53 protein-coding genes (2 of these 53 only partly in view) are annotated in these 56,425 nt (G+C 55.7%); 26 read left to right on the top strand and 27 right to left on the bottom strand.

Translation table 11 applies throughout. The features are described 5' to 3' along the window. Both PAG01S_RS03255 and PAG01S_RS03250 read right to left on the bottom strand, forming a co-directional pair. A protein-coding gene (locus PAG01S_RS03255) for a glycine betaine ABC transporter substrate-binding protein (protein WP_010244805.1) crosses the window boundary here: on the bottom strand, positions 1-838 show its 5' portion. Its footprint begins 74 nt before the window's first position; 838 of the gene's 912 nt are visible here — the first part of the coding sequence; it begins with the start codon at positions 836-838; its stop codon lies beyond the left edge, outside the window. A 17-nt stretch (positions 839-855) separates the two neighbouring features. Then, positions 856-1,572, bottom strand: coding sequence for an ABC transporter permease (locus tag PAG01S_RS03250; protein WP_010244807.1), 717 nt, complete (start codon positions 1,570-1,572; stop codon positions 856-858). 392 nt (positions 1,573-1,964) lie between these two features. Here PAG01S_RS03250 and PAG01S_RS03245 point away from each other — a divergent pair, with 392 nt between their 5' ends. Further along, a complete protein-coding gene (locus PAG01S_RS03245) occupies positions 1,965-3,431 on the top strand; it encodes an MDR family MFS transporter (protein ID WP_062757673.1) in 1,467 nt (488 codons plus the stop codon). 39 nt (positions 3,432-3,470) lie between these two features. On the opposite strand, the gene PAG01S_RS03240 is transcribed toward PAG01S_RS03245, so the two are convergent. Then, complete coding sequence (locus PAG01S_RS03240) at positions 3,471-3,767, bottom strand: DUF1161 domain-containing protein (RefSeq protein ID WP_033771805.1); 297 nt, start codon at positions 3,765-3,767, stop codon at positions 3,471-3,473. Positions 3,768-3,811: 44 nt separating this feature from the next. Next, positions 3,812-4,135, bottom strand: a complete 324-nt coding sequence (locus PAG01S_RS03235) for a DUF1283 family protein (RefSeq protein WP_010244816.1) — start codon at positions 4,133-4,135, stop codon at positions 3,812-3,814. A 278-nt stretch (positions 4,136-4,413) separates the two neighbouring features. Here PAG01S_RS03235 and PAG01S_RS03230 point away from each other — a divergent pair, with 278 nt between their 5' ends. Continuing rightward, positions 4,414-4,740 carry a YnfA family protein gene (locus PAG01S_RS03230; RefSeq protein WP_029519527.1) on the top strand — a complete coding sequence of 109 codons (327 nt, stop codon included), beginning with the start codon at positions 4,414-4,416 and terminating at the stop codon, positions 4,738-4,740. 31 nt (positions 4,741-4,771) lie between these two features. Here the strand turns inward: PAG01S_RS03230 and ydfG are convergent, their stop codons facing one another. Next, positions 4,772-5,518, bottom strand: a complete 747-nt coding sequence (gene ydfG / locus PAG01S_RS03225) for a bifunctional NADP-dependent 3-hydroxy acid dehydrogenase/3-hydroxypropionate dehydrogenase YdfG (RefSeq protein WP_033757999.1) — start codon at positions 5,516-5,518, stop codon at positions 4,772-4,774. Between the two features lie 401 nt (positions 5,519-5,919). Between ydfG and guaD the strand changes: the two genes are divergently transcribed. The 5 genes from guaD to dcp all read left to right on the top strand — a co-directional run bounded on the left by guaD (position 5,920) and on the right by dcp (position 13,913). Continuing rightward, positions 5,920-7,248, top strand: a complete 1,329-nt coding sequence (gene guaD / locus PAG01S_RS03220; protein ID WP_010244825.1) for a guanine deaminase — start codon at positions 5,920-5,922, stop codon at positions 7,246-7,248. Continuing rightward, positions 7,245-8,687 carry a xanthine dehydrogenase small subunit gene (gene xdhA / locus PAG01S_RS03215; protein ID WP_062757671.1) on the top strand — a complete coding sequence of 481 codons (1,443 nt, stop codon included), beginning with the start codon at positions 7,245-7,247 and terminating at the stop codon, positions 8,685-8,687. Before guaD ends, xdhA begins: the two co-directional genes overlap by 4 nt. After that, the gene (xdhB, locus tag PAG01S_RS03210; protein ID WP_062757669.1) at positions 8,677-11,043 is read left to right on the top strand and encodes a xanthine dehydrogenase molybdopterin binding subunit; all 2,367 of its coding nucleotides are present in this window, start codon (positions 8,677-8,679) and stop codon (positions 11,041-11,043) included. Before xdhA ends, xdhB begins: the two co-directional genes overlap by 11 nt. Then, entirely contained in the window at positions 11,030-11,806 is a 777-nt protein-coding gene (gene xdhC / locus PAG01S_RS03205) for a xanthine dehydrogenase accessory protein XdhC (protein ID WP_010670170.1), read from the top strand. The genes xdhB and xdhC overlap by 14 nt, the downstream gene beginning before the upstream one ends. A gap of 61 nt (positions 11,807-11,867) precedes the next feature. Then, positions 11,868-13,913, top strand: a complete 2,046-nt coding sequence (gene dcp, locus PAG01S_RS03200) for a peptidyl-dipeptidase Dcp (protein ID WP_062757667.1) — start codon at positions 11,868-11,870, stop codon at positions 13,911-13,913. Between the two features lie 51 nt (positions 13,914-13,964). Here the strand turns inward: dcp and hpxO are convergent, their stop codons facing one another. After that, on the bottom strand, positions 13,965-15,122 hold the full coding sequence (gene hpxO, locus PAG01S_RS03195) for an FAD-dependent urate hydroxylase HpxO (protein ID WP_061901435.1): 1,158 nt from the start codon (positions 15,120-15,122) through the stop codon (positions 13,965-13,967). A 619-nt stretch (positions 15,123-15,741) separates the two neighbouring features. On the opposite strand from hpxO, the gene PAG01S_RS03190 reads away from it, so the two are divergent. The 5 genes from PAG01S_RS03190 (at position 15,742) to PAG01S_RS03170 (ending at position 19,434) form a co-directional block, all read left to right on the top strand. Continuing rightward, complete coding sequence (locus tag PAG01S_RS03190) at positions 15,742-16,923, top strand: glycosyltransferase family 4 protein (RefSeq protein WP_062757665.1); 1,182 nt, start codon at positions 15,742-15,744, stop codon at positions 16,921-16,923. A gap of 67 nt (positions 16,924-16,990) precedes the next feature. Continuing rightward, on the top strand, positions 16,991-17,236 hold the full coding sequence (locus PAG01S_RS03185; protein ID WP_022625634.1) for a hypothetical protein: 246 nt from the start codon (positions 16,991-16,993) through the stop codon (positions 17,234-17,236). Positions 17,237-17,267: 31 nt separating this feature from the next. Then, positions 17,268-18,422 (top strand): class C beta-lactamase, encoded by a 1,155-nt coding sequence (gene ampC / locus PAG01S_RS03180; protein WP_052271938.1) that lies wholly within the window; start codon positions 17,268-17,270, stop codon positions 18,420-18,422. An 89-nt stretch (positions 18,423-18,511) separates the two neighbouring features. Further along, positions 18,512-18,964 (top strand): Xre family toxin-antitoxin system antitoxin, encoded by a 453-nt coding sequence (locus PAG01S_RS03175; RefSeq protein WP_010244850.1) that lies wholly within the window; start codon positions 18,512-18,514, stop codon positions 18,962-18,964. After that, on the top strand, positions 18,964-19,434 hold the full coding sequence (locus PAG01S_RS03170; protein WP_033757682.1) for an RES family NAD+ phosphorylase: 471 nt from the start codon (positions 18,964-18,966) through the stop codon (positions 19,432-19,434). The genes PAG01S_RS03175 and PAG01S_RS03170 overlap by 1 nt, the downstream gene beginning before the upstream one ends. Positions 19,435-19,474: 40 nt before the next feature. Here the strand turns inward: PAG01S_RS03170 and PAG01S_RS03165 are convergent, their stop codons facing one another. The 3 genes from PAG01S_RS03165 to PAG01S_RS03155 form a co-directional block, all read right to left on the bottom strand. Beyond that, positions 19,475-21,298 carry a glycoside hydrolase family 15 protein gene (locus tag PAG01S_RS03165; RefSeq protein WP_033767271.1) on the bottom strand — a complete coding sequence of 608 codons (1,824 nt, stop codon included), beginning with the start codon at positions 21,296-21,298 and terminating at the stop codon, positions 19,475-19,477. A gap of 93 nt (positions 21,299-21,391) precedes the next feature. Then, positions 21,392-22,285 carry an SDR family oxidoreductase gene (locus tag PAG01S_RS03160; protein WP_010244858.1) on the bottom strand — a complete coding sequence of 298 codons (894 nt, stop codon included), beginning with the start codon at positions 22,283-22,285 and terminating at the stop codon, positions 21,392-21,394. 264 nt (positions 22,286-22,549) lie between these two features. Beyond that, positions 22,550-23,584, bottom strand: coding sequence for a LacI family DNA-binding transcriptional regulator (locus tag PAG01S_RS03155; RefSeq protein WP_062757664.1), 1,035 nt, complete (start codon positions 23,582-23,584; stop codon positions 22,550-22,552). 221 nt (positions 23,585-23,805) lie between these two features. Between PAG01S_RS03155 and PAG01S_RS03150 the strand changes: the two genes are divergently transcribed. The 4 genes from PAG01S_RS03150 to PAG01S_RS03135 all read left to right on the top strand — a co-directional run bounded on the left by PAG01S_RS03150 (position 23,806) and on the right by PAG01S_RS03135 (position 29,021). Next, positions 23,806-24,831, top strand: a complete 1,026-nt coding sequence (locus PAG01S_RS03150; RefSeq protein WP_033757674.1) for an ABC transporter substrate-binding protein — start codon at positions 23,806-23,808, stop codon at positions 24,829-24,831. A gap of 88 nt (positions 24,832-24,919) precedes the next feature. Beyond that, on the top strand, positions 24,920-27,145 hold the full coding sequence (locus PAG01S_RS03145; RefSeq protein WP_062757662.1) for an ABC transporter permease: 2,226 nt from the start codon (positions 24,920-24,922) through the stop codon (positions 27,143-27,145). Continuing rightward, positions 27,142-28,203 carry an ABC transporter ATP-binding protein gene (locus tag PAG01S_RS03140; RefSeq protein ID WP_033757668.1) on the top strand — a complete coding sequence of 354 codons (1,062 nt, stop codon included), beginning with the start codon at positions 27,142-27,144 and terminating at the stop codon, positions 28,201-28,203. The genes PAG01S_RS03145 and PAG01S_RS03140 overlap by 4 nt, the downstream gene beginning before the upstream one ends. Before the next feature lie 23 nt (positions 28,204-28,226). Further along, positions 28,227-29,021 carry an inositol monophosphatase family protein gene (locus PAG01S_RS03135; protein ID WP_010244873.1) on the top strand — a complete coding sequence of 265 codons (795 nt, stop codon included), beginning with the start codon at positions 28,227-28,229 and terminating at the stop codon, positions 29,019-29,021. 33 nt (positions 29,022-29,054) lie between these two features. Here PAG01S_RS03135 and PAG01S_RS03130 read toward each other — a convergent pair whose 3' ends face one another. Beyond that, entirely contained in the window at positions 29,055-29,492 is a 438-nt protein-coding gene (locus tag PAG01S_RS03130) for a GNAT family N-acetyltransferase (protein ID WP_060680221.1), read from the bottom strand. A gap of 180 nt (positions 29,493-29,672) precedes the next feature. Between PAG01S_RS03130 and hipB the strand changes: the two genes are divergently transcribed. The 5 genes from hipB to PAG01S_RS03105 all read left to right on the top strand — a co-directional run bounded on the left by hipB (position 29,673) and on the right by PAG01S_RS03105 (position 35,259). Further along, a complete protein-coding gene (gene hipB / locus PAG01S_RS03125; protein WP_010244879.1) occupies positions 29,673-29,921 on the top strand; it encodes a type II toxin-antitoxin system antitoxin HipB in 249 nt (82 codons plus the stop codon). Next, entirely contained in the window at positions 29,921-31,234 is a 1,314-nt protein-coding gene (locus PAG01S_RS03120; RefSeq protein ID WP_022625645.1) for a type II toxin-antitoxin system HipA family toxin, read from the top strand. Before hipB ends, PAG01S_RS03120 begins: the two co-directional genes overlap by 1 nt. Before the next feature lie 104 nt (positions 31,235-31,338). Next, positions 31,339-31,545 carry a type II toxin-antitoxin system MqsA family antitoxin gene (locus PAG01S_RS03115; protein WP_010244885.1) on the top strand — a complete coding sequence of 69 codons (207 nt, stop codon included), beginning with the start codon at positions 31,339-31,341 and terminating at the stop codon, positions 31,543-31,545. 171 nt (positions 31,546-31,716) lie between these two features. Then, complete coding sequence (locus PAG01S_RS03110; protein WP_062757660.1) at positions 31,717-33,138, top strand: M24 family metallopeptidase; 1,422 nt, start codon at positions 31,717-31,719, stop codon at positions 33,136-33,138. A gap of 75 nt (positions 33,139-33,213) precedes the next feature. Further along, positions 33,214-35,259 (top strand): FUSC family protein, encoded by a 2,046-nt coding sequence (locus PAG01S_RS03105; RefSeq protein WP_010244891.1) that lies wholly within the window; start codon positions 33,214-33,216, stop codon positions 35,257-35,259. Positions 35,260-35,491: 232 nt separating this feature from the next. Here the strand turns inward: PAG01S_RS03105 and PAG01S_RS03100 are convergent, their stop codons facing one another. From PAG01S_RS03100 to PAG01S_RS03065, 8 genes are all read right to left on the bottom strand, one after another. Next, positions 35,492-35,827: a gamma-glutamylcyclotransferase family protein gene (locus PAG01S_RS03100; protein WP_022625647.1), complete on the bottom strand. Its 336-nt coding sequence runs from the start codon at positions 35,825-35,827 to the stop codon at positions 35,492-35,494. A 224-nt stretch (positions 35,828-36,051) separates the two neighbouring features. Then, the gene (locus PAG01S_RS03095; RefSeq protein ID WP_010670153.1) at positions 36,052-36,768 is read right to left on the bottom strand and encodes a fimbrial assembly chaperone; all 717 of its coding nucleotides are present in this window, start codon (positions 36,766-36,768) and stop codon (positions 36,052-36,054) included. Continuing rightward, entirely contained in the window at positions 36,734-38,086 is a 1,353-nt protein-coding gene (stbD, locus tag PAG01S_RS03090) for a fimbrial usher protein StbD (RefSeq protein WP_050482648.1), read from the bottom strand. Before stbD ends, PAG01S_RS03095 begins: the two co-directional genes overlap by 35 nt. After that, on the bottom strand, positions 38,064-40,625 hold the full coding sequence (locus PAG01S_RS03085; protein WP_062757658.1) for a fimbrial outer membrane usher protein: 2,562 nt from the start codon (positions 40,623-40,625) through the stop codon (positions 38,064-38,066). Before PAG01S_RS03085 ends, stbD begins: the two co-directional genes overlap by 23 nt. Beyond that, the gene (locus tag PAG01S_RS03080; RefSeq protein WP_062757656.1) at positions 40,597-41,343 is read right to left on the bottom strand and encodes a fimbria/pilus periplasmic chaperone; all 747 of its coding nucleotides are present in this window, start codon (positions 41,341-41,343) and stop codon (positions 40,597-40,599) included. Before PAG01S_RS03080 ends, PAG01S_RS03085 begins: the two co-directional genes overlap by 29 nt. A gap of 57 nt (positions 41,344-41,400) precedes the next feature. Beyond that, positions 41,401-41,946, bottom strand: coding sequence for a fimbrial protein (locus PAG01S_RS03075; RefSeq protein WP_033767254.1), 546 nt, complete (start codon positions 41,944-41,946; stop codon positions 41,401-41,403). A gap of 20 nt (positions 41,947-41,966) precedes the next feature. After that, positions 41,967-42,581 carry a helix-turn-helix domain-containing protein gene (locus tag PAG01S_RS22545; protein WP_487362636.1) on the bottom strand — a complete coding sequence of 205 codons (615 nt, stop codon included), beginning with the start codon at positions 42,579-42,581 and terminating at the stop codon, positions 41,967-41,969. Between the two features lie 1,643 nt (positions 42,582-44,224). Then, positions 44,225-45,244 carry an alpha/beta hydrolase gene (locus tag PAG01S_RS03065; RefSeq protein ID WP_062757652.1) on the bottom strand — a complete coding sequence of 340 codons (1,020 nt, stop codon included), beginning with the start codon at positions 45,242-45,244 and terminating at the stop codon, positions 44,225-44,227. Between the two features lie 741 nt (positions 45,245-45,985). On the opposite strand from PAG01S_RS03065, the gene uraH reads away from it, so the two are divergent. Further along, the gene (uraH, locus tag PAG01S_RS03060) at positions 45,986-46,408 is read left to right on the top strand and encodes a hydroxyisourate hydrolase (RefSeq protein ID WP_010244915.1); all 423 of its coding nucleotides are present in this window, start codon (positions 45,986-45,988) and stop codon (positions 46,406-46,408) included. A gap of 14 nt (positions 46,409-46,422) precedes the next feature. Here the strand turns inward: uraH and PAG01S_RS03055 are convergent, their stop codons facing one another. After that, entirely contained in the window at positions 46,423-47,346 is a 924-nt protein-coding gene (locus PAG01S_RS03055) for a LysR family transcriptional regulator (RefSeq protein WP_062757650.1), read from the bottom strand. A gap of 152 nt (positions 47,347-47,498) precedes the next feature. On the opposite strand from PAG01S_RS03055, the gene PAG01S_RS03050 reads away from it, so the two are divergent. After that, positions 47,499-48,248, top strand: a complete 750-nt coding sequence (locus PAG01S_RS03050) for an SDR family NAD(P)-dependent oxidoreductase (RefSeq protein ID WP_062757648.1) — start codon at positions 47,499-47,501, stop codon at positions 48,246-48,248. Between the two features lie 264 nt (positions 48,249-48,512). Continuing rightward, the gene (locus tag PAG01S_RS03045; protein WP_010670145.1) at positions 48,513-49,613 is read left to right on the top strand and encodes an NADH:flavin oxidoreductase/NADH oxidase; all 1,101 of its coding nucleotides are present in this window, start codon (positions 48,513-48,515) and stop codon (positions 49,611-49,613) included. A gap of 43 nt (positions 49,614-49,656) precedes the next feature. Here PAG01S_RS03045 and PAG01S_RS03040 read toward each other — a convergent pair whose 3' ends face one another. Beyond that, entirely contained in the window at positions 49,657-50,241 is a 585-nt protein-coding gene (locus tag PAG01S_RS03040) for an NUDIX domain-containing protein (RefSeq protein WP_010670144.1), read from the bottom strand. Positions 50,242-50,324: 83 nt separating this feature from the next. On the opposite strand from PAG01S_RS03040, the gene PAG01S_RS03035 reads away from it, so the two are divergent. After that, entirely contained in the window at positions 50,325-51,074 is a 750-nt protein-coding gene (locus tag PAG01S_RS03035; RefSeq protein ID WP_062757646.1) for a DeoR/GlpR family DNA-binding transcription regulator, read from the top strand. On the opposite strand, the gene PAG01S_RS03030 is transcribed toward PAG01S_RS03035, so the two are convergent. From PAG01S_RS03030 to PAG01S_RS22380, 3 genes are all read right to left on the bottom strand, one after another. Then, entirely contained in the window at positions 51,067-51,585 is a 519-nt protein-coding gene (locus tag PAG01S_RS03030; protein ID WP_031292951.1) for a hypothetical protein, read from the bottom strand. The genes PAG01S_RS03035 and PAG01S_RS03030 overlap by 8 nt on opposite strands. Before the next feature lie 120 nt (positions 51,586-51,705). Continuing rightward, complete coding sequence (locus PAG01S_RS22770) at positions 51,706-51,801, bottom strand: hypothetical protein (RefSeq protein ID WP_376712858.1); 96 nt, start codon at positions 51,799-51,801, stop codon at positions 51,706-51,708. A 121-nt stretch (positions 51,802-51,922) separates the two neighbouring features. Beyond that, a complete protein-coding gene (locus PAG01S_RS22380) occupies positions 51,923-52,066 on the bottom strand; it encodes a hypothetical protein (protein ID WP_022625658.1) in 144 nt (47 codons plus the stop codon). Between the two features lie 433 nt (positions 52,067-52,499). On the opposite strand from PAG01S_RS22380, the gene curA reads away from it, so the two are divergent. Then, positions 52,500-53,531, top strand: coding sequence for an NADPH-dependent curcumin/dihydrocurcumin reductase (curA, locus tag PAG01S_RS03020; protein ID WP_010244937.1), 1,032 nt, complete (start codon positions 52,500-52,502; stop codon positions 53,529-53,531). A gap of 41 nt (positions 53,532-53,572) precedes the next feature. On the opposite strand, the gene PAG01S_RS03015 is transcribed toward curA, so the two are convergent. The 4 genes in view from PAG01S_RS03015 to PAG01S_RS03000 are tightly spaced (at most 32 nt apart) and all read right to left on the bottom strand, a layout consistent with a single transcriptional unit that may run on beyond the window. Further along, entirely contained in the window at positions 53,573-54,433 is an 861-nt protein-coding gene (locus tag PAG01S_RS03015; protein ID WP_050679535.1) for a PfkB family carbohydrate kinase, read from the bottom strand. Positions 54,434-54,435: 2 nt separating this feature from the next. Continuing rightward, entirely contained in the window at positions 54,436-55,293 is an 858-nt protein-coding gene (locus PAG01S_RS03010) for a MurR/RpiR family transcriptional regulator (protein ID WP_010244943.1), read from the bottom strand. After that, positions 55,293-56,264 carry an ABC transporter permease gene (locus tag PAG01S_RS03005; RefSeq protein ID WP_010244946.1) on the bottom strand — a complete coding sequence of 324 codons (972 nt, stop codon included), beginning with the start codon at positions 56,262-56,264 and terminating at the stop codon, positions 55,293-55,295. Before PAG01S_RS03005 ends, PAG01S_RS03010 begins: the two co-directional genes overlap by 1 nt. A gap of 32 nt (positions 56,265-56,296) precedes the next feature. Further along, positions 56,297-56,425, bottom strand: partial view of a sugar ABC transporter ATP-binding protein gene (locus tag PAG01S_RS03000; RefSeq protein WP_062757640.1) — the 3' portion only. The gene runs 1,374 nt beyond the window's last position; the window shows 129 of its 1,503 coding nt (coding positions 1,375-1,503); its start codon lies beyond the right edge, outside the window — the gene reads right to left on this strand; the stop codon is at positions 56,297-56,299.

The raw sequence follows: 56,425 nt of genomic DNA, 5'->3' as shown, positions 1-56,425 counted from the left end.
TGTTCAGCTCCGTTATCGCCTCATCGGTGATCTGCGCAGAAAGCTGATTAAGCGCGGTATCCAGCCCCGGATGACTCGCCAGCACATCCTGACGCACAACCGGCGTCACGTTGTAGCTTGGGAAGAAGTGCTTATCATCCTCCAGTACTTTCATGTCGAAGCCCTTAACCCGGCCATCGGTGGTGTAGATCAGACCGGCATCCACGAATCCGTCGCGTATCGCGTTATAGACGAGGCCCGGATCCATCTGGCGGATCTGCGGGCGATCCAGCGTCAGGTTGTAGGTTTTCTGCAGCGGCTTCATGCCGTCTGAACGACCCGAGAACTCCAGGTCCAGACCCAGTCGCCAGTTATGATCCGGATCGGTTTTACGCACCTGCTCAATCTTCGCAACCAGCTGCGACATGGTGCTGATGCCCTCTTTTTCGGCCCGTTCACGGGTCATGGCAAAGGCATAGGTGTTGTTCATTGGTGCCGGGTTAAGCCAGACCAGCCCCAGTCTGGCATCCAGCTTTTTCACCGTCTCATACGCCTGCTGTGAAGACATCGGCTGGTTGATATGGTTAAAGATGATCAGCGAGGTGCCGGTATATTCCCAGACCATATCAATCTGCTTATTCAGCAGCGCATTACGGCCAATGGTGGTGGCGATATTGCGTTTAGGCACCACCTCGAAGCCTTTCTTCTGCAGCCAGAGCACCGTCATTGCTGACAGGATATGCTGCTCGGTAAAACTTTTGGTCGCCATCACCAGCGGTGCAGCAGCCTGTGCCGTCTGGCTTAACAGCAGTGTCGCGGTCAGCGCGACAACGCTTTTCTTAATCCAACGCGTTAGCATTGCAAAGCTCCTTGTGGTCAGGCCGCAGCGTGCGGACTCAGAAAGCGGCCCAGCGCGGCCAGCATCATATCCAGTACCAGTGCCACCAGTGCAGTGGCGACGGCGCCGAGTATCAGCGTCGGAAAGTCATTCAGATAGATGCCCGGGAAGATCAGCTCGCCAAAGCTGCTGGCGCCAATCAGGAACGCCAGTGGGGCGGTGCCGACATTGATGGCGGTGGCGATGCGCACGCCAGAGAGGATGACCGGCAAGGCATTCGGCAGCTCTACCTGACGCAGACGCTGCCATTTGGTCATGCCGATGCCGTTGGCCGCCTCAATCAGCGACGGGGGAACTGCGCTCAGACCAGAGAAGGTGTTGCGGACGATAGGCAGCAGCGAAGCCAGAAACAGCGCAATCAGCGCCGGACGGTCGCCAATCCCGATAATAACCATCGCCAGAGCCAGTACCGCCAGTGGTGGCAGGGTGTTACCGACATTGAAAATCTGCATCACGTACTCTGCCCAGCGACGTGCAAACGGGCGACTTAGCAGGATGCCGCTGGGGATACCGACCAGCAAAGCGAACAGCATTGACCAGAAGACTAAGAAGAGGTGTTGTTGCCCGAGATAAAGCAGATCGACTTTACGTGCGACCAGCTGATCCCAGCCAAGGCCCCAGATCAGCACCGCGATCACCGCGACCACTGCAAGCAGTGCCAGACCGGCGCGTCGGGCCAGTGAAGCATTTTGCATAGGAGAATCTCCCTGATTACGATCTCAATTGTTATAACAACCATAAACAGCCCGACAGGTACGGCAAAAAATGCCGCCGCGCCCAATACCGAAACTGCGATAAAATGTAGATAAAATGACTGTTTACCCACTCTTTTTCAGTGAATACTGAATAAGATGGTGTAATGCTATAGCAGCCCTTTATTGCACAAGCCAGCTTTTAAGCCACAAATCAGAGAGATAGAAACAGGTTAAAATGGTGTTAAAGCCGCGTAGCCGCTGGGCTAATGCGACAATAAAAAATTTTCATCGACTTCTGGTGACACTGTCACAGAGGGCGCAGAAAATGCGCACGCGCGGGAAACTGCATTGTCTGTTTTTCAGCTAGCCTTGCAGATTAAAAAAGGAACCCTATGACTGAAAGCGCACAAATCCGGACCGGACATCGCCACTGGATCTTGATCGCCTGCATGCTGGCGATGTTTATGGCGGCCATTGAAGTCACTATTGTGGCCACCGCGATGCCCACCATCATTGCTGATCTCGGCGGTTTTTCGCAGTTTGGCTGGGTCTTCTCGATCTATCTGCTGACCCAGGCTGTCAGCGTGCCGCTCTATGGGCGGCTGGCGGATATGGTGGGTCGCAAAACGATGTTTTTTGTCGGCACGTCGATTTTCCTGGTGGGGTCGGTGCTGTGTGGCTTTGCCCATACCATGACCTGGCTGATCCTGTTCCGGGCGTTTCAGGGCCTGGGGGCGGGGGCGATCATGCCGCTCAGCTCCACCATCGTGGCGGATATCTATTCGCCGCGCGAACGCGCCAGCGTGCAGGGCTGGCTCTCCAGCGTCTGGGGTGTAGCGGCGATAGTGGGGCCGCTGACCGGCGCGTGGCTGGTACAGCACTTTAGCTGGTCGGTGATTTTCTGGGTCAATCTGCCTATCGGCCTGATCAGCATGCTGATGCTGTGGCGCTGGCTACCGTCGCACCAGAAGGAGGAGAAATCGCAGCCGCTGAACCTGGCGGGCAGCGGCTGGCTGATGCTCTGCGTGACGGCCTTGCTGATTGCGCTGTTGCAGGCGGAACAGCTGGGCGTCTGGCTGGTGCCGTTTCTGCTCTTCTCACTGTTCGCTGGCTGGCAGCTCAGACGCCACGAGCTGCATTCAGCGGCACCGCTGTTTCCGCTGATAATCTGGCGCAGCCGGCTTATCGTGGCGGGCAATGCGGGCAACCTCATCATCGGGGCGGCCATGATGGGCATCAGCGCTTTTCTGCCCACCTGGATTCAGGGGATCAGCGGCGGTTCACCGTTACAGGCGGGCAGTGTGCTGGCGATGATGTCGATTGGCTGGCCGCTGGCCAGCACCCTCAGCGGCAGACTGATGCTGCACACCTCCTACCGCTTCACCGCCCAGCTTGGGGCGCTGTTGCTGGTGACCGGCAGTGCCTTGCTGCTGTTTTTACAGCCCACAAGCTCACTCTATCAGGCGGGCTTTACGGCGTTTCTGATCGGTACCGGCATGGGGATGACCAGCACCACGTTCCTGGTTTCAGTACAAAACCAGGCGGATTACCAGATTCGCGGCATCTGTACCGCTTCAATTATGTTCAGCCGGATGATCGGGTCGGCGGTAGGGACGGCGATCATGGGCGCGGTGCTGAATCTCAATCTGCAGTGGCGTTTGCCGCAGGTCGAGGATCCGGTGCAGAAGATTATGTCCGAACCCAGCCGTCAGCAGTTACATCCGGAAACCCTGCAGCAGATGACAGCAGCCATTGCCGCCTCACTGCACTGGGTGTTCGTTGTGGCACTGGTGATTGCGCTGTTTGCGGTGGGTGTGGCATGGATGATGCCGCGTCAGCGACCGGAACAGGCGGACTAACAGGCAGGGCGACAGGATGTCGCCCTGATTTGAACAGAACTACTGGGCAGATGAGTCCTGCGAACTGCCGGCACTGGCAGGTACGCTGGCTTCGTTGTCACTGCCTGAGCGCTTATAAACAATTTTTTGTGTGTCGTTCTCACAATGTCCGACGACCTGGCCACCCGCCTGATCAACCTGATCGTTGGCGACGATGTCGAGACTAAAACCCGACTCAGGCACACCGTTCTGAATAATTTTCTGGCTGATTTCGGTTTTTACCGATTCACAGGATGCCTGCGCCATTAGCGGCAGAGCAAATAACGCCGCGCTTAACAAAACCCTCTGTAGCTTCATCACGTCTTCCTTATGTTAGTCGTCGTCATTACTATAGCTCAAATTTACGGCGCTACCGGGCGACCGGAACGGCGATCCAGACAACGCAGGGTGTTGGGCTCCCAGTAGGCGTTGAGATTGAGGCTCTGCTCGCACTTGTCGCGGGTATCAAACGCACGATCGGTTTTATCAAACTCTTTTTCGACGCGGGTGTTCACTTTGTTGCGCAGCATGCGCGTGTCATTCCATTGCTCTTTATCCTGGCGCGCCGCTTCATTGCTCAGCGCGGAACTGCCATCTTCGATAATCAGACGATTAGTATTCGCAGTGGCAGTGAATGCCGCAGTGGAGAGGAGAACCATCAGCACGGCAGGGATCATTTTTTTCATCACACTATCCTTTAGTTAACGCAAACATCGCCATCCACGACAGCGGTTGCAGCGGGCATGCTTAGAGCCTGGCTCATCAGGGGTCATTGAGGCAGAAGTCTGAACACCGACAGCGCATAACAACCGGTGCGTACAGAGTGTACGTGAGGATGATGAGCACTGCCCGGGTCAGACGGATAAATAAAACAGCCTGATGGGCCTGGCTCTTAGTATATCATCGCCGTTTCTTTGCTCACCAGCAGTGAGTCGTTTGTTTACGTTAAGGAGAGGTAAGGATGCTGATTAAAACCGCCTTGCTGTTTTTTATTACCGCGCTGGCGGAGATTACCGGCTGCTTTCTGCCGTGGTTATGGCTGAAAAAAGGCGGCTCAGTCTGGTTGCTACTCCCTGCGGCAGCAAGTCTGGCGCTATTTGTCTGGCTGCTGACGCTGCATCCCGCGGCCAGCGGCCGGGTTTATGCCGCCTACGGTGGCGTCTATGTGCTTACCGCGCTGCTCTGGTTGCGGGTGGTGGATGGCGTGAAGTTAAGTGTGTGGGACTGGAGCGGGGCACTGATCGCATTCAGCGGCATGCTGATTATCGTGATGGGCTGGGGACGCGGGTAACGCCAGCCGTGAGGGCTGGCGCTGCAGGGAGTTAAGGTTTATGCACTTTCAGCCCCGCCAGCGTCTGGCTGACCGGCATCATCTCAAGGCTATTGATGTTGACATGTTTAGGCAGTGTGGCCACCCAGTATACGGCTTCTGTCACATCTTCCGGCGTTAAGGCGGTAGCCCCTTCGTAGACCTGACCCGCTTTGTCATCATCGCCCTTAAAGCGCACGTTGGAAAACTCTGTGCCACCGACCAGACCCGGTTCAATGTCGGTCACGCGCAGCGCGGTGCCGTGTAAATCAGTACGCAGATTCAGGCTGAACTGGCGCACAAAGGCTTTGGTGGCGCCGTAGACGTTGCCACCGGCATAGGGCCAGCTACCGGCAATCGAACCGATATTGATAATATGACCGACATCACGCTCCACCATCTGTGGCAGCAGGGCGCGGGTCATATAGACCAGGCCTTTGGTGTTGGTGTCGATCATGTTTTCCCAGTCTTCGACGTTGGCTTTGTGCGCCGGTTCGACGCCCAGCGCCAGACCGGCGTTATTGACCAGCACGTCGATATTGCGCCATTCCGCCGGTAACTGCGCGACCGCCTCTTCAATGGCGGCACGGTTACGCACATCGAGCTGTACCGTATAAATATTCTCGCCCAGTTCTTCCTTCAGCGCTTTTAAACGTTCAGCCCGTCGTCCAGTGGCAATCACTTTATGACCATTCTCAATAAAGCGACGGGTGATGCTTTGACCAAAACCGGCGGTCGCACCGGTGACAAAAATAATCATCTCACTGTTCCTTATGCCATTTTCAGAGTCGATGGCTTCACCATAGCATTTCATTTCCGCTTCTGCGCGTGGAAAAACTGCCTGACCTGTAAACGGATTTTAACGGGTAGCCAGCTGCGCCTTTTCAGGGCAGATTGCACCGTTAAAGGGCAGGTTTGCGGGTAACCGGCCATACTCAAAATGATCAGGGCGCGCAATATTGCGTAGCAACCGTTTGCATCCGTTCCGCAAACGGTTGCTACGTAATATCAGTCCTTATTTGTTGCGCAACTTCCATTTTTTAGCTTAGTTAACTGATATTTAAAGAATTTATTCTATTTCAATTCTGGCACGCAGGTTGCACAGGATTATTCAGATAATCATCTGCAGATATAACATCGCGCTTTCAGAAAGGACTACCCATGCTTTCAGCAACCGACACGGCGATACGCGCCAGCTTCTTTGACTTTACCGGCGTGGTGGATCGTCCCGACGACCTGGCCGGCCAGGCCCGCTATCTTGAGGATGCGGTGCTGCTGCTGCGTGATGGATGCGTAGTGGGGCTGGATAGCTGGGAGAATAGCGAGGCGATGCTGGCGGGGCATCCGGTCATCGACCTGCGCGGCAGACTGATCGTGCCGGGCTTTGTCGATACCCACATTCACTATCCGCAGACAGAGATGATTGGCGCATTTGGCGAACAGCTGCTGGAGTGGCTGAATCACTACACCTTCCCGGTTGAAGCGCAGTATCACTGTCCCGATCACGCTGCGCGGATGTCCGCCTTCTTCCTGCATCAGCTGCTTTCCAACGGCACCACCAGCGCGCTGGTGTTTGGCACCGTCCATCCGCAATCGGTGGAGGCGCTGTTCAGCGCCGCCGAAGCGCTGAACATGCGGCTGATTGCCGGGAAAGTGATGATGGATCGCAATGCGCCCGACAACCTGATCGAAACCCCTGAACAGAGCTACCAGCAGACCCGGGCGCTGATTGAGCGCTGGCACCAGCGCGGACGCCTGAGCTACGCCCTGACGCCGCGCTTTGCGCCGACCTCATCCCCACAGCTGCTGGAAAAAGTGCAGCAGCTGCGTCAGGAGTTCCCGGATACCTGGCTGCATACCCATCTCAGCGAAAACCCGCAGGAGGTCGCCTGGGTCAAAGAACTGTTCCCGGAGCGTGAAGGCTATCTGGATGTTTATCATCATCACCAGCTGACCGGCCGCCGCAGCGTCTTTGCTCACTGTCTGCATCTGGAAGAGAACGAATGGCAGTGTCTGCACGATACCGATTCATCCATTGCTTTCTGTCCCACCTCAAACCTGTTTCTCGGCAGCGGCCTGTTTAACCTGAAACGCAGCTGGCAGCAGGGGGTAAAAGTGGGGATCGGCACCGATGTTGGGGCGGGCACCACCTTTAATATGCTGCAGACCCTGGGCGAAGCCTACAAGGTGGGCCAGCTGCAGCACTACCGGCTCAGCGCGGCCGAAGCCTTTTATCACGCCACGCTGGGCGGGGCGCGCGCGCTGGATCTCGACCACGTCATCGGAAATTTCAACATCGGTAAAGAAGCGGACTTTGTGGTGCTGGACCCGGCGGTTTCTGCCCTGCAGCAACTGCGCATCGGCAACAGCAAAGATATCTGGGAAAAACTGTTTGTATTAATGACGCTCGGCGACGACCGCAATATTGCCCAGACCTGGGTAGCCGGTCGTCCGGTCTGGCAGCGCGACGCACAGGAGCAAGCCGCATGATCCAGTTTCTGTTAAATAACCAGCTGGTCAGCGAGGACGCGCTCGACCCCAACCTCACGGTACTCAACTACCTGCGCACCCGTCAGCAACGCCCTGGCACCAAAGAGGGCTGTGCATCTGGCGACTGTGGCGCCTGCAGCGTAACCCTGGGCAAAGCCGTCGGGGGAACAATGCAGTATGAAACGGTCAACAGCTGCCTGACGCTGGTCTCCGCGTTACAGGGCAAGCAGCTGATTACGGTTGAGGATCTGCGTCACGGCCGCGCACTGCATCCGGCGCAGCAGGCGATGGTCGACTGTCACGGCTCGCAATGCGGATTCTGCACGCCGGGCTTTGTGATGTCGCTGTTCAGCCTGCAAAAAACCGCTTCGGGCTGGGATCGCCATCAGGCGGAAACTGCGCTGGCGGGCAACCTCTGCCGCTGCACCGGTTACCGGCCGATTATGGCCGCCGCCGAACAGCTCTGCTCGCAGCCGGTGACAGACCAGTTCGATCAAGGTGCCGCCGCAACCGTGCAGCGGCTTGAGGCGCTGGCAACCCCGGAGATGCAGGAATTAGGGGGGGAGGGCCGCCGTTGCTTCCTGCCCAAAACTCCGGCTCAGCTGGCGGCGATCTATCTGGCCCATCCCGAGGCGAGGCTGATTGCCGGTGGCACCGATCTCAGCCTGCAGATTACCCAGCAGCATAAAAGAATACCGTTGCTGATTGCGCTGGAGCAGGTTGCCGCGCTCAAAGTCTGCAGCGAATTTGATGACCACTACCTGCTGGGCGCAGGGGCTTCGCTGCAGCAGGTCAGCGAATTTCTTGCCAGCCGCATTCCCGGCGTCAGCGCGATGCTGCAACGCTTTGCCTCGCTGCAAATCCGTCTGCAGGGCACATTAGGTGGCAACATCGGTAACGCTTCCCCCATTGGCGACGCCTCGCCGGCGCTACTGGCCCTGAACGCCAGCCTGTTGTTACAGCGCGGTGAGCAGCAGCGCAGTCTGCCGCTGGATCAGTTCTTTACCGGCTATCGCCAAACCCGGCTCGAAAAAGGGGAGTTTATTCGCGCCATTCGCATCGATAAGGTGACGGTGTCACCTGATTTTGTGGCCTGGAAAGTGTCCAAACGGCTGGACGATGATATCTCAGCCGTGTTCGCCGCCTTTAATCTGCAGATTGAACAGGGCGTAGTCAGTAGTGCCCGCATCGCCTTTGGCGGCATGGCGGCCACACCGCAGCGTGCCCGTCACTGTGAACAGGCATTCATCGGTCAGCCACTGAATGCCGTGACGGTGTCACGCGCAGCCGCGGCGCTGGCAGAGGATTTCCAGCCGCTCTCCGATTTCCGCGCCAGCAGTGACTACCGTCTGCAGGTCGCACGCAACCTGCTGCGCCGCTACTGGCATCGCCACAACGGCGAAATAACCTGTATTGAGGTGGCCCGCTATGTCTCATAACCGTCCTGAACTCAACGAAGAGGTCATTAAGGCGCAGTATGCCGCTGATTTACAGAGCGGCGTCGGTCGCAGTAACCGCCATGAAAGCGCGGAAAAACATGTCTCCGGCGAGGCGCGTTTTATCGACGATAAGCCGGAGCTGCCGGGTCTGCTGCATCTCTGTCCGCGCCTGAGTGAGTATGCTCATGCGCGCATCCTGCATATTGATGTGCAGCCCTGTTATGCCGTTCCCGGGGTCGTCAGCGTCCTGACCTGGCAGGATGTGCCGGGCATCAATGATGTCGGGCCGCTGGAGCCGGGCGACCCGCTGCTGGCCCATGACAAAGTAGAGTATCTGGGACAGATCGTGATCGCGGTGGCGGCGGATTCCCCCGAGGCTGCCCGCCTTGGCGCGGCCGCTGCGGTAATTGAATATGAGGTGCTGGAACCGCTGCTGGATGTGGAACAGGCGCTGGCACAGGGCAGCTTTGTGCAGGAACCTCACATTCACCAGCGCGGTGATGTGGAAGCGGCCCTGGCGCGTGCGCCGCATCGGGTCAGTGGGGCGTTTCACATTGGCGGCCAGGAGCATTTCTATCTGGAAACCCAGACGGCAATGGTTATTCCCGGTGAAGATCAGCAGTTGCAGGTCTTCTCCTCAACCCAGAACCCCACCGAAGTGCAGAAACTGGTGGCGGAAGTGATGGGCATCAGCCTGAATCAGGTGACGATAGATATGCGCCGGATGGGCGGTGGCTTTGGTGGTAAAGAGACGCAGGCGGCCGGTGTCGCCTGTCTCTGTGCCATCGTGGCGCGCCAGACCGGCCGGGCGGCGAAGATGCGGCTTTCACGTCGCGACGATATGCGCGTCACCGGCAAACGCCATCCGTTCTTTGTGCGCTACGAAGCGGGTGTTGAAGAGGATGGGCGTCTGTGCGGCATCAAAATCGATCTGGCCGGAAACTGCGGTTATTCACTGGATCTTAGCGGATCGATTGTCGATCGTGCCATGTTCCACGCCGATAACGCCTATTACCTCGGGGATGCACGGGTAACCGGCTATCGCTGCCGCACGAACACCGCCTCGAACACCGCCTATCGGGGTTTTGGCGGGCCGCAGGGTATGGTGGCGATTGAACAGATCATGGATCACATCGCCCGTGAGCGCGGGCTGGATCCGCTGGCGCTGCGCAAGCGTAACTACTATGGCAAGCAGGATCGCAACATCACTCATTATCACCAGCAGGTAGAGGATAACCTGCTGGATGAGATTACCGAACAGCTGGAGCAGAGCAGCGACTATCAGGCTCGCCGCGCGGAGATTAAGGCGTTTAATGCCCGCAGTCCGCTGCTGAAACGCGGTCTGGCGCTGACGCCGGTAAAATTCGGCATCTCCTTTACCTCCAGCTTTCTCAATCAGGCGGGGGCGCTGATCCTGATCTACACCGACGGCACGGTGCAGCTTAACCACGGCGGCACCGAGATGGGCCAGGGCCTGAACACCAAGGTGATTCAGATTGTCGCCGAAGTGCTGCAGATTGAGATCGATAAAATTCAGATCACCGCCACCGACACCGGCAAAGTGCCCAACACCTCGCCAACCGCGGCCTCCAGCGGGGCTGACCTCAATGGCAAAGCGGCGCAGAATGGTGCTGAAATCCTGCGCGACCGCATGACCGCCATGCTCTGCGAGCTACACCAGTGCGACGCGTCGGCGGTGAGCTTCCGTAACGGGGTGGTGCGCGCCGTGGATAAACATTACACCTTCGCCGAGGTGGCGAAGCTGGCGTGGCTGAATCAGGTGCCGCTCTCCGCCACCGGCTACTACCGCGTGCCGGGGATTCATTACGACCGGGTCGCGGGTCGCGGGACGCCGTTCTATTACTACGCTTACGGTGCAGCCTGCTGTGAAGTGGTGATTGATACCTTAACCGGCGAATCCCGCCTGCTGCGTGCCGACATTTTGCATGACGTCGGCGCCTCGCTGAATCCGGCCATCGACATCGGCCAGGTTGAAGGTGGCTTTGTACAGGGCGTCGGCTGGCTTACCTGCGAAGAGCTGGTGTGGAGTAATAAAGGCCAGCTGCTGACCGATGGACCGGCGAGCTACAAAATTCCCGCCATCAGCGACGTTCCGGCGGACCTGCGGGTCACGCTGGTGGAGAACCGTAAAAACCCTAAAGACACGGTGTTCCACTCCAAGGCCGTAGGTGAACCGCCGTTTATGCTGGGCATCGCCGCCTGGTGTGCCCTGCAGGATGCGGTCGCCAGCGTCTCCGATTACCGGCAGCACCCACTGCTGGATGCGCCCGCCACGCCGGAGCGCATCTTCTGGGGCGTGCAACGCCTGACGGGAGGGGTTGATGATTTATCATGACTGGATTGGCGTGCTGCATCAGCTGCGTGAAAAACGTCAGAGCTGCGTATTAATCACCGTGCTCAGTGAGCACGGTTCGGTGCCGCGCGACAGCGGCAGCAAAATGGTGGTGACGCAGCAGGAGAGTTATCTCACCATCGGTGGCGGTCATCTGGAGTTTGAGTGCATCGCCCAGGCCAGGGCGATGTTGCAGAGTGGGGCGACTGCGCCACACACTGAAGATTTCAGCCTGGGCGCTCGGCTTGGCCAGTGCTGTGGCGGCAAAACCACGCTGCTGTTTGAGCCGCTGCTGCAGGCGCAGCCAGAGATCTACCTTTTTGGCGCAGGCCATGTGGGACAGGCCCTGGTCAATCTGCTGTCAACGTTACCCTGTCACATAAACTGGATCGATAGCCGTCCGGCGCAGTTCAGCCACGTTCCCGCTGGCGTGGTGACGCTGCAGCCGGACGATCCGCTCGACTGCGTAGCACAGGCACCCGCAGGCAGCTACTTCATCATCATGACCCATCATCATCCCCTCGACTTCGAACTGTGCGAGGCGGTGCTGAAGCGCGGCGATTTCCGCTATGCCGGGGTGATCGGTTCTGAAACGAAAAACCAGCGTTTCCGCTACAGGCTGGCGGGCAAGGGCGTCGCGAACGAACCGCTGGCGCGCCTGCGCTGTCCGATTGGCCTGCCGGACGTCAAAGGCAAGCTGCCCGCCGAGATTGCGGTGGCGATTGCCGGTGAAATCATCAGCGTTTATCAGCAGCACGTCGCCTGAGTTGTCGCCTGCGCGGCAACCTGTCAGGATAAGACTTTGCGATGCCCACCAGGAGCGAACCATGAACGCCCGTCAGAATCCCTTCTTTAGCGTCAGCACACTGCCTTACCAGACTCCTCCTTTTGACCAGATTGAGGAGCAGGATTTTCTGCCCGCGCTGCAGGCGGGCATTGAGGAGAAGCGTCAGGAGATCGAGGCGATCGCACTGAACAGCGACGCGCCCAGCTTTTTCAACACTTATGAGGCGCTGGAGAGGAGCGGACAACTGCTCAACCGGGTGAATCTGGTGTTCAGTGCCATGACCTCGGCGCATACCAGCCCGTATCTGCAGCAGGTGGATGAGGAGATTGCGCCTCAGCTCACCGCGCTCAACGATGACATCATGCTTAATCGCCCGCTGTTTTCGCGGCTCGATGCGGTTTATCTGCAGCGCGCTAAACTGGATGCCGAATCAAAACGGCTGATCGAGGTGATCTGGCAGCGCTTTCAACTGGCGGGGGCTAATCTGCCGGAAGCGCAGAAACAGCAGCTCAAGACACTGAATCAGGAAGCGGCCCGCCTCGGTACCCGCTTCACCAACAAATTGCTGGCCGCCACTAAAGCGGGCGGGCTGGTCGTCGATGATCTGCAGAAGCTGGCGGGACTCTCACCGGCCGATCTGGCGGTGGCGCAGGCGGAAGCGCAGGCACGCGGACTGGAAAAACGCTGGCTGCTGGTGCTGCAAAACACCACCCAGCAACCCGCACTACAGAGCCTGGCCGATCGCGCAACCCGTGAAGCGCTGTTTGAGGCGGGCGTGACGCGCACTGAAAAAGGCGATGAGAACGACACCCGCGAGCTGGTATTACGTCTGGCGCAGGTCAGGGCCGAGCAGGCGCGGCTGCTGGGATTTGCCAGCTATGCCGAGTGGAAGTTACAGGATCAGATGGCCAAAACGCCTAAGGCGGCGCTGGCGTTTATGCATAACATCGTGCCTGCCGCGCGCGGTCGTGCGGAGCGTGAAGCGGCGGCTATCCAGCAGACCATCGATCAGCAGCAGGGCGATTTTACCCTGCAGGCCTGGGACTGGCGTTTTTATGCCGAACAGGTGCGGCGTGCCCGTTACGATCTGGATGAGAGCCAGATTAAGCCCTACTTCGAACTGAATTCGGTGCTGCAGAATGGCGTGTTCTGGGCGGCGACGCAGCTCTATGGCATCCGTTTCACGCCGCGACAGGATCTGCCGGTTTATCATCCCGACGTCCAGGTCTATGAGATTTTTGACGCCGATGAGACCCCGCTGGCGCTGTTTTACACCGACTTTTTTAAGCGCGACAGCAAAGGCGGCGGTGCCTGGATGAGCAACTTCGTCAACCAGTCTACGCTGCTCGACAGCAAACCGGTGATCTACAACGTCTGTAACTACACCAAACCGCCAGCCGGTGAACCGGCGCTGCTGAGCTGGGACGACGTTATCACGATGTTTCACGAGTTCGGTCACACGCTGCACGGTCTGTTTGCCAGCCAGCGCTATCCGAGCCTGTCGGGAACGGAAACCCCGCGCGATTTCGTTGAGTTTCCTTCGCAGATCAACGAGCACTGGGCCAGCGAGCCAGCGGTGTTCCGCAACTACGCTCGCCACTATCAGACTCAGGCGCTGATGCCCGCTGAGCTGCATGAAAAAATCGTCCGGGCCGCCACGTTCAACAAAGGCTACGAGATGAGCGAGCTGCTGGCTGCCGCGCTGCTGGATCTGCACTGGCACAGCCTTAACCGTGATTCCGCGCCGCAAAGCGTGGAGGGATTCGAGCAGCAGGCGTTACAGAGCGATAATCTGGCGCTGACGGCGGTGCCGCCGCGCTATCGCTCAAGCTATTTCCAGCACATCTGGGGCGGTGGCTATGCAGCAGGTTATTACGCCTATATCTGGACGCAGATGCTCGCCGACGATGGCTATCAGTGGTTTGCGGAACAGGGCGGACTGACGCGTGAGAACGGCGACCTCTTCCGACAGAAAATTCTGTCGCGGGGGAACAGCAGCGATCTCAAAACACTGTATGAAAGCTGGCGGGGCGGGCCTCCGCAGCTTGAGCCCATGCTGAAAAATCGCGGTCTGTCGGAGTCATAACAGAACGGGCTGTCACGCGCTGGTCGCGCTGACAGCCCGGTTTTATTCGTGTTAACCCAGCGGGCCACCTTCAATGGTTTCGCACATTCCGGCCAGCACCCGTTCACCGGTTTCGCTTTTCAGAGAGTCATACCATTCTGCCGTGATCGCCGGATCGCGCGCATGGGTGACGTCACAGCGTTTGCGCGCTTTCAGCACCAGATCTTTTACCCGTTCAACCCGTCGCGCCTGATAGCGCAGCAGTGCATCTTCAATACCCAGTGAATGAGAAGCCAGCGTCGAGGCCAGTACCACGGCATCTTCCATCGCCGCGCAGCCGCCCTGGCCGATATCGGGCGTGGTGCTGTGGGCGGCATCGCCCAGCAGGGCCACACGTCCTTTAACAAAGCGGCTGAAAGGTTCGATGTCGTGAATCTCAACCCGATTGGTGGTGTCAGGATTGATTGCCGCGATCAGCTGCTGTACCGGCTCCGCCCAGCCCTGAAAATAGCCGGTTAAGTCCGCTTTCACCGTACTGCGATCCTGCGGCAGTCCCTTCGGCAGCGGCACATCAAAGAAGAAGTAGAATCGATTGCCGCTGACCGGCATCAGCGACACCCGCTTGCCGTCACCGACAAAGGTGGTCCACTGATCGGCGGGCGCAATCCTCTCATCTATAGTGACCAGGCCATTCCAGTTAACGTAACCGGCGTAACGTCGTTCAAGCTTCTGCTCCAGCACATACTCGCGGATCACCGAATGGGTGCCATCGGCGGCAATCAGGAAATCGCCGGTGGCCTGAGTGTTGTCGGAAAAGGTGGCAATCACGCCACTGCCGGTCTGCTCGACCTGGATCACCCGCTTACCAAACTGCACCCGTTCACGCCCGAAGGTATCAATCAGCATCGCCTGCAGTTCTGCCCGCGCCACCGGACAGGGATATTCGCCAACCTGCTGCACCAGCGGCGCCATACTGAAGCGGGTCAGGGGCGCGCCGGTGGTGCCATCGTGATAGGCCATATAGGCCATGTTCCCGCCCAGCTCACGCAGCGCGGTTTTCATGCCCAGCGCATTCAGGCATTTAACACCGTTTGGCCAGATGGAAATCGCCGCGCCGACGGGCTTCATCTCCTTTATGGCTTCAAAGACCTCAACGTCAATTCCGGATTTCTCCAGCGCAATGGCACTACTCATGCCGCCTATACCTCCACCAATCACGATTGCTTTCATAATGCTCTCCTGTCTGCATACGTCACTTCCTGCAACTTTTGTACCAGAGAGATGGTGGTAGAGAGTTTTATATAAATAACAATGTAAATCATAGGCTTAATGTATAATGGGGGGCACCTGACTCCCGCCTTCCTCTTAATCAGTTGCACTGAATTGTGGCAAACGGGCGTGCAAAAAGGGTGCGGCTATAACCGTACTGCATCATTTGTTTCATTATCGCCCGTCTGTGTCTGTGTTAATCATCAGCCAGTGGAACGCGCCGGGCACTTTTCAGCATGGTCATTCTTATTACTTTAAAAGTTATTAACTAAAATCCTCATCCGCTTCGCTAATATTCCTGACAATTAATTAAACATTTACATAACAACTGGCGCGAATATTTCCCGGAAAATAATCGTTATATTCAATAAGGGGTTAGCCTGACACAGTTAAACACACCTGTTAATAAAAAATGCAAATTCATAACCAGACACAATTGTGTCTGTTTTAGCACCGTGCGAAATCATTAGCAAAAGCGTTCAGGCCGCGTCATTACCGGCTTTTAGGATATTGCTCAGACCCGCCAGTCACGATCACGTGATATAGATCACTCCGGACACAAGGACTCTGGAAGGCGAACATGAAAATTGGAATCACGAATAACCAGTATCCGGAGCAGCGTAATATCTTAGTTAATCCGGATAACGAATATATCAATCTGAAAAAGAGCAATCTGTTCTACTTTATTAACCCGCTACGAACCCGATTGCTCAAAAAAAATAAAACCTTTGTCTTTCAGCCTGTGCCTTTTTCAGGGGCATCGCGGGCTGACATCCTGCATCTGTTCAATGAAGTAGCGATAACCCCTCAGAAGTGGGTCGCGTCGTTTGAAACGGAGCTGCCGCGTGTGCTGCCGGTGGCGGGCGTCGCCAAGCAGGACAACCCCGAGCTGAAACGCCTCATTCCTTATCTGTTAAAAGATAACTGCCTGGGGTTGATTGCCATCTCAGATGCCACCCTGAACATTCAGATGAAACTGTTCAGGCCGGATATTGCCCAGCAAATCCGCCGTAAAACCCTGGTGCTGCATCCGCCGCAGAAGCTGTTTATCCAGCAGAAAACGCCGCGTCAGCCCGGTATTCTGAAACTGACCTTTGCCGGTAACGAGTTCTACCGCAAAGGCGGGGCTGAAGTCGTGCTGGCGATCAGTGAGCTGATTGAAGAGCGCAAACTGGAAGAGTCGCAGCTGGATGTGCAGCTGATTGGCGATCTCGCCAAGCGTCGTAACGTGGCGCACCGCCAGTTCCAGGATGATGAGACCTTCTATAGTGGTATTGAGAACCGCATCAAATGCTATCGCTGCTTCACGCATCATTCACAGATGGATAACGGCGCCCTGATGCAGCTGTTCCGCCAGAGCGATGCCGGACTGCTACCAACCTGGCAGGAGACGTACGGTTTCTCGGTACTGGAGATGCAGGCTAATGGCTGCCCGGTGATCACCAGCAACGTGCGCGCATTGCCAGAGATTAATCCTGCCAGCGCAGGCTGGGTGATTGCGAGTCCGCTGAACGCTGACCGTGAATACAGTATTACCTCGCCAGAGCAGAAAACGCAGCTACGCCAGTCGCTGGTGGAGGGGCTGAAATCGATACTGCTCGCTATTATCGACCGTCCTGAGATGCTGCAGGAGAAAGGTGAGGCGGCGATTCTGCGCATCAAAGATCAGCATGACACCCAGCGTTACATTGCCCGGCTCAACGATATCTACAGCCGTGGCGTGATTAATGTCACTCAACATCCCCCTGTGGTCTCAATTTGATTAGATTTCTCTGACGGGGCGCGCCAGACTGGCCATACTTAGTGCAGCGTCCCTCTGGAGAACTCTTATGAAAATGATCATCAGCCTGCTGCTGTCCGGATTACTGGGCAGCAGCGCCTTCGCTCAGCCCGCACCGCTTTTTCCGGCCCGCGCGCCCCTGGCACAGCTGACGCCCGTCGCTGCCCGCTGCGATGTCTCCGCCTGTCAGACCAACTGCTACACAGAACAATCGCACTGCAACACCCGGGACAACGGTGGCTGCAGTTCTCAGGCTCAGATGTGCGTGCAGGCCTGTGCCGACCAGTGTAAATAATTTAATTCAGTGAAGAATCCCTTAGTTGCCAATGAAAAAGTCTTTGTTTTATCTCGCATTATTCTCTCTTTCTGCCAGCTGTGTCGCCGCCGATCTCTCTTCACAGCAGGTTACTTCTCTGGTTAAAGCCGCGATCGAACCGCTGATGGAGCAGCAGGAGATCCCCGGCATGTCGGTGGCGGTGCTTTACAAAGGCCGGGCGCAGTTTGTGAACTTCGGCGTGGCCGATCTCGAATCACGTCGCCGGGTCACGGAAAACACGCTGTTTGAGCTGGGCTCCGTGAGCAAAACCTTTACCGGTACCCTGGCCGGCGTCATGATCCGCAACGGCGAAATACGCCTTAACGATCCGGTGCAGAAGTACTGGCCGCAGCTGACCGGTGAGCAGTGGCGTCCGGTGCGGATGCTGCATCTGGCGACTTATACCGCGGGCGGCCTGCCTCTACAGTTGCCGGATGATGTCACCGATCAGGCTTCGCTGCTGCGTTTCTATCAGGAATGGCAGCCAGAGGCAGCGCCCGGCACGCTCCGGCAGTACTCTAATGCCAGCATCGGTCTGTTTGGTTCGCTGATGGTAAAGGGCGATTATGAGCAGGCGATGGCGCGAAATGTGTTTCAGCCACTGCGTCTGACGCGCACCTATATCACCGTGCCGCCCTCGATGATGCTGGACTACGCCTGGGGCTATAAAAATGGCCAGCCGGTGCGGGTCTCACCTGGCATGCTGGATGCAGAAGCCTACGGCGTTAAATCCACCGCGCGTGACATGCTCACCTTTATGCAGGCGAATGTGGATCCTAACCGCCTCTCCTCAGGAAATGCCGTGCTGCGTAATGCCATTCGCACCGCGCAGGCGCGCTACTTCAAAGTCGGCACTCTGTTTCAGGGACTGGGCTGGGAGATCTACGACTGGCCGGTGACTGCCGATACGCTGATGGGCGACAGCGATAATGGAGTTGCGCTGCAACCCCGCCCGGCAACACTGCTCAATCCGGTCGGGCCGTCGCAGAGCGCCAGCTGGGTGCATAAAACCGGTGCAACCAATGGTTTTGGTGCCTATATCGCCTTTATTCCTGAGAGGAACAGCGGCGTCGTGATACTCGCCAACAAGAATTACCCTAATCCGCTGCGTATAAAGGCGGCGTGGCAGATTCTGCAGGCGTTACAGCAGGAGAAGCCTGAGTAACAGGCATCACGCTTGCTCAGCGACGGGGTAAAGCTGGCACCGCCTGTTCATTTGCGCTAAAATAAAAATCAAATGAACAGGAGGCTGCTATGTCTATCGCCATCTACACACCCGCTCAGCATCGTCGCGACAATTCGCTGCTGCATGCCCTGAATCTGCCGGAAACACTGCCTGATGCGCACCAGCGTATTGCGGTAGGGTTCAGCAGCGGCGTGCTGAAACGCACGGCGTCGTTGTCCACCTTTGACGAGGGCTGGCTGTGCCGTCTGGCGGGCATTGATCGCACCACCTACAACCGCAAAGTCAAAGATCCGCAGCAGACCTTTTCGCCCGATCAGAGCGGACGGATCTACATGCTGATCCGCGTCCTCTCTGCCGCCAGTAAACTGTTCCGCGACGACAGGCAGCGTCTGGTGCAGTGGCTGGAAACGCCCGCCAAAGCACTGGGCGGTAAGAAACCGGCGGAGATGACCACCACGGTGGCGGGTGCAGAAGCGGTGATTAACCTGATTGGCCAGCTTGAACATGGCGTGATTACCTGATGGCAGTACGTTTCTTTCGCCTGGTGAAGAGTGAGTATGCGATAACCGCCTTTGATGGTTTTGGTGCCCGCACTTACGGGGGGCGCTGGAATTCCGTGGGAACGGTCTGTGTCTATATGGGATCAAGCCGGGCGCTCTGTGTACTTGAGGCGCTGGTTCATCTCACCATTCAGGATCTGTCACACGACTACTCAATGCTGTCGATTAGCGTCCCTGAATCGCTGATTACCGAGCTCTCGCTGGCGGCACTCCCCGATGACTGGCAGGCCGATCCTGCGCCATCGTCCACGCGGCAAATTGGTGACGACTGGCTTGCCAGCCCGGATAACGGCCTGGTGCTGAAGGTGCCGAGCACGCTGACCGGTGAGTGGAATGCACTGTTCAATCCCCGTCATCCGGCAGCGGCTGGCATCATCAGTAAGGTGGTGGTAGAGCCATTTTTCTTCGATCCGCGTTTCAGGCTGCAATAGGGCGCCGGATTCGCCACTTTTCTCACCGCAACATCTCACATCACGCAGGCGCCTGCGATTCCGATAGCGCCTGCGCCGCGCAGATCAGCGCCAGATGACTCAGCCCCTGTGGCATATTGCCGCGCCAGCTCTGGCTGCGGACGTCATACATCTCATTGAAGATATCGACATTACCGTGGCCGTTCAGCGTAGCCAGGATCTCCTGCATCGCCTGTTCTGCCTCATCCGCCTCACCCATCTCTGCCCAGGCTTCCACCAGCCAGAAGGCGCAGGCGAGAAAGGTACTTTCTTCTTCTCTGACCCCGCTGTAGCGGTAGAGCATGGCGCTGCCGTCACCCAGTTTTTGCCGGATAGCCCGGTAGGTTGAGAGCATCCGCTGCGGATTGACCGCGTTGCCGTAGCTGTGAACCAGCGCCAGCGACGCGTCGAGGCGATCGTCACTGCCGGCGTAAAAGAGATAAGCCTGCTGTTGCTCTGACCAGCAGTGCGACTCAATCCAGTCGCGGATACGGTCACGTTCCCGCTGCCAGCGTCCCAGCCAGGTCGGTTCGATATGCTGGCTTTCTGCCAGCGCCACCGCCCGATCCAGCGCCATCCAGCAGGCCATTTTGGAGTGGGTGTAGTGTTGCAACTCCGGCAGCTCCCAGATGCCGCAATCCTTCTGCCGCCAGTGATCGGCGCAGCAGTTCGCCAGCTCGCCCAGCATGCGCGAGGTGGTGATATCCAGCACGTGTCCCGCCTCGATAAAATGCTGGGCTGTCACCAGCATGTCGCCATACATACTGAGCTGCAGCTGGTCACGGGCATTATTGCCGACCCGCACGGGCTGAGAGTTCTGATAGCCGCTCAGCGGCGGATAACGCTCAGCGGGGACCTCATCACCATTCAGGGCATAGCAGGCGCGCAGCCTGACGCCGTGGCGCATGATGGTCTGCGACAGCCAGGAAAAGGCCGCCTTACAATCTTCCAGCGCTCCGAGATAGACGAAGGCTTTAATAATCAGGCAGGCGTCGCGCACCCAGGCGTAGCGGTAATCATAATTTTTCTCGCCGCCGATCCCCTCCGGCAGGGAGGTGGTGGCAGCAGCAGCCAGTGCGCCGGTCGGGGAGTACCAGAGAAACTTCAGCGACAGGGCTGAGCGCTTCACCAGCGTCGGGTAGCGGCCCTCATAACTCAGGCTCTCCACCCAGCTGGTCCAGCCGGTGTGGCTGGTTTCAATCCGCTGATCGATAGCCTCCAGCGGCGGCACCGCCAGCGGCTCTTTCTCGGTAACCAGCAGCGCGCAGAGCGAGCGGGAACCGGCATAGGTACGCAGCGTAGCGCAGACCTGCTCGTCATCCAGCTCTGTGATCTGAATATCTTCGCTGGTGCGCAACATCGCCATGATCTCCGCGATGTGAAACACCTTGCCTTTCTCATTATCGGCCACCCACGGTGAACGGGTTTCAGCGGCGGTGCCGAAGCGCAGGGTGATCGCTAATTCCACTTCACCGCTGACACCCTCTATGCGGCGAGCCAGTTCGCACCAGGGCAGACGGCCCGCCAGCGTGCTGTTAATCGATTCGGTCAGCAGCACGGTGCCGTCACGGGTTTCGAAGCGGGTCTCCAGCACATTGCTGTTATCGCGGTAGCGGCGTGAGACCTGATAAGGCGCACGCGGGACAATCTGGAAGTAGCCACCGAGTCCGGCATCAAGCAGGCGATCAAACAGGGGCTTTGCGTCGAGATTGGGCGCGCACCACCAGTCAATGGAACCGTCCGGCGCAATCAGCGCGACTGAACGGCCTTCACCAATGGCGGCATAGTCACCCAGGCCCGCAAAGCCCTCTTTTCTGACCGGCGAATGAAAGATCGGGTTTTCCATAATCTGCTTCCTTATATCACGGTGGCGAGGGTTCTTAAGCGGGGCAAAAGCGGGACAAAAAAATGGCCGCGTTATGCGGCCACCTGAGTGAGATTACAGCGTACCGGTGCCGCCATCAGAACACCAGACCTGCCCGGAGGAGTAACTGCTCTCGGTTGAGGCCAGGGTAACGTAGAGTGGGGCGATCTCAACCGGCTGGCCCGGACGGCCCATCGGTGTATCGGCACCAAACTGCTTCACTTTCTCCATCGGCTGTCCGCCGCTGGACTGCAGCACGGTCCAGTATGGCCCTGGCGCGACGGCGTTAACCCGGATGCCGTCGCCACCCAGCTGCTTCGCCAGGGATTTGGTAAAGGCGACGATGGCCGCTTTGGTCTGCGCATAGTCGAGCAGAATATCGCTGGGTTTAAACGCCTGTACGGACGAAGTATTAATAATGGACGCACCGCGTGGCAGATATTCCAGCGCCGCTTTGGTGATCCAGAACATCGCATAAACGTTGGTTTTAAACGTCGCGTCAAAATCTTCCGTACTCAGGGTCCGGATGGACTCATTAAATTGCTGACGACCGGCGTTATTAACCAGAATATCCAGGCCACCTAATTTATCGGCTGCCTCTTTGACCAGCTGTTGACAGAATTCTTCAGAACGAATGTCGCCCGGAATAGCAAAAACTTTACGGCCTTCCGCTTCGATTAATTTAATCACTTCATCGGCGTCGGGCTGTTCTTCCGGCAGGTAGTTAATCACCACATCTGCGCCTTCACGGGCATAAGCGATAGCCACCGCGCGGCCAATACCGGAGTCACCGCCGGTGATCAGCGCCTTGCGGCCGGTCAGTCGGCCCGTGCCGCGATAGCTGGTTTCACCGTGGTCGGGAACCGGGATCATTTTGCTGGCCAGGCCTGGCGCCTGTTGTGGCTGATCCTCAAAAGGAGGTTTAGGAAATTGATCCAGATCGAGCGTCTTGTTAGTTGGTGTAGCCATTGTATGCTCCTTGAACAGAGTTATCTGAGACATTAAGCCTGGCACAAATGTGATATTTGTCACATCTGACTGCTGATTCATTGAGCAGTTAAAACCAGAAGAACTTAATAATGCAGATAAAGCGTAGACAGAAAATCGGAACACTGTGCAGTAGCGTCCGATTATTTTTCAGTGCAGGGGCGGGATATTTAAAGCGAAGCGTAAGATCGGTTGTGGATTATTTCAGGGCGTAATTACATAGCGGAAGAAAATAAAAAAGGGCGGTTAACCGCCGCGTACCGAACCGCGCCAGACCACATCTACCGGATATATTCTCCGCTCCTGCTGCTGTTCATTTTTTGGCATCAGCGTCTCCGGTTGCGCTTCCGTTTCCACCAGCCAGGCAATGGCATCGCGGGCGAACTGCTCCACCGGCTGTGCAAAGGTCGTGAGGTTGTAAGAGGCCCAGCCCGACTGCGCGATATTATCGTGTCCGATGATGCAGAGATCGTCCGGAATACGCAGCGCAAAGCGGTGACGCGCCTCATCCATAAAGCCGCAGGCGAGCAGGTCGGTGGCACAGTACACCGCATCAGGGCGAACTTTACGCGTCAGCAGACGCTGGGCCAGAATCTGGCCGCTTTCGTAAGAGGTGGTGCCGAACCGCTCCACCTGGACCGTGACGCCCACTTTCTGCGCGGCGGCCAGAAAATCCGCTTCGCGCTTCAGCAGACTCGGCGTTCCCGCCAGCGAATTGACAAAGGCGATGCGGCTGCATCCCGCCCGCACAAACGCGTTAACCGCCATTTCTGCGGCGGGGCGGGAGTCGAGGTTGATACTGAGCGTGCCGGGCAGGGATTCGTCGCGGTTAATCAGCACCAGATGCTGACCATGTTTGTAGCAGAGCCGGGTGATGCCGCTGTCCGGCATGCCAGAGAGAATAATCGAAGCGTCGGCGCGAAAATTAATCGCCTGCTGCAGCGCGGCGGAAACGCGCGCATCGGATCGGTCAGTGTTAATCAGCATCGCCACTTTTCCCGCTTCCTGCAGATACTGGGTCATCCAGCGCACCAGGCTGGCACGGTAGGGCGTGTCCACCTCGGAGGCAATTAAGCAGACGATGCCGCTGCGGTTGCGCACCAGGCCGCGCGCCAGATGATTGACGTGATAGCCCAGTTCCTCCGCCGCTCTCATCACCCGCTGACGGGTAGCATCTGACACGCTGGCTCCCGGTGTAAAAGTGCGGGAGACCGCTGAGCGGGAGACGCCCGCCCGGTCAGCCACATCCTGCGCACTCACCACCGCCTTTAGCTGCTGCATGTTCTCTCCTCGCCTGACATTGTCTGCACTGAGTTTGCCTGAAGTTGCAAGCCTGTGCAAAAAATACAGACGGGCGAAAGGTTTCAAATTTGTGACAGCGACTGACAATTGCTTAACAACTGAATTGACACTACCTCAGGCCCGCCGTACTAATCTGCACACACGTTTGCACACATGTGCAAAAGCTGGCGCGCCTGCGTCATCCAGCCCAGGAGAACACCATGCGTTATTCCTCTCTGCTCGCTGCTGTAATCGTCTGCCCTATAGTGCCGTTTGCTGCCTCGGCGGCGGGCAATCTTAATATGATCTGCTCAGCCGATGTGGTGGTGTGCGAACAGATGACCACGCTGTTCAGCCAGTCCCATCCCGATATTAAACTCAGCATGGTGCGGCTCTCTGCCGGTGAAGCGTATGCCCGTATCCGCAGCGAGGCACGCAATCCCCGTACCGATATCTGGTGGGCCGGTACCGGCGATCCGCACATGCAGGCTGCTGAAGAGGGGCTGACCCAGGCCTATAAATCGCCACTGCTCGATCAGCAGCAGCCCTGGTCACAAAAAGTGGCGGAGATCTCCGGTTATCGCACCGTGGGCGTTTATGCCGGTGCGCTGGGCTGGGGCTATAACACCAGACTGCTGGCGGAGAAAAAGCAGAAAGTGCCTGCCTGCTGGGCGGATTTACTCGACCCTGGCTTTAAAGGCGAGATTCAGATCGCCAATCCCAACTCTTCCGGCACGGCCTATAACACCCTGGCGACGCTGGTGCAGATCATGGGCGAAGACAAAGCCTTTGACTACCTGAAGAAGCTCAACGCCAACATCTCGCAATATACCAAGTCCGGCTCTGCTCCGGTCAAAGCCGCCGCGCGCGGTGAAACCACCATCGGCATTGTCTTTATGCATGATGCCGTCGCGATGGAAGTAGATGGCTTCCCGATTAAGCCCGTCGCGCCCTGTGAAGGCACTGGCTATGAAATAGGTTCGATGTCGATCATCAAAGGGGCACGAAACCTGGCCAATGCCAAAGCCTGGTATGACTGGGCGCTCAGCGCTGAAGCACAGTCGCATATGAAAGAGGCGAAATCGTTCCAGCTGCCCTCTAACCGCAAGGCGGAGATCTCTGAATATGCACCGCGCTTCGAGAACATCAGGCTGATCGATTATGACTTTAAAACCTATGGTGACTCAGCAAAACGCAAAGCGCTGCTGGGCCGCTGGGATAAAGAGATTGGTGCCAGCGCACAATAACGGTGGTGCGCCCCCGGCCACCTGAGCCGGGTCTGTGCCAGACCGCGGTGGCGTAAGCCTGATGTCCGCTTCCTGATCGAGGTGATTTATGAATGCGCACAATCGTCGCTTAACCGGCGCGCTGCTGGCGGGCGCCAGCGCGCTGACGCTGCTGCCCTGGTATAGCCTGGAGCAGGGCTTCTTCTCGGGTGACTGGCTGTTCAGCTTATGGGGTGATGAGACCAATGCGCCTGCGCTGGGGCAGCTCGCGTTACACAGCTGGCTGGGTATCGCCGTGGCGCTGTGGCTGCTCTGTGCTGGCAGCGCCTTTCTGCCCCCGGGCCGCACCCGCAGCACGCTGCTGCTGCTGTTCAGCACCTGCGGCATTCTGTTTCTGGTGCTGGAAGGGCATGCCATCGGTTTCAGTGGCTGGAACTGGTTATGGCTGGAGAACCTCACCGGCCCGCTGGCGCAGGGACAACCGGCGATGGGTGCGGGTGCGCTGCTGTTGCTGACTATATTTTTGCTGATTTTCGCCTTTGCCCTGGCGGAGCGCGGCGTGCTGAAAGGCGATGCCTTTGTGGTGGCGTCGATTGTGCTGCTGGTGGCGCTGGTCACGACCTTTGTGCTCTATCCGGTGCTGAGCCTGTTTGTCGCCTCGGTGCAGGATATTGATGGCAGTTTTAAACCTGACGGACTGATTGCCAATATGCAGGATCCCGCCATCTGGAGCCTCGGCTGTTTTACCGGTGGCACCTGCGGCACCGCCTGGCGCACGCTGGGACTGGCGCTGATGACGGCCAGTGGCGCTACGCTGCTGGGACTGGCGTTTGCACTGGCGGCGACGCGCACCTCGCTGCCGTGTAAAAAAGCGCTGCGGATGCTGACCATTCTGCCGATTATCACGCCGCCGTTTGTCATCGGTCTGGCGCTGATCCTGCTGTTTGGCCGCTCCGGCGTGGTCACCGAATCGCTGGCGACGCTGTTCGGCATCGAGCCGGGCCGCTGGCTCTATGGCATGACCGGCATCTGGATTGCCCAGGTGCTCTCCTTTACCCCCATCGCCTTTCTGGTGCTGATTGGGGTGGTCGAGGGCGTCAGTCCGTCACTGGAAGAGGCGTCACAGACCCTGCGTGCCAGCCGCTGGCGCACTTTCTCCCGCATCTCGCTGCCGCTGATGGCGCCGGGGCTGGCCAACGCCTTCTTAATCAGCTTTATCGAAAGCATGGCCGATTTCGGTAACCCGATGGTGCTGGGCGGCAGTCACGGCGTGCTGTCGACGGAGATCTTCTTCTCCGTGGTCGGCGCACAGAACGACCCGAGTCGCGCGGCGGTGCTGGCGATGATCCTGCTGGGCTTCACCCTGGCCGCTTTTCTGGTGCAGCGCGTCTGGCTCTCCGGCAAAAGCTTCGCCACTGTCACCGGCAAAGGCGATGGCGGCCGTCATGTGATGCTGCCGCGTCCGGTGCGCTACAGCGTCTATGGCATGGTGATACCCTGGGGTCTTTTCACCCTTGTGATCTACGGCATGATCATGATTGGCGGCTTTGTGCAGTCCTGGGGGCTGAATAACAATCTGACGCTGGATCACTATATCCGCGCCTTTAGCGTCAGCGTTAATCAGGGGCAACTGGTCTGGAGCGGCGTCGCCTGGAGCTCTTTCTGGACCACGCTGGAGATCGCCCTTATCGCCGCGCCACTCACGGCCATTGTCGGACTGCTGACCGCCTGGCTGATTGTGCGACAGAAGTTTGCCGGTCGTCAGACCTTTGAATTCATGCTGATGCTGAGCTTTGCCATTCCCGGCACGGTGATTGGTGTGAGCTATGTCATGGCGTATAACCTGCCGCCGCTGGAGATCACCGGTACCGCGATGATCCTGATCGCCTGCTTTGTCTTCCGTAATATGCCGGTCGGCGTGCGTGGTGGTATTGCGGCGATGAGCCAGCTGGATAAAAGCCTGGATGAAGCCTCACTGACGCTGGGCGCAAACAGTTTCCGTACCCTGCGTAAAGTGGTGCTGCCGCTGCTGAAACCGGCCATCAGCGCCGCGCTGGTTTACGCCTTTGTGCGGGCCATTACCTCTATCAGCGCGGTGATTTTCCTGGTCAGCGCCCAGTACAACATGGCGACCTCGTACATTGTCGGGCTGGTGGAGAACGGTGAGTATGGCGTGGCGATTGCCTACTCCTCGGTATTGATAGTGGTGATGCTGCTGATCATTGGCCTTTTCCAGCTGCTGGTGGGCGAACGTCGCCTGCGTCGTGCAATCCAACCGGCGGTGATTATTGCCGCACCCTCTGCATCCACTCTGACTCAGGAGAGAGCCGTATGACGACCATTAACGCCGGATCGGTGGTGTTTGAACATGTCGCAAAGCGTTTTGCCGGTTTTACTGCCGTGCCGGATCTGTCGCTCACCGTAGAGCCGGGTACGCTGGTGACGCTGCTCGGGCCGTCCGGCTGCGGCAAGACCACTACGCTGCGACTGCTGGCCGGGCTGGAGCATCCCACCGCAGGGCGGATTCTGATTGGCGGCAAAGATGTCACCCATCTGCCCGCCAACGAGCGCGACGTGGCGATGGTGTTTCAGTCCTACGCGCTGTTTCCCCATATGAACGCCATCGACAATATTCTCTACGGGCTGCTTTCCTCGGGCATGAACAAACGCGAGGCGCAGGACAGGGCGCGCGAGGGGCTGAAGCTGGTGGGTCTGGAGAGTCAGGGGCAGCGGCTGCCGTCGGAGCTCTCTGGCGGACAGCAGCAGCGTATTGCGGTCGCCCGCGCGCTGGTGCTGGAACCGCAGGTGCTGCTACTCGATGAGCCGCTGTCGAACCTTGATGAGCGTCTGCGCCGTCGGGTGCGCACCGACATCCGCGATCTGCAGCAGCGGCTCGGGTTTACGGCGGTTTATGTGACCCATGACCAGGAGGAGGCGCTGGCGGTCTCCGATAAGATTATTGTCATGAAAGAGGGGGATATTGCCCAGCAGGGTGCGCCGGAGACGCTTTACCATTCGCCCAATTCGGTCTTTATCGCGGACTTTATGGGGGAGGCGAATATTCTGCCCTGTGAAGTGGAAGAGGCGGATGCGGATGACGCGCTGGTCCGCCTGGGTAATCAGCGCTTCCGGGTACGAGGTGCCGGTGCAAAAACCGGCAGTGCTCAGCTGGCGGTGCGACCGCAGTTTATTACATTGTCCGGCGACGGTCAGGGGGCGCTGCAGGGGGAGGTCATTCACAGCACCTGGCTGGGTGACCATATCGAATATGAAGTCGCCACCGAACTGGGCGCGCTGTTCATTATCGATCCGCAGATGGAACAGCGTCTGCCGCTCGCCACCACAGTTGGCGTCAACTTTAAGCCGCAGGGCCTTGCCCTGATTGCCCGTTAATCTGACTAACTCAAGGAGTTCGCATGGAATCGCATGATGAAATAATGGCGCGTCTGGCTTTAGCGGAAGCCGTTGCCCGTGAAGGTGGCGCGACGGCGTTATCTTACTTCAACCGTCGCGAGACGCTGGTGGTGGAGACCAAGTACGATTTGCAGGATGTGGTGTCGATTGCTGACCGTGAAGTGGAGCAGCTGATTGCCAGCCGTATACGGGATGCGTTTCCCGATGATGGCTTTCTGGGTGAGGAGTCGGGACTGCAGGTGGGAGAGTCTGACTACACCTGGGTGGTTGATCCAATCGATGGCACCAGCCCGTTTCTCAATGGGATGCCGAGCTGGTGTGTTTCCGTCGCGGTACTGCGCGGCGATGTGCCGGTCATCGGGGTGATTTTCGCGCCGACCTATCAGGAGTGCTACGTGGCGGCACTGGGGCAGGGCGCGACGCTCAACGGTCATCGTCTGCAGGTCGATCCCACACGCACGCTGCAAAACCACGTTACCGGTTTTGGTGCCAACAGTTATGTCAGCCCGCAGCAGGTAGGCGAGATTGTGGCAGCACTGCTGTCGGCAGGCGGTAACTTTATCCGCATTGGTTCCGGCGCACTGATGCTGGCCTGGGTCGCCGCCGGTCGGGTCGTGGGTTACTACGAACCCTATATGCACGCCTGGGATTGCCTGGCGGGTTACTGCCTGGTGAAAGAGGCGGGCGGCTGGTACCACCCGTTTAACACCGAAGGCGATCGCATCACTAAAGGCGCGCAGGTCCTGGCCGTGGCTCCGGGTGCCGAAGCAGATCTGCGGCGCATTGCCGGTTTATAATTATGTGACCCTGTCACGCTGACTGTACTGTGGTCAGCGTGATGCTTTTGGCCGTAGCGTTTTGGTCAGATAGTGACGCTGCATACCGGTTTGCGGAAAATCGGGCAGGGACATCTGCGGCTGATAACCCTGTTTCTGATAAAACGGCAGGGCCTGAAAACTAAAGGTATCCACCAGCGCATAGAGACATCCCATCTTTCCCGCCTCCTGCTCGGCGGCTTCCAGCAGTGCGCTACCCAGACCACTGCCACGGAGCGTTTCGTCCACCCAGAGATAATCGATACAGAGCCAGTTTCCTTTGCGTGCGGCGATCACTCCCCCGCGCAACGTTCCCTGTTCGTCCCTGTGAGAAACCGACAGCGGTCCCCAGTTATCGCGGCTGATAAATTGCCGGTTGTAAGCCCCCAGTCCTGCCAGCAACTCTTCCCGATCGTCGTCGTTGACCTGATGGGTAAGGGTAAATGTGCTCATCCTCGTCCTCTTTTAATCGTGGTTCCTGTTTATCCCCTGCAAAGGATAATTGTGCGATTATCCGCTATGGGGTATAAAGTAATTATTATCCCCTTTAGCGGATAAATGACATTTTATACCCTATCGGGGATAACACGGCTGCGCTATGCTTACAGCCTGTGATCCAGAAGGAGTCACCCCATGATATACAGCCCGCTACAGCTGGCAAACCGGCTAAAGCTCATTCGTCAGCGCAATGGCTGGACCCAGAGTGAACTGGCGAAAAAGGTCGGCCTGAAACAGGCCACCATCTCTCACTTTGAAAATGCCCCTGACAGTACCTCGCTGGCAACGCTGTTTAAGCTGTTACAGTCGCTGGAGCTGAGTCTGGAAGTTCAGGAGAAAGAGGAGGCCGGTGCGCCTCAGCTGCATGATGAGGATGAGTGGTAATGCAAAGGTTGATTGCGTGGATGAACGGCGAGCGGGTAGGCGTACTCACCCGCCAGCGAAACGGCGCTCATGAGTTTCAGTATGATACCGGCTGGCTGAGTAATCCGCTCTCCAGGCCGCTGTCACTTTCGATGCCGTTGCAGGTTAAGGCTCTCACCTCACACGCCGTGATTAACTTCTTCGATAACCTGCTGCCGGATAGCCCATTGATTCGCGACAGAATCGTGGCGCGTTACCAGATTAAATCCCGTCAGCCCTTTGATCTGTTGCAGGAAGTGGGACGTGACAGCGTCGGGGCGACTATGCTGCTGCCGCCCGATATGCCACTGCCCGCACTGCAGGCCCGCTATGAAGTGCTGGATGAAACCCGGCTCGAAAGCGTGCTGTCGGCCTATCAGTCAGATATCCCGCTGGGGATGCTGCGTGAAGAGACCGATTTCCGTATCTCGGTCGCAGGGGCGCAGGAGAAAACCGCACTGCTGCTGACCGATGAAGGCTGGAGCATTCCTGCCGGTGCCACGCCCACCTCGCACATCATTAAGCTGCCGATCGGAGAGATTAAACAGCCGGCCGCGACGCTGGATATGCGTGAAAGTGTGGAGAATGAGTATCTCTGTCTGGCGCTGGCCCGTGCACTCGGTATCGACGTGCCGCAGGCAACGATTATCCGTGCCGGACAGATGCGCGCCCTGGCGGTAGAACGTTTCGACCGCCGCTGGTCACGCGATAAAACCCGGTTGATTCGCCTGCCGCAGGAGGATTTCTGTCAGGCGCTGGGACTGCCATCTTCAACCAAATATGAGTCGGATGGCGGGCCAGGCATTGCGGAGATCATGCAGATACTGATGGGATCGAGCAACGCCATCGAAGATCGCTATCGCTTTATGATGTTCCAGGTGTTTCAGTGGCTGATTGGCGCAACCGACGGTCACGCCAAGAACTTCTCACTGTTTATTGAGCGCGGCGGCAGTTATCGACTGACTCCCTTTTATGATGTGATCTCCGCTTACCCGGTACTGGGCGGCACCGGTCTGAACAAGCGAGCGCTGAAACTGGCGATGGGTCTGCGTGCCACTAAGGGGAAGAAGACAGAGATCGACAAAATCTTCCCGCGCCATTTTATCGCCACGGCAAAAAGCGTCAGTTTTGATCGTGACAGTTTGCAGCAGATCTTCGACTTCTTTATTAAGGCCTTTCCCCAGGCAGTGGTCTCGGTGCGCGATGCCTTGCCGCCCGATTTCCCGCAGCACATCGCCGACGCCATCTTCAGTCATTCACTCATAATGCTGGAGCGGCTGCGGCACAAAGAGTGATGGCGCTTATGAGCTGGCAATATCCTGAAAAACCTCTCCTCATGTGTATGGCTAAAAGCCTGTCGGCTATGCTTATCTGACAGGCTTAACAGGAGAGTCATGGTATGAAGTGTCCGGGATGTGAAGGAGAGGCGTTTGTGTACGCCACGCGCGATGTCAGTCTTAATACGGGTAATCCGGAGGACGTTGTGCCAGATGTAAAGGGCGATCACTGCATCCGCTGTGGAGCGGTGATTATGAATGCCGGAACGTCGGAGTTATATCCCGAAAAGGCTGAAGCGCTGGAGAATGCAGGCGTGCCCATCAAATAACACAGAGAGCCCGTTTAGCGCGGGCTTCTTTGTCTCTGTTACAGGTGAATGTCCCTCTTTTGATAACACGCAACGAGTAAGTTGTGTGATTGTGGCACCCTACAGGTTAAACCTCAGGTTTACCCTGGGAATGGAAATCAAACCCCGTCAATCTGGCCACTGGAGTGCGTTATGGATGCCAATCGCTATGCCCTGGAAACAATCCCGTCACCGCCGGCATTTCCCGGTGCTGCCAGCCCTGTAATATCTGATGAAACACTGCATCGCCGTCTGGCCGCCATTATTGAGCGGATGCAGCAGCAGCAGATTGCGCAACTGATTATCTATGCCGACAAAGAGCACGGCAGCAATTTTGAATATCTGGCAGGATTCATTCCGCGCTTTGAGGAGGCGCTGCTGGTGGTGACTCAGCAGGGCGAGCTCACCTATATCATGGGTAATGAGAACCTCAAGCTGGTGCCGTTTGCCCGCAATCCGGGACGCTGTCTGCATGCGGCGGTCTTTTCTCTGCCCAACCAGCCTATGCGCGGGGAGCAGCCCCTGGATCAGCTGTTAACAGAGGCAGGGATAGTGGCGGGAGAACGCACCGGGCTGGTGGGCTGGAAGTTATTTACCGGCAGGCAGCAAAGGATGTTCGATCTGCCGCAGTTCATCTATGCCGCGGCGGCGCAGGCAGCGGGCGGCGATGCGCAACTGGTAAACGCCACCGGATTGTTTATCTCGCCTGACAACGGTGCACGCTGCGTTAACGGCGCCGATGAAGTGGCGTTTTATGAGGCGGGGGCCAATCTTGCTTCAACCGCGATGCTGGCTGCGCTGGATAGCGTAGCGCCGGGCGTCACAGAGAAGGCGTTAGGCGCACGTCTGAACGCAGAAGGGCAGCCAAACACGGTGGTGACGATTGCCGCGACCGGCGATCGTTTCGCCCAGGCCCGGCTCTATCCGTCTGATAAACGGATTGCGCGTGGTGATAAGCTTTCTCTTACCACCGGCTACAAAGGCGGGCTGACCAGCCGCTCGGCTTACGTGGTCAGTGAAGCCTCTGAGTTACAGTGTAACGTCTCCGACTGGCTGACCCGGCTGGCGATCCCCTATTATCATGCGGTGGTCAGCTGGCTGGAGCAGCTGCGGATCGGGATCACCGGCGGCGAACTCTATTCGCTTATCGAAACGGTGCTGCCGAAAGCGCAGTATGGCTGGCATCTTAATCCGGGGCATCTGGTGGCTGACGAAGAGTGGCTAAGCTCGCCCATCTATCCCGATTCAGCCGTGACACTGAAAAGCGGTATGCTGCTGCAGATCGATATTATCCCGTCGGTGCCGGGTTATGGCGGCTGCAGTATAGAGGATACGGTCGGACTGGCGGACGCGGCATTGCGTGATGAGCTGGCGCGTCGTTTTCCCGATCTCTGGCAGCGAATGACTCAGCGCAAAGCGTACCTGACAGACGTGCTGAAGATTGAGCTTGCCGAAGAGGTGATTTTGCTCTCGAACACGGTAGGCTATCTGCGCCCTTTTTTACTGGATAAGCGCCGTGCGCTGGTGCGCCAGCAGGGGCTTAACCGGCCTGATGCGGCCGGTAATAATTTGTAAAATTTAACTGAGAGTAAAACGCAGGCGCATCTGTCAGGATACGCGCCTCAGAAAGTTCCTGGTTGCTCTCATTCGATGAAATGGTTTACCAAAAACGCGGTTTTGTTTGCCTGCAAAACCTCCTTTGCCGCGTTTATCGCACTCTCTGTGGCGCTCGTTCTTAACTTCGAAAAACCCGCCTGGGCGCTGACCACGGTGTTTGTCACCTCGCAACTCTATGCAGCATCGACCGTCTCGAAATCGCTGTTTCGCCTGCTGGGCACGCTGCTGGGCGGCATCTTTATTCTGCTGATCTACCCCGAAACGGTGCAGTCGCCAGTGTTGTTCAGCCTGTGCGTATCGCTATGGGTAACGGTTTGCCTCTGGCTCTCTCTGCATGACCGCACGCCGAAGAGCTATATCTTTATGCTGGCCGGCTACAGCGCAGCGATTATGGGATTTCCAGACGTTGAGTCACCGTTGGCAATCATCAACACCGTAGTTTCACGTATTGAGGAGATTACGCTGGGCATCCTTTGCAGCACGCTGGTTCACCGGCTGGTGTTTCCGGTTTCGATGCATCATCTGCTGGGGCAGAGCGTTAATCTCTGGTTTCAGAACGCGCGCAAACTCTGTGATGAACTGATCAGCGGAATGGCAAAGAACAAATCGCTGGAGCGCGAAGATATCCTGATTCAGATGGCGGGATATCCGTTGAATGTTGAAACGCTGCTGACCCACTGCGTCTATGAGGGCGAAGCGGCGCGTAATGTCATCCGTCTGGTCAGCGTACAGTATCAGCATCTGACTTATCTGCTGCCGACACTGACGGCGATTGAATCACGGCTGGGTGTGCTGGCCGAACTCAATATTCGTTTTCCGCCGTGCGTCACCGACGTTTTTCAGCAGTTTCTGTTGTGGCTGCATCACGATCGGATTAACGATATTGCCGGACTGCGTGAAGCGATTGCTGCCAGTCAGGCAACCCTGGAGCACGAATGGCGGGCAGGGCTGCTGGCAACCGAAGAGAGCCTGCTGCTGATTGGTCTGCTTGAGCGGCTGGCTAACTTTGTGCGCATTGCCGATGCTTATGAGAATGTCAGTGCGCGCGCAGGGGATCTCTACAGCCACGGGGATGGGGCGGCGATCCGCAATATCCGGGAACACCGGCATATCGATAAGGGACTGTTACGGCTGTCCGCGCTGACGGCATTTCTGGCGACTTTCCTCTCCAGCCTGTTCTGGATTGGCAGCGGCTGGGCCGATGGGGCGAATGCACCTCTAATGGCGGCGATTATCAGTTCATTTTTTGCTGGTGTCGATTCCCCGGTAACGCCGATGAAGCTGTTCGTGAAAGGGGTGATGATTGCGCTGGTGGTCAGCCTGTTCTACATCGCTTTTCTGATCCCGCAGGCCAATACCTTACAGGCGCTGATGATCATACTGCTGCCCGGTCTGATGCTGCTGAGCCTGGTGATTGCCAATCCGGCGACCAATCTGGTAGGGCTGAGTGTCGCCATCCAGATCCCCGGTTTTATCGGCTTAAGCCATCACTATGTCCCGAATCTGATCGTCACGCTGAATGCGGCCATCTCCTCGATGGTGGGGATTATGTTTGCGGTAGTGCTGACGGCGTTGATCCGCAACAAACGGCCGTCATGGATAGCCAGAAGAGCGGTGCAACGAGGGCTGCGCGATCTGTTAGGGTTTATTAAAATGGTGGAGCGCAATTCCGCCACGCTACTGTCACGGCAGCAATTTATTGCGCGGATGCTCGACCGGGTGAATATCATTCTGCCGCGTAAAAGGCTCGATCCGGTGCCGGATATCGTGGTGGGGGGCTATCTGATTACTGAAACCTGGCTGGGCGCCAACTGTTATGACTTCTACGCACGTTATCGTGAGGTGCTGGAGAGTCATCAGATTGATAGTGGTCAGATGTTTCACGAGCTGGCGCTATACCTGAAGCGCAAGATGAAGTCGCTGCAATTAGCGCCACATCAGGATCTGCTGGAAGAGCTGGATCTGTTGCTGCTAAGACTGGAGCCGATCGCCCGAGAGGAGAGTGTGGCTGTTGCGCCCTTAATCCATCTGTTTAATATTCGGGTATCACTGTTTCCACATCAGCGCTGGCCAGATTAACCCGGTATAACAGGGCTGGCTGGTGGGGCTAAGAGAGCGCTTGCCGGGACCAGAGCGGACAATCTTATTTTAGTTACATCATACATTAGATCTTAATTAAATTGAGAATCAGGCAACGTGCCCGTATATATTGTCTGACAGGAAAGTAGGGTCAGCAGACAATAAGAGCAGGGCGCGCGCATCTCACTGCAGGAAAGCAGGGTTGATGCAGGAAAAGTTCAGCGGTAATAACTCAGCGGCTTTCCTGCGGCTGAAGCTGATAAATCCACGCACTGTATTGCCGATTATCCTCGGCAGAAACGCGAACCTCGACGCGATCGTAGCCATCTTCAAACGCATCCAGCATCGGCCAGTGGGCGTCCAGCTGGTCGGAGAGAAACAGATAACCCGGCACGTCGGGCCCATGCTCATCCAGAACGATGCCCGGAAAATCAGCCGCTGCGCCCCAGCCGCGCTGATAGAAGGTACCGTTCACAGAACCGGCCAGCCATTCTCCGCCAATATTTTCCAGGATATGGGCATTCTCGCGTCCCGGACAGAGCGTGCCATAGACAAATAAGCGTTTCATTTTTTCTCGTCGTTGAAACAGTGGAAGCCAGCAACTCTAGCGCGGCTAAAATGGATTGTCTTGCGGAACTGCCTCTTGAGCCTCTCAAAACGCCATGCGTAGGTAAATTCTGCGTACTGCCAGCCCCATCAGATGCGCAGAATTCATGTAGCGACGCCCTGGACTGCCGCAAAAGATCAGATTTATGTGCACTCTGCCTGTCGGCAGATGGCACTCCCGTCCGGTTACTTCAAGGTTGTCGTGTAGTTAACCGGAATCCCCTGGTCATTGATCACCGCATAACTCACTGACTCACCGGGTTTCGGCAGAGTGTGACTGTCAATGTAAGCATCAGATTGTGGGGCAAGAGTGAGATTTTTTATTGATTGCTGACCTTCAGAATAGACATTCATGCTCATGAACCAGGGAGTAGGGTTGGTTATGGCGATTTTATTTCCCTTTACCGCGAAACGGAGCTTTTCCGGATCGGTGGTCAGCGGGGCGTTTAGTCCCTCAGGCCGTATAAAGATTTTTAGCCGGATTCGCAGCGGTAACACCACTTTACGTTCAGCCGCGTTAAGCTCTTTTTTCAGCGCAGGGATCTGATAAATATTTAACCAGTAGAGGCTCTCTTTGTCCGCGGGCAGCGCCTGACGTGAAGTGAGTACCAGACGCAACGATCGCATTTCTCCCGGATACATTTTTACCACCGGCGGTATGACTATGACGGGCGTGATGCTGGCGTCGGGTGAGAGAGTCAGGTCACCGTCATCTGTCCAGATTTGCAAATACGTTTCGTTTCCGCCGCTGTTGACGACGTTAACAGACTGGCTCAGATCCGATTGATTGAAAACGATCCGGGTTTTATCCACATTGACCACCGCCCAGACGCTGAATGAGAGCAGGACGCCAGATAACACAACGACGTTACTGAAAACTGACCACAACCTGTAACTGCGCATTGACTGTTCCTGCTGTAATAGTTTGCCCGCTGAGCGCTTCAAGAGAGGCGGTGAAATCACCACTGTAAATATCAGCGCCTCCTGAGGAGATTTGCGACGTTAAATCTTTATAGGCATACCAGCCACGGCTGTTGCCCGTGCCCGTCACTGTTCTGTCAGGCAGTAAATTGAGCGCCATATTATGACTGTCATAAATTTTTATACCGACGCCGGAGGCGGCAGCGCTGCTACCATAGTGGGTATCCAGCAGCCAGGTTAGCCCGCCGCCAGCTGTACTCAGCCCCAGATTTCTTGCCTGCGTCACCGCATTTGACTGGTTAACGAGAAAGCCCATAGCGACATTTGCTGACGTGATCGTCGATGTACTGGTGCCGGAGATGGCACCGGACTCGCACTGGATAGTGATAGTAAAAGGAGCCTGACTTTTCCCGCCCGCGGCAAGGGTATTCACGCTTACGGTCGGCAGCAGCACCACCGAAGGATAATCCTGGACTTCGCATAGCGCGCCACGCACATAGGTGACATTTGAGAAGGTGCTCCAGGCAGCGGGCCAGTTACGGTAAAAACCATACCAGTAAGAAAGACTATCCTGGCCCACTTTCAGATTATTGGTATCCAGCCCGGGTCCTTTAAAAGCAATATATCCGCGAGGTTGTGTCCAGTTGTCCACATAGCGATTGCTGTTGCTGGCGTAATAGCGCGTAGAGTCTATTTTAAACATTTCATACAGCACATTGCTGAAAGCACTGGCCGGAATATAAATATAGGTGCCATCAGAATACCAGTCACTGGCTGTCAGCTGTCGGGCTTTCCAGTAGCGACTGTAATATTCGCCGGTTGTCAGGTTAGTTAGCCTGACGGCAACATTTGCAGCGACATCATAATAGGCGCCGTCCACTTCAGAGGTAATATATTGACCGGCATAGGGGCTGTCACCATTGGTGGCATACATCTCATACAAACTGTCTGCATCTGCCACGGCGCAGCGGTAAAGAATCTGGTTAGCTGAGTAGGAAACATTGCTGGCCGATGACAGAAAGCTGCCTACCGAGCTGGCCAGCAGTGTGCCAGAGGGCTGGAAGGTCTTTCCGCTATTGATGCTGATCACAGATGGCAGGCCCACATTCCCTGAGCAGGTGTCGCAGGCGCCGGTCCAGTAGGCGGCGGTATAACCAGCTGCAATCGCGCTTTGAGACAACGAGGATGTGGCGGTAACAACACTGCAATTAGCCCAGGCGGGCACATTGAACAGCAATAATAAGATATACAGGAAATATTTTTCGATTCTCACACGATTAACCCTTATGGCAGACAGCATCCAGGCGAACAATATTCTCATTCACGCGACCGGTTATTTGATAATTAACAAAACATGTTTTATTGCCCTTATATTCCCAGTTTACCTTTAAGGTTCCAGAGTCATGCGGTACACGTGCATATAATTGACCACCCTGGCCCACAATACCTATCACGGTATTATCAGCATCACGGACCTCGGTGCCCATTGGCGGGATTTCATGATCTTCATTTTTGAGCGCGATTAAGACGGCCTTACCCTGCAGCGTGGCAAAATTAATTCGGGTAACGGAACCGGCATAGGGCACAACGCGCTGGCTTCCACCGCTTAATTCGGCATCAGCATTCATATAGCGTGTATCAAGGCTGACGGTGTTGGCCTGATATGGCGTCAGCGACGGCAGGATAGCGTAACCAAAATGATCAATGACGGCACCCTGACCATTGCGTACGCTGGCGCCCTGGGCACCATCCGCATGGATAAGCGCAAAAGTGTCGCTGGTATAAGGTCCGGCGGTGACGCCGCCGCGATGAATCAGCAACGTACCAGAAAGCCCTAATCCAGCCTGGCGATAATTATCCCCCTGACCATAATTCGCTCTGACCGCGCCTGCGCGCGTATTCTGCTGAATATTTCCGCCGAACGAGACACGGTGGCCGCTGTTACTTTGCGTATTTTCGGTTCCGCCATACAGGGACCAGGATCGCTGATTGTTCTCGCCAGATGAACCGGTCAGTGAGAGCGTCGAATTGCGCGTTTCTTTAGACTGGTTGTAGTTATAGGCCACAGAGGTAGTGTGATTGCCCCAGTTCAGCGGAACCGAGACATTCAGTGAAACGGTATTTTCGGTATATTTCTCGCGGTATGCGTTATCACCATCGTCCAGGTTCAGCCCGAAACGATCATAATTCCAGGTAGTACGCTGACGGGCAACGTTGAGACTGTAACTGATGTTATTCCAGCTGTTGCTGTAACCTAACTGAAGCTGAGTAATACGTGACCGGTTATTATAGTAATCCGCCGTGCTGCCGCTCAGGCTGATTAAGCCATAATCGGCCATTGACTGACTCAGGGTCACAGAAAAATTATTACGCTGATGCAGCGTATCTGAATAGTAACTGATGCCATTGTCCTGCTGGCGCCGAACGCCCAGCACATCCTGCAGGTCGCGATAACCGCTGGTTGAGTAACGATAGGCGGCCAGGACCAGGTTGGTGCCGGTAGCAAAGGTTTTGCTGTAGCTCAGCTCGGCGCGCCATCCCGAGGCATTTCTGTTCTGTGCGACCTTTGCATCAGAAAAGGTGGTGTTTAATCCCACTGCGCCCGCTGCCGAAGTCCAGACACCGCCAAGCAGCCAGGCCTGATAGTCCTGAGCCAGCCGCGATCCTGCCGTAGCGGTCAGTCGGTTACTGATACCGCGCTGCAACAGCCCTTCAAAGAAGGTGTTATTAACTGAGTAGAATTGCCGTACCCGACCCAGTGCAACCGAGTAATGCCAGTTTCCCGGCCTGACCGAATCAGGCACAGAGGCATAAGGAACGGTAAACGAGGACGTTTTGCCATTGGCTTCAATAATCTCAACATCGAGATCGCCCTGGCTACGGGTATTGTACAAATCGTTGATCACGAAGGGACCAGGCGCCACGCTGGTCTCATAAATAACGCGATTCAGTTGTCTGACGATAACCCGGGCACTGGAGGAGGCCACACCGCGAATTTCGGGCGCATAACCACGCCGGCTTTGCGGACGCATCCTTTCATCGGTAGTGAGCTTAATGCCATTATAAGAAAGGCTGCCAAACTGCGAACTTTCTGTATAGCTGTCGCCCAGTGTCAGCAGACTGTTCAGCGGTTCAATGGGGCGCTGAAGCCAGGTTCTGACCGTTGTGTAGCGAACGTCACTGCCGGTAACGTTATTGTCGATAAACCGCAGATTGCCCTGATGGCGCAGCTGCCAGTTATCAATATTAGTGCCCGCCGTGATGCCACTCCAGAGATACTGGTATCTGTAACCGGAAGCGGTATTTTCCGTCCAGCTATAATTGGTGTTATGCCGGATGAAAAGGGCGGAGATCCCTTTATCCCATTCGGCGACGGGAATATTTCCCCTGGGAAGATGAATTAACTCCGCATCCGGAATGGTGAACTGCAGCCGCAGTGAAGCCTGATCAAATTGCCAGCGGGCCGCTGATGACCAGTGACGCAAGGGCTGACAGCCCTCGCTGGCTGAGGATTTATTCAGTGACTTAAGGCTTAATGATTCAGCCACCGTCAGCGGGAGACAAGGTTCTATCGGCTGACCTTTCTCTGCTGACAGAAAGGTCAGGGTGACGCCGCTTTTAACCAGCTTATTGTTAACATAGATATCGACATAATAGTTTCCGGGGGCGATAGTCTGATGATTAAACTGATCAATATTCTGGCCAAAGGCGGAACCTTTAAACAGCGAAGGATCGAAGTAGTATTCATCAGCGTGTCCATACGTTGAAAAAGTAAATGATGCACAGAGAGGCAAAAAAAAGATGCGGATATTACCTGCCTGCAATCGGATAGTCTTCACTGACTTTAGCTCCCTGGTCATTCATTGCTGAAAGAGAAATCACGCTATTAGCTGATAAAGAGTGCGTTGCCGGTTTACACCTGACTATTTTTTTGGCAAAGGGTGCAATCATTTCGGATTCGCAGGCTGTTTTTTTGCCTGCTGTTTTTATTGCAACCTCTGTAAGTGAGAGATACCAGGGTTGAGTGTTGTTGATTTCAACCCCCTCTTTTTGCATCGTTACTTTTACACCGTCGAAAACATTAACCGGCTGACCAATCGCTTTAGGACGATAAAAGAGTTTCATGCGGTTACGTAACATTAAAACAATACTGTTACGGCCTGATTCCGCCTGAATATTACCAGGGGGGATCTGCAGGGAGTTGAACCAGTAAATCGTCTCGCGATCCTGTGGTAATGAGACATTAGGTATGAATCGGATTCTTAAAACCTGGCCGGTCAGAGGCTGGATCCGAAACAGCGGTGGCGTGATAATAAAAGGCACGTCACTCTTATCGCCAGGTTGCGAATCCATATTGCCATTATCAAGCCAGGCCTGAATGACATAAGGAATATTATCGTTGTTCTTTAACTGAACATCGACGGAGAGAGCATTACCCGGATAAATAATTCGGCTGCCAAGAATAGTGACGCTTGCCTGGACGTTATCCGAAATAAACGTCATCAAAAAAATCAGTATTACCATTTTTAATGGGAACAGCATAATGCGCGAATACATGTCGGATATCTCAAGCGTGGCGTGCGTATCTGGCTATCCAGATACGCACGAAAAATATTACTGGTAAGTCACGGCATATTGCAGTGATGCGGTAACGGTACCCGCCGTTGGCGTGCCGGATGCGTAATAACGGGCAGAGTAGGTGGCAGAGCCAGAAGTTTCCCCTGTCTGAAGTGTCAGATCACCGCTGCCGGTATAACCACTGGTCAGATTAACCACCGCATCTTTCGGATCGAGGATTTGTACCTCAACATTTTTTGCGGTTCCGGTGTTAGATAAATTACCGGCAGCGCTAACGTTATTCCCCACAAACACCGTCGAGATTTTGGTGGCCGAGGTACTGTCCCCGGCGCAGCCGCTAACGCCCACGGTGAAGGTGGTATCACCCGCAGTTGCACCAGAGGCAGCAAGGTCCGTAGTACTGACCGTTGGCAGCAGCACGACAGGGGACGCATTGTTGCCATTTACGGAAACAGAACAGGTTTCAGTGGTCACTTCTCCCTGAAAGTTGATGGTGTTATCTGAAGCTGCAAACACGCTGGCTGACACCAGCCCGGCACTGATTAACACAGCAAGATTAAGCGTTCTGAATTTGGTGTTCATTTAATACTCCTTTATCATAATTATGCGGAAAATAACTGATTGAGGCTGATGCCCATTTTCCGGCGAATGGCATCTTTGATGTTATAAACACGCTTGACTTCAATCCCCATTTCTCTGGCAATAATCGGCAGTGACAGTCCGTTCATCGCCAGATCAAGGAACCGAACTTCATCCTGTTTAAGTGCATTCACTTTTTTCCTGACCTCGCCTTTTAAACCGAAATAACAGCCCTGGATTTGTCTGTTTATCTCATCCAGGGACAAATCGGCATAAATCACAGTTTGTATACGCAGGTCCTCTTTTTGCCAGTACGCCGCAAGCGGCTCCATATGGCGATCACTGACGATAATCAGCATTAATCCCGTATGTTTCAAATACTCAATCCAGTTGCTATTGGTAAAATACCTGACATTTTCCCTGGAGAAGTCAACGAATACACATCCTCTGCAAAAGAGGCTCTCATATTTTCCAGCGACCATGCTGAGTATGGATGAAGAGAAAAAATGATTCCCTCCAGGCCAGGTGGTAATTTTTTGCAACGGACATCTGTTATAAATGTCTGATGCGCGATGGGTGAGATCACAGCCATATTTACAACTGGCGCAGCGAATTTCCTCTCTGGTTATCTTTATCATAATATTTTGGCGTTGTTGCGAGAGTTGTGATTATTTTATCGATAAAAATCTCCGCGTTTCAAGGCGATGAAAATTATCCGCTATTTTCTTCATTCGGATTTTTCTTAAGGGGTCACCTCCACGGGCGGGAGTAATATTTGTTGAAAATTCGGGACAAAAAGGGCGACGACGCCCTCAGCAGTGCTGAGAGACCAGGATTTTTTTACGTCCGTTAGGAATATTTCGCAAATAACGCCACTTTGATCAATAAAAATTCCGCACTCAATGCTAAATATGAGCGAATTTTGTTCAGTGATCAATTTTGTATATAGCGGCCACTATGATGGCATTGATAAATGACTTTTTACTGACTCTATTATTGCTTTCTCCCTTACTTCATTGAAACGATCTGCATTTTAAATGGCTTTTATAAAAAAATTAGCGACGATATTTATAGTTCACATCCCATTTTATTAAGAATACTCCTGGTAACAAAGATGTTAATTGACGCACTTGCTATAAATATTGATCTAAATCAGTTATTTAGTGCATGAAAACATCACTATTTTAGTCAGTGTCATTAAAAGAAAAGAGATCTATATTTATTTCTTTCCCGGGCGCTATCATTCAGATTTTGTATACGAAGAATCATTCTTGCTGTGCGAAATTTACGTTCTGCTTTTTTGTCAGATTATACAAGATAGTTATTGGATGACAGGACAGAGCAGGGACGTTACACCTCATTTTGCGTGTCGCTGATAGTGCTGAAAACGACCGGATGTCACTGGCTCTTATTTTCAATGCTCAGGGCAAAAGCATCACTGCGCTGCGTTGACTGCCTTGCAATCGCAATGCGAATAGCCGGTATGAGTCCGGCTGACCAGACAGCCAGCAGAAAGCTGACTCAGGCTTTCTTGCTCATTACAGGATTAACCTGGCAAGGAACAGAGTGAAGAAAGCGTAGTTACACGTGGACGCGTTTACGACAATTTAGTGGTACGCACGGCAGACAACGAGGATGAACATAAAGCGGTGATGCATAGACGCCTCTACAGCATTTTTGTGGCCGACAAGCCCTGATGAATGCGCTAATTTTCACGTAGCGACGTCACTGCTTAAGTTGTGCAAAGCACCTGAGCAGAGAAACGGTCAGAATGCGCAGCAGTGCATCCAGCCAGCCGCAAAGGGCGAAGTCGTCATTGCATCGTCCGGCTGCAAATCTCCGATATCAGGTTTGTTGATGAGAGGATAGCGTGTAGAGTCGCTGAAGAAGATGTCCCGCAGGGAAAGCCATGCTGAATAACGTAGCATCACATTATTTCAGTTTCGGAACAGAATAAGCGACAGTAACAAGGTCAGGCAGACATTGTGATCGTTTCTGACAGATTTTGCTGTAAAGAGTAAAACAGTCAGGATCAGCCCAAAATGGTGAGCAGACCATACAATAGAGCATCACGCTCCCGATCATAATCAATATGCGCATAATGTATATTATGTTAAATGAGATATTAACAGCGCACTTATCGGCTGGATACTGCTCCGTTCTTTCCTGGTGTTCCGGCAATCGCACTGCCCTGCGTCTTCGAACTGATTCCTTCAAACTTACTGACCGATAAGAACCCCGAACGACGATTCGGTTCGGGGTTGGTTTCATGACCGGTCAGTTAGTTGAGATGCGAACGCAACTCTTCACCCGCCTGATTAATAGCTGTTCTGACCGTGGGTTCCTGACTTAACGCGTTCAGCAAACCGTAATCATGAATCATGCCATTGTAGCGCGTTACGGTAACCGGCACGCCTGCTGCATCCAGCTTACGACCGAACGCTTCACCTTCATCACGTAACACATCCAGCTCTGCAGTCTGAATCAATGTTGGCGGCAGCCCCTTCAGCTGTTCAGTGGTGGCACGCAACGGTGATGCCAGGATGTTATTACGATCTTTGTCCGAAACGGTATAGTTATCCCAGAACCACTTCATCATGTTCTTCGTCAGGAAATGTCCGTCAGCAAATTGATCATACGACGCGGTATCGAAACGCGCATCGGTAACCGGCCACAGCATCACATCATAACGGATGGCCGGAGTTTTAAACTGCTTCGCCTGCAAGGCAACCGCCGCCACCATGTTACCGCCAACGCTATTACCAACCAGCGCCAGACGTTTTCCGTCAACGCCAATTTCAGCGCCATGTTCGGCGACCCATTTAGTGGCGTCATAAGCCTGAGTAATTGCCACCGGGAAATGGGCTTCTGGCGATGGTTGATAATTGACAAATACCGCAGCAGCGCCGGATGCATTCACCATGTCACGTACCAGTCGCTCATGGGTCGGAAAATCGCCCAGCACCCAGCCACCGCCGTGGAAGAACATAAACACCGGCAAGGTGCTGCTGGCGTGCTCGGGCTTAACGATGGTCAGCGTCAGAGGCTTGCCCTGTACGGTAATGATCTTCTGTGAAATCTGTGCCGGCGGCAGTTCTGCGCCCTTCTGCGCCCCCGTCAACACCGCTCGGGCATCTTTGACGGAGAGTTGCTCAATCGGTTTACCACTCCCGCTGTTGAGCGCCTTCAGGAAAGCGGCCACGCCTGCGGTCGGTTGCGGACTGTTTTCAGTGGGTGCAGCAAACGCGGTACTCATCTGGCTGGCTAACAATAATGCACTGGCGATCAGTTTCATTTTCATCACAGGGTTCCAATTAACTTGCTATTAAGTAGTGTGCTATCTGGTTGGCAGGACAATGACACGGCGAACCTGGATTGTAAACTACTAAATAGCACACTATTTATCTCAAGCTTTTACCCTCTCTGACTATTTTCGTCATTAACAGACTACTTTGCTGCTATCTGTATCGATTTTCAGCAATTAAGCACTGCGCCTGAGCACCTGAAAAAAGTTAAAAGCATAGAGTTTTTTTCTGGTTAAGTTCAGCATGGACGCCAACGGTGCTCGCTACCCTATCCCGCTGCCGCTGCTGAGTCCGTTCGGTTATACACCCTGTCTCGGTCAGACCTTTGTACGTATCCGGCTCGCTGACCAGACGTGCCGGATTCACATTCTCACGTCATTCGCGACGGAAAGCAGCCCGCCCGTGAGTCGATACATATACGGTAGTTGATAACTGACGAGACGATTCTGTGGATAGATCAGAGGATTGCTATCGCTACGTTGCCCGCCAGGGGCCAGGCTTTGTTTTATTGCTGAATTCAGAGAGGATTTCATCTGGTGCCTCTGTTCCCTGATTAGCTATGACTGCACAGGTGCTGGACTATGATTAAGCAGAAACACTGTATGATGTAACTAAAGAAATTTTCCTTCTTTCTCAGAAATTTCACATTTCCTGCGGCTAAATATCTCTTTGCCCTCAGGCGCATTACTCTCTCTGCACTGTCACCCGACTTCAGACAATCAATAAAGGAAACATTGATGAAAACTTCATATGCCTTGATCGCAACATTACTGATGACCTCTGGCGCATCCGCTATCGCTGCTCAGCCTGCTACCGCTAAAAACCCACTGAGCGTGCACGTTCTTAACCTGCAAACTGGCCAGCCAACGGCAGGCATCGAAGTTGAACTGGATCAGAAGCAGCAGGATAACTGGGTGAAACTGGCATCAGGCGTCACCGATAACAATGGTCGCATCAGCGCCCTGTTCCCGCAGGACAAAACAGCCAGTGCGGGTAGCTACCGCGTGGTGTTTAAAACCGGTGACTTCTATAAAAAGAACAACCAGAAAACCTTCTTCCCGGAGATCCCGGTTGAGTTCAACATGGAGGCCAGCGGTGAGCACTACCATATCCCGTTGCTGCTGAGCCCGTTTGGTTACTCTACCTATCGCGGCAACTGATCCCGATCCGGCACTCAGGTGCCGGATTTCCCCTCTCCCGCTACCCGCGCCGGAAAGCACTCCACCAGCCAGTCGATAAATACCCGTAGCCGTTGCGTTACGTGCCGGTTTTGCGGATAAACCAGATGAAACGGATAACCCGCCGGACGCCAGTCGTGCAGGATCTCAACCATTTCTCCCTGCCGCAGAATCGTCGACAGCGAATAATTAAATGTCTGAATGATCCCAAGCCCTGCCAGTCCCGCGGCCAGATGCGCGTTGCTTTCATTGACGCCTATGCGATGCGCACTGGTGATCTCAATTTTCTCTCCCTGACGTTCGAACCGAAGCGGAAATGGCTTGCCGGTTTGCGGCGAGAGATAACTCACCAGCCGGTGTCCGTTGCGCAGTTCATCAGGATAGGCGGGCACACCAAACGCTTTAAGGTAGGCGGGTGTCGCGCAGGTAATGAGCGTAGCGTGCCCTATCAGACGGGCAATCAGTGAGGAATCGACCAGCGGACCGCCGCGGATCACACAATCAACGTTGTCGCTAATAAGATTGACCGGGCGATCGGATACGCCCAGATCCAGCGTAATATCAGGATAGCGGGCAAAGAAATCAGGCAGCAGCGGAATCAGAACGTCCCTGGCGGTAGATCCGCCGACATCAATGCGTAACTGCCCACGCGGCTTACTGCGCAGTGAATTGAAACAGGCATCAATATCCTCGAGATCGTGCAGGATGCGCAGCGCTTTCTCATAGTATTCACGCCCTTCTGCGGTGACGGTTACGCGTCGGGTGGTGCGCTGCAATAGCCTGACGGAAAGATGCGCTTCCAGCTCCTGAACCAGCTTACTCAGCGTCGCTTTCGGCATATTCAGCGAGTCCGCCGCCCGGGTAAAACTGCCGCTTTCCACCACCCGTGAAAAGGCTTTTATCGCCAGCAGCTGATCCATTCTATCTCCCTATTATCCACCCGTGTGGATAGTCATTTTCATTTTAGCGGATTTATCCGCCAATCCTCCTCTCTTACAGTAGCAATCAGTCCGGCAGCCCCGCTGACCGGGAATAACCCAAACTGTCTAAGAGACTATCCGGAGAAGAACTTATGAACGCATCACTCGCAGGAAGAATTGCACTGGTTACAGGCGGAACGAGTGGAATTGGCCTGGCTACCGCCCGGGAGCTGGCGGCACAGGGCGCACAGGTTTTTATAACCGGCCGTCGTCAGGCGGAGCTGGATGCCGCCGTCGCTGAAATCGGCGGAACCGTCAGCGGCATCCGCGCAGACGCCTCACAGCTGCACGATCTCGATGAGGTTTACTCGCGAATTGCAGCGCAGGCGGGACGCCTCGATATTCTCTTTGCCAACGCCGGGGGCGGCGACATGCTGTCGCTGGGGGCGATTACTGAAGAGCATTTTGACCGTATCTTTGGCACTAACGTACGCGGCGTGCTGTTTACCGTCCAGAAAGCCCTGCCTCTGCTGGTTGATGGCGCATCGGTAATTCTGACCGGATCGACTGCCGGAGTGCAGGGTACTGCGGCTTTTAGCGTCTACAGCGCCAGTAAAGCGGCAGTGCGCAATTTTGCCCGTTCGTGGGCGCTGGATCTGAAAGATCGCGGAATCCGGGTCAATGTCGTGAGCCCCGGCCCTGTCCGTACGCCTGGGCTGGGTGATCTGGTCAGTGAAGATCAGCGTCAGGGCTTGTTTGATGCGCTGGCAGCACAGATACCGCTTGGTCGCCTGGGTGAACCGCAGGAGGTTGCCCGCACCGTTGCGTTTCTCGCCTCGGATGCCGCCAGCTTTATCAATGCGGCAGAACTGTTCGTTGATGGCGGAATGGCACAGGTCTGAGAGTGACCCTGTAGCTGAATATCAGACCCTGGTGATTGTCCTTATCCGGTACGCAGAATCCCGGTTCGCCGGGCGTGAGCAGCAAAGCTGCGCCTGGCTGAACCGTTAACGTAATAACCCCTGTCAAAGGCAGCAGGCTGCGTTGATCTGTAACCTGAATCCGGCACGCCGTCATAAAATGTCACGTTGAAGAAACACCCGCCTGGCAAATCCCCCGCTATAGTTATTGCCTGTCACGTCAGTCATAAAAACCATGGAGATAACATGAGCCAACTTTTTTCCACTGTCTCGCTGGGCGAACTTACGCTGGATAACCGCATTGTGATTGCGCCGATGTGCCAGTACTCCGCTGAGGCGGGCAATGCGACCGCCTGGCACCGTATCCATCTTGGCCAGCTGGCCTTTTCCGGCGCAGGTCTGATGATTATTGAAGCCACCGCCGTAGAGGATATTGGTCGCATCTCCCCAGGCGATCTCGGTTTGTGGAATGATGATAATGAAGCTGCGCTGAAAACGGTTCTGGAAGATGTCCGCCGCTACTCCTCTATTCCGGTTGGTATTCAGCTGGGCCATGCGGGACGCAAAGCGTCGTGTGCCGTACCCTGGGAAGGCGGTAAGCAGATTGCGCCTGAAGCCGGCGGCTGGCAAACCGTGGCTCCGTCCGCACTGAGCTACAGCGCGGATGAAGTGAAACCGGTTGCCATGCACACTGACGATCTGGCGAGGGTAAAACAGGCCTTTGTCGACAGCGCCCTGCGTGCGGTGCGTCTGGGAATTCAGCTCATCGAAGTGCATGCCGCACACGGCTACCTGCTGCATCAGTTCCTGTCGCCGCTGTCGAATCAGCGCAGTGATGAATATGGCGGCTCGCTGGAAAACCGTATGCGCTTCCCACTGGAGGTCTTCAAAGCCGTTCGCGATGCCGTACCCGCTTCCGTGCCGGTAGGCGTGCGCATTTCCGCCACTGACTGGGTCGAAGGCGGCTGGGAGATCAATCAGTCAATCGCCTTCTCGCGTGAGCTGGAAGCGCTGAACAGTGCCTATATTCATGTCTCAAGTGGTGGTTTGTCGGAAGATCAGAAAATCAGCGTCGGACCCAACTATCAGGTGCCGTTCGCCCGCGATATTCGTGAGCAGGTGTCGATTCCGGTGATTGCGGTCGGCTTAATTACTGAGCCGCAGCAGGCAGAAGATCTGCTGCAACAGGGTGAAGCTGACCTGGTGGCGCTGGCGCGCGGTATTCTTTACGATCCGCGCTGGCCGTGGCACGCAGCCGCTGCGCTGGATGGTAAAGTCCAGGTTCCGCCACAGTATCTGCGTTCTGAACCGCACGATGTAAAAGGCATCCTGACGCAGGATCAGTAAGCTTTAACGGGCAGACCGCCGTTAATGCGGTCTGCCCGTTCTCTTATAAAATGCCTTTCAGCCGCAGATGCTGCAGCAGCATGATGGTCTTGGCATCCACAATCTCACCCTGGTCAATCGCCTGTAACGCCTGGTCGAAACCGATCTCAAGCACCTCGATATCCTCACCCTCTTCCGCTATTCCGCCGCCTTCACCGCTACGCTGCTGATCGCCATACTCGGCAATAAAAAAGTAGAGTTTTTCAGTAACCGAACCGGGGCTCATAAAGGCTTCAAACACCTTCTGCACATGGCTGACACGAAAACCGGTTTCCTCTTCGGCTTCGGCAACAATACGCGCTTCCGGCGAGGCGTTATCCAGCAGACCGGCGGCCGCTTCAATCAGAAAGCCATCATGTCCGTTCAGGAAAATAGGAAAGCGAAACTGACGGGTCAGTACCACCGTACGTTTGTCACGGTTGTAGAGCAGGATCACTGCGCCATTTCCGCGGTCATAGGCTTCACGGCTCTGCTCCTGCCAGCGGCCGTCACGACGCAGCAGCGAGAACGTATATTTTTTCAGGGTATACCAGTTGTCTGACAGCAACTGCTCATTGATGATGCGCACGCGGGGATGGTTCTGCTGCATGATGCTCTCCAGGATAGGTAGACAGCCATCACGCTATCATGCACAATCGTGCAAATTCAAGAAAAAACATGCAAAGGCCAGTTATGCTATCCAGCCAGCGAAAACAGACGATTCTTGCCCTGCTCGCCCAGGAAAAACAGGTGCAGTCGCGGGACCTCAGCCAGCGCTTTGGCCTATCCGAAGACTCTATCCGCCGCGACCTGCGTGAACTGGCGGCTGAAGGATTGTTGCAGCGGGTACATGGCGGCGCGCTGCCGGTTTCCGCTGCGCTGGCCACCTTTGAAACGCGCAAAAGCGTGCAGACTGCTTCCAAACAGGTTATTGCGCAAAAAGCCGTTTCACTGATCCAGCCGGGACAGATCGTACTGATTGATGGCGGGACCACCAGCGCGGAACTGGTGCGACTGTTACCCGCCACGCTGAGCTTTATCGCGGTCACGCACAGTCCCAGCGTGGCGCTGGCGTTAGCCGATCATCCACTCGTGGAGATCATACTGATTGGCGGGCAGCTCTATAAACATTCAGTGGTGACGGTGGGCGCAGCGATGCTGGAGTCGATCAACCGCATCAATGCCGATCTCTTTTTTATGGGCGTCACCGGCGTGCATCCGGCGGCAGGCCTGACCACCGGTAATTTCGAAGAGGCGACGGTCAAGCGTGCGCTGGCAGGACGCGCAGCGGAAACCGTGGTGCTGGCGTCAGCGGAAAAGCTGAACTCCGCCTCGGCATTTGCCATAGGCGACCTGTCGCTGGCCAGCACGCTGGTCGTGGAAACGCAGCCGGACGAGGCGCTGCGACAGGCACTGAGCCAGCAAGGTGTGACGGTCATCTGAGTTCGTAACAGGCCTGCAGCGCAAGATGCGGACCGGTCAATGGTCGCGGTGTGTCAGGAAACTGCTGTGCTACTGGCGTCATTGAGCTTTGCGCCAGGGCCACCGCAACGGCTCCCTGCTGATAAGACTGCTCTGCTGCAGCCGCAATCAATGCAAAATAGCGTGTTGTCTCCCCCGCTTTAAACGCCGCCCACGCTCCCTCCACCAGCGCGACCTCCACCTGGCTGCCGGGCTGACAGAAAAGTGCCCGCGTCACCGCCAGCGTTGATTCTGCCGCACAGAGCGCGACTGTGCGCCCTGCCTGACGCTGCAGCGCCTCCGCCAACATCCCGTCGGTGCGCATAACCCGATCCTGTGCGCTGAAATCACCGGCAACCGGCCCCAGCGTCGAGCAGGTGATCAGTACCGCATCAAACTGCGGCAGCAGCGTTTCAATCATTTGGGCAATACGGCGGCGTAACGCAGTCGTCATCCCGCCGCTGCGTTCCGCTTCTGCCAACAGCGCAGGCATCACCAGATGATTCAGCGGTGGATTGTCATGTGTCAGTGCGCTGGCGGCATCATCAAATATCGCGATATTACTGGCCGCGGTGTGAAAACAAAGAATGTTCAGGGTGAGCTCCGGTACAGGTCAGTTTGCGGATTGACAGGCTGCATGCTGGATAACAACACGATAACCATCCCTGTCGATAAATGTCACGCCCCGTTGATCCCAGTAAGGATTCAATGCAGGAATCCTCTGTCATCCATGGAGCCATTAACTCTTTCGGTGTTGCTTTTGTAGAACCCTGATACAGATTAAAGGCATAAAAAAACCCGCCTTAGCGGGTTTTGGAGGAAGCTGACAGTCAACCAGCCTTTGCTTCGCGTGAACGCACGGTGCCTGAGCGCTCCGCAAGATCAAAAGATTCTTTGAGCTGACGCATTGCTTCCGCTTTACGCTCTGCAACTGTCATTTTTTTCAGGGTTGAAATATCGTGTTTTGAGTACATAACCTCTTCCTCCTTCGCCTATGGCGGTATTCACTTCATACATTACATCACGGGGCGGATGCTGTAAAACCCGGTCTAGAAGCGTTTTAGCTTCTCTGTTTCGGCAATCGCAAAATATGCCCTGGACCTGTAAGTCTTGTGGTGAAGCGTAATTATAGTCGCCTCTCTCTGACCTGGATGCGTGGCATGCCGCACTGCTGATGACCCGCCTGCCCGTTTTTTGCAAGCGGATGTGAACAGCCATCAGCCTGAACCCATGACGCGAAGGGTCCTGCATCCGCTGTGTCCCCGTGGTTAGCACCCTATGCCCTGTTATCGGTAAATCAGCTTACCGCTCACAGCGCTAAACGCATTCCCGCCGCTGTCATCTACACTTTACCGGTATTCATAAGGCGATGCCCTGAGCATTGCCCGGCTATAAAAGGATGACAATATGACTGAACAAGCAACCCAGAACCATGCCTGGTTACTGGCTTCACGCCCACACGGTGAGCCGACCAAAGAGAATTTCCGCCATGTGGCGCAGCCCGTCCCGGAAATCAAAGAGGGTGAAGTACTGCTGAAAACCATCTATCTCTCGCTCGACCCCTACATGCGTGGGCGGATGGACGAGGGTAAATCCTACGCCGCGCCGGCAGAGCTGGATCAGCCGATGGTGGGCGGCACCGTCTGTCAGGTCGCCGAATCGAAAAACAGTGACTTCAAGACCGGTGACTGGGTGCTGGCGCAGAGCGGCTGGCAGGAATATGCCGTCTCCGATGGCAAAGAGATTGCGAAGCTGGGCAACGATCTGCCTCATCCCTCATGGGCGCTGGGTATTCTCGGTATGCCAGGCTTTACCGCCTATATGGGTCTGATGGATATTGGTCAGCCGAAAGCGGGTGAAACCCTGGTCGTTGCCGCCGCAACCGGTCCGGTGGGCGCAACGGTCGGCCAGCTGGGTAAACAGAAAGGCTGCCGTGTCGTTGGTGTGGCGGGCGGTGAAGAGAAATGCCGTTACGCGGTCGATACGCTGGGCTTTGATGCCTGCCTCGATCACCACAGCGCCGACTTTGAAGAGCAGCTGAAAAACGCCTGCCCGGATGGCATCGATATCTACTTCGAAAACGTCGGCGGCAAAGTGTTTGATGCCGTATTCCCGCTGCTGAACACCGCTGCGCGCGTGCCGGTCTGTGGTCTGGTCTCGGCTTACAGCCAGCGTGAGCTGCCGCAAGGCCCGGACAGAACCTCTCTGATCATGGCGGGCATTCTGAAACGCCGTATCCGTATGCAGGGCTTTATCATCTTCCAGGATTATGGTGACCGTTACCCTGAGTTCCTGGAGGCGATGCGTCCGCTGGTGGAGAACAAAAAAATCCACTATCGCGAGCACATGATTGAAGGATTAGAGAACGCGCCACAGGCGTTTATCGATATGCTGAATGGCAAAAACTTTGGTAAAACCGTGGTGAACGTCGGCGCCTGATGACGTTAGCGTGCCGCGTCACTGACGTGGCACGCCATTAATCAGTGCGGCTGCCGGGAAACGTGTTCGGCAGCTGCACGATTTGCCGCACTCACCGCTTCTGCCAGCGTTACCCCGCTACTCAGGCGCTGACACAACACGCCGACAAAACAATCCCCGGCACCGTGGGTGCTCACCAGTGTCACCTTCTGCGCCGCCAGTGTATGCGTCTCTCCCGCCTCGCTGTAAGCCACACCATGTTCACCAGCGGTAACCACCACTCTGGCAAACCGGCTGGCCAGCGATTCTGCCGCTGAGCGCGCCGACGTCAGATCCTGCACGCTAATCCCGCACATATCGCGCGCTTCAATGGCGTTCACCACCAGCAGATCGATACAGTTTTCAAACGCGGCTGACAACGGCCGGGCGGGCGCGGCATTGACGCAGACCGTAATCCCCCGCTGCTGTGCTGCCCGGGCCGCGCAGAGGTTCACCGCTTCCGGGACTTCATTTTGCAGCACCAGCAGCGACACCCCCTGCCAGAAGCCGGGCTGCTCAAAGGTCTCCAGCGGGATCTGCTGATTGGCATTGGAGACCACCACCGCACCGTAATCTCCTTCGGCATCGGTAATCGCCACGCTCATCCCGGAGGGAAGCGCATCAATGATGCTGACGGCGGTGCAATCGACCCCGGCCTGCTGCAGATGATCCAGCAGGAATTGCCCCTGCTGATCGCGCCCCACTGAACCGGCGAAGCGCACTGCGGCACCCGCGCGTGCCGCTGCGACGGCCTGATTCCCCCCCTTGCCACCAAACTTATAGTGACAGGCGCTGCCCATCACCGTTTCGCCTTTTTCCGGGCGATGGTGTGCATCCAGCATAATGTCGTAGTGAAGACTGCCGGTGACTGCAATTTTGCTCATAGCTAGAATTCCCGCAGATCCTGAACCGCATGCTGGGTTTTCATCAGGTTCTTCTCCGCCCGCTTCAGATCTTTCTTGGCGATAGCGACAAACAGCGCATCCAGAATATTGAGCTGGGCGATGCGTGACGCGGCGTTTTCACCCAGCAGATGCGATCCCTGAGAGGTTGAATTGAGGACCACATGCGCACTCTTCGCGATCGGGGATTCGGCATAGTTGGTAATGGCGATAACTTTCGCGCCATTCCTCCCCGCCAGTCTGACCGGATCGTTCACCGCACGCGTAGCACCCGAATGGCTGATGGCGATAACCACATCGTCATCAGATAACACGGCGGCTGACATCAGCATGATGTGGGCGTCGTCATAGGCAGTCGACTTAATGCCAATCTTCAGCATCTTGTGTGACAGGTCCCGCGCCACGGCGGCAGAACCGCCCACGGCGTAGAGATCGATATGACGCGCTTTAAAGATAATGTCCGCCGCACGATTGAATTCAGAAACATCCAGAATCGATAAAGTCTCTTCAATCGCCTGGATAGAGGTTCTGAAAACTTTGGCCAGCAACTGCTCCGACGAATCATCCGGCTCAATTTCCGCATGCAGCCCTGCCACTTCAGACTGGTTGTAATAGATCAGGCCACTTCTGAAATGCCTGAAGCCGGTGAAGTTAAGTTTTTTGGTAATCTTAACGATCATCGCTTCAGAGACATTATTCTCCCGCGCAATCTCCTTTAATGAGGATTGCTCGGTAATGTCGGTTCGGGCAATTATCGCCTCAGCTACCCGACGTTCTAACGGCGTCAGCTGGGGCAAACGCATACGAATCTGAGCGCCAATGGCTCGCGGATCTTGCTTCATTACTTGCCTCGGGTCGCCCGGTCAATCAACATCGCTATGATAATAATAAGGCCGGTAGCGAGCAATTGGTAAAAGGCCTGAATGTTCAGTAAGGTCAAGCCATTACGCAATGCACCGAGGATAACCACGCCGATCAGCGTCCCGAAGATACTGCCCTTGCCGCCCATTAACGACGCACCGCCAATGGCCGCCGCCGCAATCGCATCCAGTTCCCACAGGTTGCCGATGGTCGGTTCGGCAGCCCCCAGACGACCAATCAGAATCAGCGAGGCCAGTGAGGCCAGTAAGCCGGAGAAGATATAGACCGTGACCTTGGTGCGCTTAACCGGCACACCTGCGACCCGCGCCGCCTCTTCATTGCCGCCAATCGCCAGAATATATTCCCCCAGCGGGGTCTTATTCATCACCGTCCACAGCAGCAGCGCAATCACTGCCACAATCACAATCGGCGTGGGGATACCGAAAAGCGTACTGTTAATCAGGCTGCGAAATTCCAGCGGAATACCGAAGATGGGATTGCCGCCGGTGTAGATCAGCGCTATCGCCCGGAACAGCGACAGGCCGCCCAGCGTCACAATAAACGGCTGCAGCCCGGCATAGGCGATCAGTGTGCCGCTGAACAGCCCGCACATCGCGCCCACACCCAGCGTCGCGAGGATCGCCAGCGGCACCGGCACGCCCGATGCCATCAGGGTTGCACCCAGCACCGCAGAGAGCGCCGCCGTGGGGCCGACCGAGAGGTCAATCCCGCCGGAGATAATCACCAGCGTCATGCCCAGTGCAATCAGGGCGTTGATTGAGGACTGCTGCAGAATATTCAGCAGATTAGGCAGGGTGAAAAAGACCGGCGACAGAAACGAAAATGTCACCACGATAATCAGTAAGCCAATTAAGGTACCGGCATCACGCAGATTAAATTTAAGCCGCAGCGCAGGTCGGGTACCCGGCCCGGTAGATGTCTGAGTTGTCATAGTTATAACCTTAAATAGTGTCAGGTAAGCGGTCAGGCGGTCTGGTCGATATCTTTAATGGCATAACGGGCAATGTTCTCTTCGGTGATCGCGCTGCCGGTTAACTCTTTGGTTATCCGGCCCTCGCGCATCACCAGCACCCGATCGGAGATGCGCATGAT

Source organism: Pantoea agglomerans NBRC 102470 (assembly GCF_001598475.1).
Lineage (GTDB): Bacteria > Pseudomonadota > Gammaproteobacteria > Enterobacterales > Enterobacteriaceae > Pantoea > Pantoea agglomerans.
Note: the sequence above shows the minus strand (reverse complement) of the source record. Positions and strands in the feature narration are given on the sequence as shown.

Excerpts from the sequence above, each read along its gene's own strand:
- xdhC (WP_010670170.1), top strand. The coding sequence starts at position 11,030 with ATGATTTATCATGACTGGATTGGCGTGCTGCATCAGCTGCGTGAAAAA.
- xdhB (WP_062757669.1), top strand. The coding sequence starts at position 8,677 with ATGTCTCATAACCGTCCTGAACTCAACGAAGAGGTCATTAAGGCGCAG.
- PAG01S_RS03150 (WP_033757674.1), top strand. The coding sequence starts at position 23,806 with ATGCGTTATTCCTCTCTGCTCGCTGCTGTAATCGTCTGCCCTATAGTG.
- PAG01S_RS03245 (WP_062757673.1), top strand. The coding sequence starts at position 1,965 with ATGACTGAAAGCGCACAAATCCGGACCGGACATCGCCACTGGATCTTG.
- PAG01S_RS03235 (WP_010244816.1), bottom strand. The coding sequence starts at position 4,135 with ATGAAAAAAATGATCCCTGCCGTGCTGATGGTTCTCCTCTCCACTGCG.
- PAG01S_RS03240 (WP_033771805.1), bottom strand. The coding sequence starts at position 3,767 with ATGAAGCTACAGAGGGTTTTGTTAAGCGCGGCGTTATTTGCTCTGCCG.
- PAG01S_RS03040 (WP_010670144.1), bottom strand. The coding sequence starts at position 50,241 with ATGCAGCAGAACCATCCCCGCGTGCGCATCATCAATGAGCAGTTGCTG.
- PAG01S_RS03140 (WP_033757668.1), top strand. The coding sequence starts at position 27,142 with ATGACGACCATTAACGCCGGATCGGTGGTGTTTGAACATGTCGCAAAG.
- PAG01S_RS03190 (WP_062757665.1), top strand. The coding sequence starts at position 15,742 with ATGAAAATTGGAATCACGAATAACCAGTATCCGGAGCAGCGTAATATC.
- PAG01S_RS03080 (WP_062757656.1), bottom strand. The coding sequence starts at position 41,343 with ATGTATTCGCGCATTATGCTGTTCCCATTAAAAATGGTAATACTGATT.
- hpxO (WP_061901435.1), bottom strand. The coding sequence starts at position 15,122 with ATGAAAGCAATCGTGATTGGTGGAGGTATAGGCGGCATGAGTAGTGCC.
- PAG01S_RS03045 (WP_010670145.1), top strand. The coding sequence starts at position 48,513 with ATGAGCCAACTTTTTTCCACTGTCTCGCTGGGCGAACTTACGCTGGAT.
- stbD (WP_050482648.1), bottom strand. The coding sequence starts at position 38,086 with ATGCTGTCTGCCATAAGGGTTAATCGTGTGAGAATCGAAAAATATTTC.
- guaD (WP_010244825.1), top strand. The coding sequence starts at position 5,920 with ATGCTTTCAGCAACCGACACGGCGATACGCGCCAGCTTCTTTGACTTT.
- PAG01S_RS22545 (WP_487362636.1), bottom strand. The coding sequence starts at position 42,581 with ATGATAAAGATAACCAGAGAGGAAATTCGCTGCGCCAGTTGTAAATAT.
- PAG01S_RS03130 (WP_060680221.1), bottom strand. The coding sequence starts at position 29,492 with ATGAGCACATTTACCCTTACCCATCAGGTCAACGACGACGATCGGGAA.
- curA (WP_010244937.1), top strand. The coding sequence starts at position 52,500 with ATGACTGAACAAGCAACCCAGAACCATGCCTGGTTACTGGCTTCACGC.
- PAG01S_RS03115 (WP_010244885.1), top strand. The coding sequence starts at position 31,339 with ATGAAGTGTCCGGGATGTGAAGGAGAGGCGTTTGTGTACGCCACGCGC.
- uraH (WP_010244915.1), top strand. The coding sequence starts at position 45,986 with ATGAAAACTTCATATGCCTTGATCGCAACATTACTGATGACCTCTGGC.
- PAG01S_RS03135 (WP_010244873.1), top strand. The coding sequence starts at position 28,227 with ATGGAATCGCATGATGAAATAATGGCGCGTCTGGCTTTAGCGGAAGCC.
- PAG01S_RS03145 (WP_062757662.1), top strand. The coding sequence starts at position 24,920 with ATGAATGCGCACAATCGTCGCTTAACCGGCGCGCTGCTGGCGGGCGCC.
- PAG01S_RS03065 (WP_062757652.1), bottom strand. The coding sequence starts at position 45,244 with ATGAAAATGAAACTGATCGCCAGTGCATTATTGTTAGCCAGCCAGATG.
- PAG01S_RS03010 (WP_010244943.1), bottom strand. The coding sequence starts at position 55,293 with ATGAAGCAAGATCCGCGAGCCATTGGCGCTCAGATTCGTATGCGTTTG.
- PAG01S_RS22380 (WP_022625658.1), bottom strand. The coding sequence starts at position 52,066 with ATGTACTCAAAACACGATATTTCAACCCTGAAAAAAATGACAGTTGCA.
- PAG01S_RS03075 (WP_033767254.1), bottom strand. The coding sequence starts at position 41,946 with ATGAACACCAAATTCAGAACGCTTAATCTTGCTGTGTTAATCAGTGCC.
- PAG01S_RS03015 (WP_050679535.1), bottom strand. The coding sequence starts at position 54,433 with ATGAGCAAAATTGCAGTCACCGGCAGTCTTCACTACGACATTATGCTG.
- PAG01S_RS03165 (WP_033767271.1), bottom strand. The coding sequence starts at position 21,298 with ATGGAAAACCCGATCTTTCATTCGCCGGTCAGAAAAGAGGGCTTTGCG.
- dcp (WP_062757667.1), top strand. The coding sequence starts at position 11,868 with ATGAACGCCCGTCAGAATCCCTTCTTTAGCGTCAGCACACTGCCTTAC.
- PAG01S_RS03185 (WP_022625634.1), top strand. The coding sequence starts at position 16,991 with ATGAAAATGATCATCAGCCTGCTGCTGTCCGGATTACTGGGCAGCAGC.
- PAG01S_RS03250 (WP_010244807.1), bottom strand. The coding sequence starts at position 1,572 with ATGCAAAATGCTTCACTGGCCCGACGCGCCGGTCTGGCACTGCTTGCA.
- ampC (WP_052271938.1), top strand. The coding sequence starts at position 17,268 with ATGAAAAAGTCTTTGTTTTATCTCGCATTATTCTCTCTTTCTGCCAGC.
- ydfG (WP_033757999.1), bottom strand. The coding sequence starts at position 5,518 with ATGATTATTTTTGTCACCGGTGCGACCGCCGGTTTTGGTCAAAGCATC.
- PAG01S_RS03170 (WP_033757682.1), top strand. The coding sequence starts at position 18,964 with ATGGCAGTACGTTTCTTTCGCCTGGTGAAGAGTGAGTATGCGATAACC.
- PAG01S_RS03050 (WP_062757648.1), top strand. The coding sequence starts at position 47,499 with ATGAACGCATCACTCGCAGGAAGAATTGCACTGGTTACAGGCGGAACG.
- PAG01S_RS03055 (WP_062757650.1), bottom strand. The coding sequence starts at position 47,346 with ATGGATCAGCTGCTGGCGATAAAAGCCTTTTCACGGGTGGTGGAAAGC.
- PAG01S_RS03160 (WP_010244858.1), bottom strand. The coding sequence starts at position 22,285 with ATGGCTACACCAACTAACAAGACGCTCGATCTGGATCAATTTCCTAAA.
- PAG01S_RS03155 (WP_062757664.1), bottom strand. The coding sequence starts at position 23,584 with ATGCAGCAGCTAAAGGCGGTGGTGAGTGCGCAGGATGTGGCTGACCGG.
- PAG01S_RS03095 (WP_010670153.1), bottom strand. The coding sequence starts at position 36,768 with ATGCGCAGTTACAGGTTGTGGTCAGTTTTCAGTAACGTCGTTGTGTTA.
- PAG01S_RS03105 (WP_010244891.1), top strand. The coding sequence starts at position 33,214 with ATGAAATGGTTTACCAAAAACGCGGTTTTGTTTGCCTGCAAAACCTCC.
- PAG01S_RS03100 (WP_022625647.1), bottom strand. The coding sequence starts at position 35,827 with ATGAAACGCTTATTTGTCTATGGCACGCTCTGTCCGGGACGCGAGAAT.
- PAG01S_RS03035 (WP_062757646.1), top strand. The coding sequence starts at position 50,325 with ATGCTATCCAGCCAGCGAAAACAGACGATTCTTGCCCTGCTCGCCCAG.
- PAG01S_RS03120 (WP_022625645.1), top strand. The coding sequence starts at position 29,921 with ATGCAAAGGTTGATTGCGTGGATGAACGGCGAGCGGGTAGGCGTACTC.
- PAG01S_RS03175 (WP_010244850.1), top strand. The coding sequence starts at position 18,512 with ATGTCTATCGCCATCTACACACCCGCTCAGCATCGTCGCGACAATTCG.
- xdhA (WP_062757671.1), top strand. The coding sequence starts at position 7,245 with ATGATCCAGTTTCTGTTAAATAACCAGCTGGTCAGCGAGGACGCGCTC.
- hipB (WP_010244879.1), top strand. The coding sequence starts at position 29,673 with ATGATATACAGCCCGCTACAGCTGGCAAACCGGCTAAAGCTCATTCGT.
- PAG01S_RS03030 (WP_031292951.1), bottom strand. The coding sequence starts at position 51,585 with ATGCCTGCGCTGTTGGCAGAAGCGGAACGCAGCGGCGGGATGACGACT.
- PAG01S_RS03005 (WP_010244946.1), bottom strand. The coding sequence starts at position 56,264 with ATGACAACTCAGACATCTACCGGGCCGGGTACCCGACCTGCGCTGCGG.
- PAG01S_RS03110 (WP_062757660.1), top strand. The coding sequence starts at position 31,717 with ATGGATGCCAATCGCTATGCCCTGGAAACAATCCCGTCACCGCCGGCA.